The 57,671-nt window shown below is 41.2% G+C and carries 51 protein-coding genes, 1 tRNA gene and 2 pseudogenes (1 of these 54 running past the window's edge); 30 read left to right on the top strand and 24 right to left on the bottom strand.

Annotated features, from left to right (window positions below):
- The 3 genes from HWQ42_RS25080 to HWQ42_RS25070 form a co-directional block, all read left to right on the top strand.
- Positions 1-551, top strand: the 3' portion of a protein-coding gene (locus HWQ42_RS25080) for a Re/Si-specific NAD(P)(+) transhydrogenase subunit alpha (protein ID WP_292816951.1). The gene continues 622 nt to the left of window position 1, outside the view; the window shows 551 of its 1,173 coding nt (coding positions 623-1,173); its start codon lies off the left edge, out of view; its stop codon occupies positions 549-551.
- 94 nt (positions 552-645) lie between these two features.
- Entirely contained in the window at positions 646-939 is a 294-nt protein-coding gene (locus tag HWQ42_RS25075) for an NAD(P) transhydrogenase subunit alpha (RefSeq protein WP_012408294.1), read from the top strand.
- Complete coding sequence (locus tag HWQ42_RS25070) at positions 936-2,342, top strand: NAD(P)(+) transhydrogenase (Re/Si-specific) subunit beta (RefSeq protein ID WP_292816950.1); 1,407 nt, start codon at positions 936-938, stop codon at positions 2,340-2,342. The genes HWQ42_RS25075 and HWQ42_RS25070 overlap by 4 nt, the downstream gene beginning before the upstream one ends.
- 238 nt (positions 2,343-2,580) lie before the next feature.
- Here HWQ42_RS25070 and HWQ42_RS25065 read toward each other — a convergent pair whose 3' ends face one another.
- The 4 genes from HWQ42_RS25065 to petN all read right to left on the bottom strand — a co-directional run bounded on the left by HWQ42_RS25065 (position 2,581) and on the right by petN (position 7,172).
- Positions 2,581-3,192 carry a hypothetical protein gene (locus HWQ42_RS25065; protein WP_292816949.1) on the bottom strand — a complete coding sequence of 204 codons (612 nt, stop codon included), beginning with the start codon at positions 3,190-3,192 and terminating at the stop codon, positions 2,581-2,583.
- Between the two features lie 418 nt (positions 3,193-3,610).
- Positions 3,611-6,760, bottom strand: coding sequence for a GAF domain-containing protein (locus tag HWQ42_RS25060; RefSeq protein WP_292816948.1), 3,150 nt, complete (start codon positions 6,758-6,760; stop codon positions 3,611-3,613).
- Positions 6,761-6,913: 153 nt separating this feature from the next.
- On the bottom strand, positions 6,914-7,075 hold the full coding sequence (locus tag HWQ42_RS25055; protein ID WP_292816947.1) for a hypothetical protein: 162 nt from the start codon (positions 7,073-7,075) through the stop codon (positions 6,914-6,916).
- Positions 7,076-7,082: 7 nt separating this feature from the next.
- On the bottom strand, positions 7,083-7,172 hold the full coding sequence (petN, locus tag HWQ42_RS25050) for a cytochrome b6-f complex subunit PetN (RefSeq protein WP_012408302.1): 90 nt from the start codon (positions 7,170-7,172) through the stop codon (positions 7,083-7,085).
- 259 nt (positions 7,173-7,431) lie between these two features.
- Here petN and HWQ42_RS25045 point away from each other — a divergent pair, with 259 nt between their 5' ends.
- From HWQ42_RS25045 to HWQ42_RS25030, 4 genes are all read left to right on the top strand, one after another.
- Complete coding sequence (locus tag HWQ42_RS25045) at positions 7,432-9,318, top strand: ATP-binding protein (protein WP_292816946.1); 1,887 nt, start codon at positions 7,432-7,434, stop codon at positions 9,316-9,318.
- A gap of 33 nt (positions 9,319-9,351) precedes the next feature.
- Positions 9,352-10,614, top strand: a complete 1,263-nt coding sequence (locus HWQ42_RS25040; RefSeq protein WP_292816945.1) for a response regulator — start codon at positions 9,352-9,354, stop codon at positions 10,612-10,614.
- Positions 10,615-10,739: 125 nt separating this feature from the next.
- Positions 10,740-11,174: a hypothetical protein gene (locus HWQ42_RS25035; protein ID WP_292816964.1), complete on the top strand. Its 435-nt coding sequence runs from the start codon at positions 10,740-10,742 to the stop codon at positions 11,172-11,174.
- Positions 11,175-11,361: 187 nt separating this feature from the next.
- Positions 11,362-11,919 (top strand): 3'-5' exonuclease, encoded by a 558-nt coding sequence (locus HWQ42_RS25030; RefSeq protein ID WP_292816944.1) that lies wholly within the window; start codon positions 11,362-11,364, stop codon positions 11,917-11,919.
- On the opposite strand, the pseudogene HWQ42_RS35625 reads toward HWQ42_RS25030, so the two are convergent.
- The 5 genes and pseudogenes from HWQ42_RS35625 to HWQ42_RS25010 form a co-directional block, all read right to left on the bottom strand.
- Positions 11,909-11,998 (bottom strand): annotated as a pseudogene (locus tag HWQ42_RS35625) (macrolide ABC transporter ATP-binding protein); the annotation flags it as partial. The gene HWQ42_RS25030 and the pseudogene HWQ42_RS35625 overlap by 11 nt on opposite strands.
- A gap of 148 nt (positions 11,999-12,146) precedes the next feature.
- On the bottom strand, positions 12,147-13,472 hold the full coding sequence (locus HWQ42_RS25025) for a hypothetical protein (protein WP_292816943.1): 1,326 nt from the start codon (positions 13,470-13,472) through the stop codon (positions 12,147-12,149).
- Positions 13,473-13,584: 112 nt separating this feature from the next.
- Complete coding sequence (locus HWQ42_RS25020; protein ID WP_292816942.1) at positions 13,585-14,283, bottom strand: hypothetical protein; 699 nt, start codon at positions 14,281-14,283, stop codon at positions 13,585-13,587.
- A 1,166-nt stretch (positions 14,284-15,449) separates the two neighbouring features.
- Positions 15,450-15,722: a GlsB/YeaQ/YmgE family stress response membrane protein gene (locus tag HWQ42_RS25015; RefSeq protein ID WP_104909288.1), complete on the bottom strand. Its 273-nt coding sequence runs from the start codon at positions 15,720-15,722 to the stop codon at positions 15,450-15,452.
- A gap of 429 nt (positions 15,723-16,151) precedes the next feature.
- A complete protein-coding gene (locus tag HWQ42_RS25010; protein WP_292816941.1) occupies positions 16,152-16,652 on the bottom strand; it encodes a DUF4174 domain-containing protein in 501 nt (166 codons plus the stop codon).
- A gap of 34 nt (positions 16,653-16,686) precedes the next feature.
- On the opposite strand from HWQ42_RS25010, the gene HWQ42_RS25005 reads away from it, so the two are divergent.
- Positions 16,687-16,884, top strand: a complete 198-nt coding sequence (locus tag HWQ42_RS25005; protein ID WP_292816940.1) for a hypothetical protein — start codon at positions 16,687-16,689, stop codon at positions 16,882-16,884.
- 172 nt (positions 16,885-17,056) lie between these two features.
- Here HWQ42_RS25005 and HWQ42_RS25000 read toward each other — a convergent pair whose 3' ends face one another.
- Positions 17,057-18,037 (bottom strand): aldo/keto reductase, encoded by a 981-nt coding sequence (locus tag HWQ42_RS25000; RefSeq protein WP_292816939.1) that lies wholly within the window; start codon positions 18,035-18,037, stop codon positions 17,057-17,059.
- Positions 18,038-18,627: 590 nt separating this feature from the next.
- Here HWQ42_RS25000 and HWQ42_RS24995 point away from each other — a divergent pair.
- Entirely contained in the window at positions 18,628-18,810 is a 183-nt protein-coding gene (locus HWQ42_RS24995) for a hypothetical protein (RefSeq protein WP_292730563.1), read from the top strand.
- 81 nt (positions 18,811-18,891) lie between these two features.
- Here the strand turns inward: HWQ42_RS24995 and HWQ42_RS24990 are convergent, their stop codons facing one another.
- Entirely contained in the window at positions 18,892-19,080 is a 189-nt protein-coding gene (locus HWQ42_RS24990) for a hypothetical protein (protein WP_292730565.1), read from the bottom strand.
- 796 nt (positions 19,081-19,876) lie between these two features.
- Between HWQ42_RS24990 and HWQ42_RS24985 the strand changes: the two genes are divergently transcribed.
- Positions 19,877-21,160, top strand: a complete 1,284-nt coding sequence (locus HWQ42_RS24985; protein WP_292816938.1) for an MFS transporter — start codon at positions 19,877-19,879, stop codon at positions 21,158-21,160.
- 145 nt (positions 21,161-21,305) lie between these two features.
- Positions 21,306-22,406, top strand: a complete 1,101-nt coding sequence (locus HWQ42_RS24980) for an alpha/beta hydrolase (RefSeq protein WP_292816937.1) — start codon at positions 21,306-21,308, stop codon at positions 22,404-22,406.
- Between the two features lie 386 nt (positions 22,407-22,792).
- Here the strand turns inward: HWQ42_RS24980 and HWQ42_RS24975 are convergent, their stop codons facing one another.
- A complete protein-coding gene (locus HWQ42_RS24975) occupies positions 22,793-24,322 on the bottom strand; it encodes a glycosyltransferase (RefSeq protein WP_292816936.1) in 1,530 nt (509 codons plus the stop codon).
- Positions 24,323-24,824: 502 nt separating this feature from the next.
- Here HWQ42_RS24975 and HWQ42_RS24970 point away from each other — a divergent pair.
- On the top strand, positions 24,825-25,163 hold the full coding sequence (locus tag HWQ42_RS24970; RefSeq protein WP_292816935.1) for a hypothetical protein: 339 nt from the start codon (positions 24,825-24,827) through the stop codon (positions 25,161-25,163).
- On the opposite strand, the gene HWQ42_RS24965 is transcribed toward HWQ42_RS24970, so the two are convergent.
- Positions 25,124-25,208, bottom strand: a tRNA-Ser gene (locus HWQ42_RS24965). The genes HWQ42_RS24970 and HWQ42_RS24965 overlap by 40 nt on opposite strands.
- A 106-nt stretch (positions 25,209-25,314) precedes the next feature.
- Between HWQ42_RS24965 and HWQ42_RS24960 the strand changes: the two genes are divergently transcribed.
- The 8 genes and pseudogenes from HWQ42_RS24960 to HWQ42_RS24925 all read left to right on the top strand — a co-directional run.
- Positions 25,315-25,683: a 2Fe-2S iron-sulfur cluster-binding protein gene (locus HWQ42_RS24960; protein ID WP_292730577.1), complete on the top strand. Its 369-nt coding sequence runs from the start codon at positions 25,315-25,317 to the stop codon at positions 25,681-25,683.
- Positions 25,673-26,254 (top strand): thermonuclease family protein, encoded by a 582-nt coding sequence (locus HWQ42_RS24955; RefSeq protein ID WP_292816934.1) that lies wholly within the window; start codon positions 25,673-25,675, stop codon positions 26,252-26,254. The genes HWQ42_RS24960 and HWQ42_RS24955 overlap by 11 nt, the downstream gene beginning before the upstream one ends.
- A 146-nt stretch (positions 26,255-26,400) precedes the next feature.
- The gene (locus HWQ42_RS24950) at positions 26,401-27,213 is read left to right on the top strand and encodes an inositol monophosphatase family protein (RefSeq protein ID WP_292816933.1); all 813 of its coding nucleotides are present in this window, start codon (positions 26,401-26,403) and stop codon (positions 27,211-27,213) included.
- Between the two features lie 74 nt (positions 27,214-27,287).
- Positions 27,288-28,244, top strand: a complete 957-nt coding sequence (locus HWQ42_RS24945) for a J domain-containing protein (RefSeq protein ID WP_292816932.1) — start codon at positions 27,288-27,290, stop codon at positions 28,242-28,244.
- Positions 28,244-29,458, top strand: a complete 1,215-nt coding sequence (locus HWQ42_RS24940; protein WP_292816931.1) for an ATP phosphoribosyltransferase regulatory subunit — start codon at positions 28,244-28,246, stop codon at positions 29,456-29,458. Before HWQ42_RS24945 ends, HWQ42_RS24940 begins: the two co-directional genes overlap by 1 nt.
- A 136-nt stretch (positions 29,459-29,594) precedes the next feature.
- Complete coding sequence (locus HWQ42_RS24935) at positions 29,595-29,819, top strand: ferredoxin family protein (protein WP_094353237.1); 225 nt, start codon at positions 29,595-29,597, stop codon at positions 29,817-29,819.
- Positions 29,820-29,896: 77 nt separating this feature from the next.
- Complete coding sequence (locus tag HWQ42_RS24930) at positions 29,897-30,625, top strand: ABC transporter ATP-binding protein (RefSeq protein WP_099102504.1); 729 nt, start codon at positions 29,897-29,899, stop codon at positions 30,623-30,625.
- Positions 30,626-31,005: 380 nt separating this feature from the next.
- Positions 31,006-31,191: pseudogene (locus HWQ42_RS24925) on the top strand (hypothetical protein); the annotation flags it as partial.
- Positions 31,192-31,258: 67 nt separating this feature from the next.
- On the opposite strand, the gene HWQ42_RS24920 reads toward HWQ42_RS24925, so the two are convergent.
- Positions 31,259-32,791, bottom strand: a complete 1,533-nt coding sequence (locus HWQ42_RS24920; RefSeq protein WP_292816963.1) for a SagB/ThcOx family dehydrogenase — start codon at positions 32,789-32,791, stop codon at positions 31,259-31,261.
- A 280-nt stretch (positions 32,792-33,071) separates the two neighbouring features.
- Between HWQ42_RS24920 and HWQ42_RS24915 the strand changes: the two genes are divergently transcribed.
- The 3 genes from HWQ42_RS24915 (at position 33,072) to HWQ42_RS24905 (ending at position 36,418) form a co-directional block, all read left to right on the top strand.
- A complete protein-coding gene (locus HWQ42_RS24915; protein WP_292816962.1) occupies positions 33,072-33,920 on the top strand; it encodes an alpha/beta hydrolase in 849 nt (282 codons plus the stop codon).
- Positions 33,921-34,132: 212 nt separating this feature from the next.
- Positions 34,133-35,854, top strand: a complete 1,722-nt coding sequence (locus HWQ42_RS24910) for a serine/threonine-protein kinase (RefSeq protein WP_292816930.1) — start codon at positions 34,133-34,135, stop codon at positions 35,852-35,854.
- A gap of 249 nt (positions 35,855-36,103) precedes the next feature.
- The gene (locus HWQ42_RS24905) at positions 36,104-36,418 is read left to right on the top strand and encodes a YkvA family protein (RefSeq protein WP_099103219.1); all 315 of its coding nucleotides are present in this window, start codon (positions 36,104-36,106) and stop codon (positions 36,416-36,418) included.
- A 116-nt stretch (positions 36,419-36,534) separates the two neighbouring features.
- On the opposite strand, the gene HWQ42_RS24900 is transcribed toward HWQ42_RS24905, so the two are convergent.
- Positions 36,535-36,912 (bottom strand): GxxExxY protein, encoded by a 378-nt coding sequence (locus HWQ42_RS24900; RefSeq protein ID WP_292816929.1) that lies wholly within the window; start codon positions 36,910-36,912, stop codon positions 36,535-36,537.
- A 41-nt stretch (positions 36,913-36,953) separates the two neighbouring features.
- Positions 36,954-40,160, bottom strand: coding sequence for a glycoside hydrolase family 15 protein (locus HWQ42_RS24895; RefSeq protein WP_292816928.1), 3,207 nt, complete (start codon positions 40,158-40,160; stop codon positions 36,954-36,956).
- Positions 40,161-41,286: 1,126 nt separating this feature from the next.
- Between HWQ42_RS24895 and HWQ42_RS24890 the strand changes: the two genes are divergently transcribed.
- The 5 genes from HWQ42_RS24890 to HWQ42_RS24870 all read left to right on the top strand — a co-directional run bounded on the left by HWQ42_RS24890 (position 41,287) and on the right by HWQ42_RS24870 (position 45,955).
- Positions 41,287-42,408 (top strand): glycosyltransferase, encoded by a 1,122-nt coding sequence (locus HWQ42_RS24890; RefSeq protein WP_292816927.1) that lies wholly within the window; start codon positions 41,287-41,289, stop codon positions 42,406-42,408.
- An 82-nt stretch (positions 42,409-42,490) separates the two neighbouring features.
- Positions 42,491-42,697: a hypothetical protein gene (locus HWQ42_RS24885; protein ID WP_292816926.1), complete on the top strand. Its 207-nt coding sequence runs from the start codon at positions 42,491-42,493 to the stop codon at positions 42,695-42,697.
- Between the two features lie 146 nt (positions 42,698-42,843).
- Positions 42,844-44,196: a magnesium transporter gene (gene mgtE / locus HWQ42_RS24880; protein WP_292816925.1), complete on the top strand. Its 1,353-nt coding sequence runs from the start codon at positions 42,844-42,846 to the stop codon at positions 44,194-44,196.
- A gap of 130 nt (positions 44,197-44,326) precedes the next feature.
- Positions 44,327-45,340: an aspartate carbamoyltransferase catalytic subunit gene (locus HWQ42_RS24875; protein ID WP_292816924.1), complete on the top strand. Its 1,014-nt coding sequence runs from the start codon at positions 44,327-44,329 to the stop codon at positions 45,338-45,340.
- A 174-nt stretch (positions 45,341-45,514) separates the two neighbouring features.
- The gene (locus HWQ42_RS24870) at positions 45,515-45,955 is read left to right on the top strand and encodes a pentapeptide repeat-containing protein (RefSeq protein ID WP_292816923.1); all 441 of its coding nucleotides are present in this window, start codon (positions 45,515-45,517) and stop codon (positions 45,953-45,955) included.
- 65 nt (positions 45,956-46,020) lie between these two features.
- Here HWQ42_RS24870 and HWQ42_RS24865 read toward each other — a convergent pair whose 3' ends face one another.
- The 8 genes from HWQ42_RS24865 to HWQ42_RS24835 all read right to left on the bottom strand — a co-directional run bounded on the left by HWQ42_RS24865 (position 46,021) and on the right by HWQ42_RS24835 (position 54,673).
- The gene (locus tag HWQ42_RS24865; protein WP_292816922.1) at positions 46,021-47,361 is read right to left on the bottom strand and encodes a TldD/PmbA family protein; all 1,341 of its coding nucleotides are present in this window, start codon (positions 47,359-47,361) and stop codon (positions 46,021-46,023) included.
- A gap of 79 nt (positions 47,362-47,440) precedes the next feature.
- On the bottom strand, positions 47,441-47,686 hold the full coding sequence (locus tag HWQ42_RS24860; protein WP_292730609.1) for a four helix bundle protein: 246 nt from the start codon (positions 47,684-47,686) through the stop codon (positions 47,441-47,443).
- Positions 47,687-47,723: 37 nt separating this feature from the next.
- The gene (locus HWQ42_RS24855; protein ID WP_292816921.1) at positions 47,724-49,196 is read right to left on the bottom strand and encodes a TldD/PmbA family protein; all 1,473 of its coding nucleotides are present in this window, start codon (positions 49,194-49,196) and stop codon (positions 47,724-47,726) included.
- Positions 49,197-49,614: 418 nt separating this feature from the next.
- Positions 49,615-50,439, bottom strand: coding sequence for a glycosyltransferase family 2 protein (locus HWQ42_RS24850; RefSeq protein ID WP_292816920.1), 825 nt, complete (start codon positions 50,437-50,439; stop codon positions 49,615-49,617).
- Between the two features lie 45 nt (positions 50,440-50,484).
- Positions 50,485-51,789 carry an NAD(P)/FAD-dependent oxidoreductase gene (locus HWQ42_RS24845; RefSeq protein ID WP_292816919.1) on the bottom strand — a complete coding sequence of 435 codons (1,305 nt, stop codon included), beginning with the start codon at positions 51,787-51,789 and terminating at the stop codon, positions 50,485-50,487.
- Between the two features lie 76 nt (positions 51,790-51,865).
- A complete protein-coding gene (locus HWQ42_RS24840) occupies positions 51,866-52,222 on the bottom strand; it encodes an EamA family transporter (protein ID WP_292730617.1) in 357 nt (118 codons plus the stop codon).
- A 22-nt stretch (positions 52,223-52,244) separates the two neighbouring features.
- Positions 52,245-52,625 carry an EamA family transporter gene (locus tag HWQ42_RS35620; RefSeq protein ID WP_334813530.1) on the bottom strand — a complete coding sequence of 127 codons (381 nt, stop codon included), beginning with the start codon at positions 52,623-52,625 and terminating at the stop codon, positions 52,245-52,247.
- A gap of 1,829 nt (positions 52,626-54,454) precedes the next feature.
- Positions 54,455-54,673 carry a hypothetical protein gene (locus HWQ42_RS24835; protein WP_292730621.1) on the bottom strand — a complete coding sequence of 73 codons (219 nt, stop codon included), beginning with the start codon at positions 54,671-54,673 and terminating at the stop codon, positions 54,455-54,457.
- A 536-nt stretch (positions 54,674-55,209) separates the two neighbouring features.
- Here HWQ42_RS24835 and HWQ42_RS24830 point away from each other — a divergent pair.
- Both HWQ42_RS24830 and HWQ42_RS24825 read left to right on the top strand, forming a co-directional pair.
- Positions 55,210-57,369 carry a Tex family protein gene (locus tag HWQ42_RS24830; RefSeq protein ID WP_292816918.1) on the top strand — a complete coding sequence of 720 codons (2,160 nt, stop codon included), beginning with the start codon at positions 55,210-55,212 and terminating at the stop codon, positions 57,367-57,369.
- 13 nt (positions 57,370-57,382) lie between these two features.
- Positions 57,383-57,671, top strand: a 289-nt coding sequence (locus tag HWQ42_RS24825; RefSeq protein WP_292816917.1) for a 2Fe-2S iron-sulfur cluster-binding protein, incomplete at its 3' end; no start/stop codon positions are given.

Here is a 57,671-nt window from a genome sequence, read left to right as displayed (position 1 = left end):
AAGAAGAAGTGCAAAGCTTAGGGGCAAAATTCGTTGAAGTCAAATTAGACGAAGAAACCGTCGCTGCTGGTGGTTACGCCAAGGAAATCTCTGAGGCTAGCAAACAACGCACTCAAGAAGTTGTCGCCGAACACATTAAGAATTCTGATGTGGTGATTACTACCGCCCAAGTTCCTGGAAGACAAGCACCACGGCTCGTCACAGAAGAAATGGTGGCACAAATGAAACCAGGTTCAGTGATTGTGGATTTGGCTGCTGAACAGGGTGGTAATTGCGCCTGTACAGAACCCGGTAAAGATATTGTCTGGAACGGTGTGACAATTATCGGCCCCATCAATCTCCCATCATCGATGCCAATTCACGCCAGCCAATTGTATGCCAAGAACGTTACTTCGTTGATGCAATTGCTAATTAAAGACAAAGCTTTGCAGGTGGACTTTAGCGACGACATCGTTGATGCAGCTTGCGTTACCCACGCTGGTGAAATTCGCAATCAACGAGTGCGGGATGCACTACAAGCTTTGAATACTCAACAACCGGCGGTTAATTAGGGAATGGAAAATGAAGGGGATAAGGGGACAAAGAGAATAACCAATGCCCCATGCTCAATGCCCCATTCCCATTTATACAAGGAGTTTTGATTTCATGACAGAGGCATTACTTGCTGCTTTGTTTGTATTTGTGTTGGCATCTTTTATCGGCTTTGAAGTCATCAACAAAATCCCACCGACTCTACACACACCGTTAATGTCAGGCTCAAACGCGATTTCTGGGATTGCGGTACTGGGAGCAATAGTTGCTGCTGGTGCAAGAGACACGAGTGTGTCAGTAATTCTCGGTTTGATTGCTGTGGTATTGGCAACAATCAACGTTGTGGGTGGTTTTTTAGTCACAGACAGAATGTTGCAAATGTTCAAGAAGAAGGAGATTAAGGCGTGAGCGACTTTTTACCAACTGGCATTCAGCTGACGTACTTAGTCGCTGCATCGTTATTCATTCTGGGCTTGAAAAAGCTGGGATCACCTGCTACAGCGAGAAACGGTAATATTGTAGCGGCTGTGGGGATGCTGCTGGCAATTGTGGCAACAATGCTCGATCAGCATGTGTTGAACTACGAGATGATATTGTTGGGCTTGGCGATTGGATCGCTGATTGGTGCGATCGTTGCCTACAAAGTCCAAATGACCGAAATGCCCCAAATGGTGGGTTTACTCAACGGTTTGGGCGGTGCGGCTTCGGCATTAGTAGCTGTTGCCGAATTTTGGCGGTTATTAGATAGTTCTCAGGCGATACCGCTAGATGTGAACATTTCCATGCTGTTGGATGTGTTAATCGGTGGTGTTACCTTCACAGGTAGTTTTTTAGCCTTTGCCAAATTGCAAGGTTTAATTAGCGGTTCCCCGATTACATTTCCATTCCAGCAACCATTTAACCTTTTGCTTCTGGGTGCTTATATAGTAGGCAGTGCCTATTTAATCATCACACCAGATAGCTTACCCATATTCTTGGGAGTGGTAGCTGTTTCTTTAGTGTTGGGTGTGATGTTCGTCATCCCCATTGGTGGCGGCGATATGCCAGTAGTAATCTCGCTGTTGAACTCCTTGTCAGGTGTGGCGGCGGCGGCGGCTGGATTCGTGGTGATGAACAATATGTTAATCATCGCTGGTGCTTTGGTAGGAGCATCGGGCTTAATCCTTACCGAGATTATGTGTAAGGCAATGAACCGCTCCTTATTTAGTGTGCTGTTCAGCGCTTTTGGTACAGGTTCTAGTTCGGGTGGTGGTGCTGCTAGTGGTGGTGCAACCGATCAAAGCGTCCGCAGTATCGATCCTGAAGAAGGGGCGATGATGTTGGGTTATGCCCGTTCTGTGGTAATTGTGCCCGGTTATGGTATGGCGGTTGCCCAAGCGCAACATAGCGTCCGGGAATTGTCGGATCAGTTGGAAAAAATGGGCGTTGATGTCAAGTATGCCATTCACCCCGTTGCTGGGAGAATGCCGGGGCACATGAATGTGTTGCTGGCGGAGGCAAATGTGCCTTATACACAGTTGTATGATATGGATGATATTAATCCCCAGTTCGATCAAGCGGATGTCGCTTTAGTAATTGGGGCAAATGATGTTGTAAATCCGGCGGCGCGGAGTGATACAAATAGCCCGATTTATGGTATGCCGATTTTGGAAGTGGATCGGGCGAAGCAGACGATTGTGATTAAGCGCGGGATGAGTACGGGTTTTGCCGGTGTAGATAATGAGTTGTTCTACAAGGATAAAACTACGATGCTTTTTGGTAGCGCGAAGGATATGGTGGCGAAGTTGGTTTCGGAAGTGAAGCAGCTTTAAGAGAAACGAACCGCAAAGGCGCTAAGGGCGCGAAGTAAAGAAAGAATGTAGAGAGTTGGTTTGCCTTGGGGGTGTGATATTCCCAGGGCAATTTTTTTAGTTAATCAAAAAATACTTATGTCATTAGGAGTATTTATAGAAAATTTATTTGTTTTAGTTTATGTTTAAACTAATTAAAGGTTAACTTGCCTTTTTTTATAAATTATTATTTTCAACTAATTTTACGAGAAGAATTATGTTAATCCTTATGTCCATATAATTTTTCCATAGAATCCGCATAATCAATTAATTTCTTTTGATCAGATGAAGATATTAATTCTCTCAAATCAAGAAGTACGTCTCCGGGTATCGAAAATTTAACATAGTCATCATTTTGGGAAACAATTTTCATTGTATGTGCCCATCTATCAATAGTTTGTGACCATTGTAGCCAATAGTATTTTGTAGGATAGTTTATAACTTCATTGAAGGGAGGTCTTAAATCCCAAATTAGTTTTTTTTCTAGCGCTCCAAGCGCATCGTCTGATAAGTTCTTAAAAGAACTAGTGTAAATTACTACAAAATTATTTCCACCTAACTTTTGAATTAACTGTTGAATAAATTTGAAAGCCCTTATTTTATGATGGTTTCGCCAACGCTCTGCAACAGTTTGCTGGGTTGCTACTCCTATATAGAGAATTTGACTAAATTCCTCCAATTCTTTTTTATTGTTTAGTGCTACAACATAAATACCAGGTGAATTAGGTAATGATTGAAGGTCATTCAGATCATAAACTTTTCCAGAGTTAAAAAAATTAGAAAATGTTTTTATGTCTGTTGTCAGTTTTTTTACTGTTAAAATATCTAGCATTTTGTTATGTAAATATAATATTGTTTGTATCTGCTACAGTGTTCTCAACCTCTAGGCAGAGTAAAAGATTGCTGTATACATTAGGGATACAACAATACTTGTCTCCTAAATATCATCTCCTATACTAGGATTAGTATAATTTATAGCATAGTAGATATTTAACCGCCGTCATGCGATCGCTCTCTTGTGACTCTGTGTTCTCTGCGCCTCTGTGGTTCGTTAAAAAGAGCGATCCGATCGCTAACTTTTTATTGAAATACTTAGGGAAAGCCCACTACAGGCATCGTCCTCTTCTGTTCCTCTGGGTTCTCTGCGCCTCTGTGGTTCGTTAAAAAGAGCGTGGGTATCGACTGTTAAATCTCCACAGTGCGTAAGTGTTGGCGTAGCCTCTCGTAGAGAATGCATCGCTTATTTTTTTCTAACTAATTGTCCTTTTCATCGGAATTTGTATCCAGAACTCACAGCCATTAGCAGGTTCAGAAACACACTTGATAGTACCACCGTGTTTTTCTACAATAATTTGGTAACTAATAGATAACCCTAAACCAGTACCTTGTCCAGGTTGTTTGGTGGTAAAGAAAGGTTCAAAAATGCGCGATCGCACAATCTCTGGAATCCCACAACCATTGTCAGCAATCCAAATCAGAATAGTATTCCCTTGTATGGCTTCTGTACGTATCCAAATTTTAGGATTGTCAATTTTTTTTCTACTAGTTGCTGAGTTTTCCAGTGCATCGATCGCGTTGTTGAGAATATTCATAAATACCTGATTCATCTGGGCTGCATAACAGACTACTGGAGGCAATTCACCATATTGTTTAACTACCTCAATAGCAAAAGAATTAGTTTGTGCTTGCAGTCGATGTTGTAAAATTAGCAAAGTACTGTCGATACCTTCATGAAGGTCAACTTGCTTCATTCCTGCTTCGTCAAGTCGAGAAAAACTTCGTAACGACAACACTAATTGAGAGATCCGATCTGCCCCCATCTTCATTGAAGCCAGAATTTTGGGCAAGTCATCATTAATAAAATCTAAATCTAGTGCTGCTACTTGCTTTTTAATTTCCTCTGTTGTCTCAGGATACTGTTTCTGATAAAGGTGCAGTAATTTAAATAAATTTTCGGTATGTTCGGTAACATAAGTGATATTCCCATAAATGAAACTAATTGGGTTATTAATTTCATGTGCTACACCAGCAACTAACTGCCCCAAACCTGCCATTTTCTCACTTTGAATTAACTGGCTCTGAGTATGCTGTAATTCTTTAAGAGTCTGGGTAATTTCTTCTTTTTGACGTTGAGTTTGTTCTAGTAATTCTGCTTGCTGAAGTCCTACGCCTAACTGAGTACCAATTTGCATCAGCAAATCTACCTCATCTTCTTGCCAATCACGGGGTTTGATATTTTGATAAGCTGCTAGCAATCCCCAAAGTTTCTCACCCTGAAAAATCGGCACAATCATATATGCCCTAGCTTCCATTAGTTCAATCAGGGCAATATAAGGAATAGAATCATCAGTGCTGTAAACATCCTTAATCACCAGAGTTTTACCATTAGCAAAATCCTCGCCTTGGGTTTCTTGCAAGTAATTACTTGGGTAGGCATAGCCCGTCGTAGACATCGCAGGTACAATTTCTTTTACTGGTGTCCAACCTTCGGCTAAAGACTCAGCAACAAATTCGCCACTCCAATCAGTCCCGAATCGATAGATTGTCACTCGGTCAACTTCCAATAGCCGTCGGACTTCTTCTGTACTGGTCGCAAAAATGGTGTCAATATCAAGAGAGTGGCGGATTTTCTCCACTGTTGCAGCTAAAGCCTTCTGCCTTTCGGCTGCTTTCCGTTCTCGTTCCGCGGCATTAGCCAGTTTTTGGGCTTGCACCTGCATCTGTGTCAAGGATTCAGCTTGCTGTAATGCTACCCCCAATTGAACGCCAACTTGTGCTAGCAAGTTGATTTCTTCATCTTGCCAATAACGGGGCTGGGAGTTTTGATAAGCTACTAGTAATCCCCACAGCTTTTCGCCCTGAGAAATTGGTACAAAAACTTCATTACGTGCATATTTACCCGCTTGTTTTCCTTGCACTAGAACGCTTTCTGTCACAGGCTGTGGCTTAACCATTGGTGTCCAACCATCAACGATGGAATCAGCCACAAATTCCCCACTCCAATCAGGATAGAAGCGATAAATTGCGACTCGTTCCACTTCTAATAACCGACGAACTTCTTGAGTAGTGGTTTTAAATATGACTTCAATATCAAGAGACTGACGAATTTTTTCTACCGTGTTTGCTAATGCCCTTTGCCTTTGGGCAGCTTTGCTGATATGTGCTGCTTGAATCTGCATTTGTTGGATAAATTCCACTTGCTGCAAAGCCACACCTAGTTGAGTGCCAACTTGGGTAAGCAAGTAAACCTCATCTTTCTGCCAATCACGGGTTCCAGCATTTTGGTATGCTGCTAGCATGCCCCAGAGCTTCTGACCGTGGTAAATGGCAACGATCGCATAAGCTCTTGCTTGATATATCTCTAAAATTTTAATGTAGCAGTCACTAAACCCTGAATTGTAAATATCATTACAAATCCGGTACACTTCACATTGAGTGAAGCTACCACCTTCTGTATCTTGTAAATATGTATCAGCGACTGGGGGATTAGCTAAATCTTTGGCGCTACATTTGCTGACGTTCTCTTTCAATTCCGGCCGTTGCGACTGTTGATCGATGAGGGAAACCCAACCCTCTGCCACTGATTCAAATACGAATTCACCACTCCAATCGGGATTAAAGCGATAAATAGCCACGCGGTCAGCATTTAGTAGCTGCCTAAGTTCTGCGGTGGTTGTGTGGAAAATATTTTCCAAATCTAGGGACTGACGAATTTTCTCAATGGTGATGGCTATGATTTTCTGCCATTGGGCTGCTTTTTCTCTGGCTTTTGCTTGTGCTAGTTCTGCTGATTGTAGTTTTACTTGTTCTAGGTAGTCTGCTTGCTGTAAAGCAACCCCTAGATGTTCGGCGATTAATTGCACAAACTCAATTTCTGATGCTTCCCATTGTCGAGGACTACCACACTGATGAATACACAACAATCCCCATAAATCTTTACCTTTGATCAAGGGGGCAGTTATACTGGCACGTACTTGGAATTTTTCTAGAATCTGAATATAGCAATCACTGGCATTAACTTGATAAATATCAGCTATTGCTTTAATCCGGCCTTGGTGATATATTCCTGCGAATTTCTCACTAAAGCAGTGATCGCGCAGTTTGGCTGCTAATGCCGAATCCCATTCTGTTGCTACATCTTCATAGATAAATTCCCCTTCCCATGCCAAATTAGGATAAAAACGAAACACGCCAACTCGATCGCTTTTTAGAAGTTGGCGAACTTCAGTGACTGTAATTTTGAAGATAGTTTCTATGTCTAGAGACTCCCGAATACGGGCAATAACTCCAGATAAGGCTTTTTGTTGCTCATTCTGACGCAAGGAGTATGTCACATCTGAATGAGATTCTTGCCGTTCTGAATTTGGTTCTATGGGTTGATTAGTAGAGAAGTTTTCCATTCCCAGTGGGACTTTAAATATTGAAAGTCTTCTATCTCATGATTCCCGTTGCGATCGCAAAGGTAACAGTTATTTCCTGGGATATCATACAAAATAGTGTAGGGACACGATAATATCGCGTCCCTACAATCAAGATTTTCAATTATGAGAAAATTATCGCCGCTTGGGAGTGCCGCTGCGGGTGGTGCGTTTCTCTTCATCTCGGCGACGGCGATCGCGCCAATCTGCCAGGGTCAAATAACCAATACCACCAGTGACTACTACGAGCAGCACTACAGCAAATAAAGCCAAAATACTCAAGAATGGACTTTCCACAATGCCTCTACAGTCCGTTACGTCCCCACACTACCATTGCAATTGACCAAGTGAACACAACTAACAGTGATACCCAACCTAGTGTCAAAATCTCCATAGTCCCACTTTTCAAATAATTACAAAAGGTTTCTAATATTTATCATACAGGGATTGGGCCGGCTGAGATTTTTTTATCAGTGACATTGTTAAGTTTTGCGTGCGAGCGCAAAAAAGATACGAGATTTTATTGGTACGCTAATACTTTAAGCAATGATAAAGACGAATGTAAAAAAGTAGCGATCGCGGTTTCTGACTTGATGCTTTGGGAATACTAGGGCTATGCATATATATTTTCAATTCTGCAACCCCCTAATATCATGCCAACATTTTTCGACTATCCTTTCCACTCCAACGGTTTTGTTCCCCACGGACATTGTTATCTCTGGCAAACTGGATTAGTTTGGCTGCACATTATTTCTGATGCCACGATCGCTCTAGCCTATTATTCTATTCCCTTCCTACTGATTTACTTTATTTCCAAGCGTAAAGACGTTCCTTTTAATGGAGTCTTTTTGTTATTTAGTGCTTTTATCATTGCTTGCGGTACTGGACACTTGATGGATATTTGGACACTTTGGCATCCAGACTATTGGATTGCAGGTAGTTTAAAAGCTCTAACTGCCATTATTTCCATATATACGGCATTTGCGTTATTTTCTCTCATGCCTCAAGCTCTGACACTACCCAGTCCAGCCCAGTTGGAAGCTATCAATGAAACGCTTTCCACTGAAATTGTCGAGCGTAAGCGCATCGAAAAAGAATTACGCTTTGCAGAAGAAGTCGCTCAAAACTCTAGCCAAGCCAAGAGTGAATTTCTGGCCAATATGAGTCACGAACTACGCACACCTCTTAACGGTATTCTGGGCTATACACAAATTCTCCAACGCACAGAATCTTTGAGTGAAAAAGGACGTAAAGGAGTCAGCATTATTTATCAATGTGGTTCTCATCTTTTAACCCTAATTAATGATGTTCTGGATCTTTCCAAAATAGAAGCCCGAAAACTAGAATTGTATCCTGTTGATTTCTACTTACCTGCCTTTATAGATAGCGTGACTGAAATTTCCCGCATCCGGGCAGAACAAAAGGTGATTGCATTTCACGTCCAACTCGATCCTGATTTACCAACGGGCATTCATGCTGATGAAAAACGCTTGCGGCAAGTACTGATTAACTTGCTTAGTAATGCGATTAAATTTACTAATGAAGGCAGTGTCACCTTCAAAGTTAAGGTCATTACTCAACAATTAAATACCAATGAACAGACTAACTACAAAATTCGCTTTGAGGTAATAGATACTGGTGCGGGGATAATCGCTGCACAAGCCCAGAAAATTTTCCAACCCTTTGAACAAGTAGGAAATCAAAAACGACAATCTGAAGGTACAGGCTTGGGATTAGCAATCAGCCAAAACATTGTTTTGTTGATGGGTGGTCAAATTCAAGTGGAAAGTGAATTTGGCAAAGGAAGCACTTTCTGGTTCGAGGCAGAATTTCCAGAATCTAAAGACTGGGCAAAAGTTTCTAGAGTAGTTGAACAAGGAACTATTATTGCTTATCAAGGACAAAGGCGCACCATTTTGATTGCGGATGACAAATGGGAAAATCGATCGGTAATTGTAAATTTACTAGAGCCAGTTGGGTTTACTGTTGTAGAAGCTAGCCAAGGTGAGGAAGGATGGGAAAAAGTCCTAGCCCAAAAACCAGACTTGATTATCACTGACCTCGTAATGCCTATATTGAATGGATTTGAGTTGATAGAACGTTTGCGTCAATCTGAGCAATTTAAAGAGATTGCTGTTATCGCTTCCTCAGCCAGTGTGTTTGCAGCCGACCAATACAAGAGTATTGATGTAGGTGCAAATGCATTTCTACCAAAGCCTATAGAAGCTGAAACGCTGCTGGAAATGCTACGACAATTTTTGCAACTGGAATGGATTTTTGACGTGAAGGTAGATGAAATCAAAAAAAACAATACAGATGCTTTCGATCGACCAAATGAGATGATTTCTCCTGGCAAAGAGATTTTACAAGATTTACTCGAACTAACGCAAGACGGTGATATTCAAAAAGTTTTGGAAATGGTCGAAGAACTTTCAGCATCTGATGAGCATTTAAGCATTTTTGTCAACCAGGTCGTCCAACTTGCTAGTAATTTCCAACTTAAACGTTTGGAAACTTTTATTCAACAACACATAAATTAATTTGAGTTAAGAAATTTAAATTTAAAATTCATCATGAAAAAAACTCAAAATAATGGATTTATATTGATTGTGGATGATAATCCGACAAATTTATCTGTGCTGTGTGAAGCGCTCAATAGTGAGGGTTTTCGTTTTCGTGTTGCTATCGATGGAGAAAGTGCGATCGCCCAAGCCGAACGTAATCAACCGGAGTTGATTTTGCTGGATATACAAATGCCCGGTATTGACGGATTTGAAACTTGTCGCCGCCTCAAAGCCAATCCTGTTACCCAAAACATTCCGATTATTTTCACTACTGCCTTAGCAGATACAGAGAGCAAAACGAAGGGATTTTCCCTTGGCGCAGTAGACTATATCCCTAAACCCTTTGCACAAGAGGAAGTCATTGCGAGAGTGCGTGTACATTTACAACTCAAACAATTGACTGAATCTTTGGAACAACAAGTTAACGATCGCACCAAGGATTTGCAAAAAGCTCAAGTCCAATTAGTGCAGCAAGAGAAACTATCAACACTCGGAGAGCTAATCGCTGGTATTGGCCATGAAATCAATAACCCCATCAACTTTATTTCCAGCAACATTCCACCCTTGCAAGAATATATTACAGCAGTCACTGAGTTGCTTCTACTATATGAACAAGAGTATCCCAACCCAACAGGCAAAATTACTAATACTATTGAGAACTTGGATCTGAAATTTGTCCTCGAAGATATGGGAAAAATCTTGAACTCACTCCAGATAGGAAGTGAACGAATTCAAAACCTTTCTAATTCACTCCGCAACTTCTCTCGCTCAGATAGTGATGCCAAAATACCTGCTGATTTGCATCAAGGACTAGATAGTACACTGGTGATTTTACAACACCGCCTCAAGGCTAATGGCGATCTTCCCGGCATTGAAGTTATTAAAATTTATGGAATATTACCAGAGGTAAATTGCTATCTAGGGCAGATGAATCAAGTATTTATGAACATTCTGGCAAATGCAATTGATGCCCTTGATGAAGCTATCATGGAAGGCAAAAAGAGCAATCTAATTCCTCAGATTAAAATTACCACAGAAATAGATTCTGAAAAATTAGTTATAATTCAGATTGCTGACAATGGGATTGGTATTCCTGAACAGCTTAAAAAACGATTGTTTGAGCCGTTGTTTACTACAAAAACTGTTGGTAAAGGCACTGGACTTGGCTTATCTATTGCATATCAAATAGTTGTAGAGAAACACAATGGTATTTTAGAAGTGAATTCTCAACCTGGCATAGGAACCGAGTTTATCATCAAAATTCCTACATGAGAACAACATTTGATTAATTACAAAACAGCTCTAGCATTGATCATATTGGAGACTGGGGAAGAATTTTCCCAATACCCAATCCCTAATTTAGATATAGAGTGAAACCAACTTTAGATTCTCAATTAATGGCAGAACGCATAGAATCCCTCAAGGCTGGAATAATTGGGGGTTTATCTGTGTGTTTTAGCTTCGCGATCGCTAGTCTGTTGAATACTCTAGTACTAGCAAAGTATTTTCAAACACTTGCAAGCCTGCACAGTGATATTAACTGGCACTTGTGGTGGAGTGGTGCAGTTGCAACTTTTACTGGTTTCCTATTTGGTGTCACCTACCGCTATATCATCCGCTCTGATAAAAATCCTCAACTCAAAGCTGGTGGCGTGTTAGCCTTTGGCTTGGTGCGCGGATTAACTCAGATAGAACTTGGGTATAATTCTAATATCACAATTTGGCCTTTTTTTGTGTTGGCGGCAGAAAGTTTGTTCTGGTTTGCGCTGGCTGCGATCGCTCTTGATCTTGCTATTCAATTCCGTTGGGTTAAACCTTTTTCATCAATCTAAATTTCCTTTCTCTATGTTGTGAAATTGTGATATTACAGCTAGCTGTAGTTCAAATAAATCAAAAAGGCTGTAAGTATCACATTTTGTAGTAAAATAAATACAAAAAGCTTACAAAGGGAATTGTGTAATTATTCTAAACATGTATAAATAACCACTAAAATTAATTATAATTACTATATTACATAATATGAATACTAAAATATCCCACTATTATCTGATAGTCGATTTGGAAGCTACATGCTGCAACAATAAAACTATTCCCCGTCACCAAATGGAAATAATCGAAATCGGTGCAGTGATGCTCAATCGAACAACGTGGGAAATTGATTCAGAGTTTCAGCAATTCATCCAATCTGTGAGACATCCGCAACTTACAGATTTTTGCACAGAATTGACTAGTATTCGGCAGCAAGATGTTGACAAAGCACCAAAATTTTTAGAGGTAATTTCTCGCTTCAAAGACTGGATTAATTTATTTCCCAATCATATTTTTTGTTCTTGGGGTAATTACGACAAAAAGCAATTTATTCAAGATTATGCGTTTCATAATTTTTCTTATCCTTTTACTTCAGAACATATAAATATTAAAGAGGAGTTTTCGGAATATCTTGGCGTGTCTAAAAAATTTGGTATGGCACAGGCTCTCAATGAGTTGGGGATAGAATTAAAAGGCACACACCATCGTGGTATTGATGATGCCCACAATATTGCAGCTATCTACAGACAGATGAAAAGCAACCGATGATATTCATCGGCGTATACTTCCCCGAACCAGACATTCCCATAATAGAAACGTATTCGTCATTCTCATTTGAATGATTTACACGGGTAGGGTAGCACAGCTAGCCGTGCTACCCTAAGTGGTTAATTATTTCTATCTAAACCTGATGCTCGTAGGCGTAGCCTGTCGTAGACATTGCTGGAAACTAGCGCTCTAACTTTTCGCTAAATCCCGTTACTTATGTAACATAATTACGAATTAAGGATTTTTAAAGTTCGGTGTTTGTTACGGACTATCCATAGTAGAACAATTAGCAATACAAGCGCTTTGATCGTTGATGGCTCCACTACCTTCTTCACTTCCGTGGGGGTTTGAGGAGTAACATTACACGGAACCTCAATGATCTGTGTGTGATTGGAACCATTACCACTAGGAGTCAGATCGCATTCGCCTTTATTGGTCAGAGACAAAGGTGCATTTTCTGGAGAAATAGGTATAGGTGGTTGAACTGAAGAAACAGGTGTCGATGGTTGACCTGAAGAACTATCGCCACTCAGTAGTAGAAGCAGAATTAAACCAAGACCCCCAACGCCGATTATTGGCCAAAGTGGAAAGGAATTAGGACTGTCTGGTACCAAGACATCTCCCGTAGAGCCAGGGAAAGCATCAAAAGCTATTGTTTCTCCATCCAAGGCCAGTGGATTGTCACTTAGCAAAGTCTCTCCTGCGATATCTTCTCCTAAGAGCTGATTAAATTCCGCTGGAATCGCATTGTTGGGACGTCCGAGTTCCCCACCATCTTCGGAGTATGGAAAGGATAGCACTTCAAAAATCTTCTGTTGGAGTTGGTGCTGATCTCCAGAACTCAACGCATCCAAGCCTGTAGAGATTTTATCTAAATAAAAATTAGTCATCTCTGGCGACAGACCTAGAGACTGAATCTGCTCTTGAATATTGGAAATTTTTGAAGCCTCTTCAAACAGCAATCGTCCGTATGACAATTTCAGGTCTAGTAACCCACTACGGAGGCTAACAGAGTCATTGACTCCTGAGTATGGTGCCCAGTAGAACTGCTTGGTTACAAGTCCGAGTCCTTCTACTGGATTGCGACCAAAAGGTTGTCCTAGAAGGTATTGAGATCCATCCATGATTGTGGGAGATGTGTTTCTCCAAAATGAGGCGTAAGGCACCGCAGAGAGATTGGGATTATTGCCGTAGAAACTAGCGAAATTCTGGAAGTTTTTCTCCCCACCAGCTGCTCGGATCAGAAGGTTTTGATAACTAGTCCCATTGTTTAACTCCACTAATCGTTGGATTACTGATCCAGTCTTATTGCAGGTCAGACCAAATCCCACATCACATGCAGGAATGACTCGCATCTTGCTCAAATTCTGGTTATTAATTTGGTACTGGAGATACTCAGACTCCAGTCCTTGTTGGATGCCATAGCGTCCAACATTTAGCTGTGCAAAAGCAGACTGACACGTAGTGAGTACTACTGCAACAGATGAAAATGCGATCGCTGCAAAGCGAACTACCTTCGGCATCGCAATTCTTTGAACAATTGATCTAGACAAGATGCACCTCCACTAAACGACAGCAATTGAATTGGGGATTGGACACAAGAGGCAGAGGGGAAAGACTTACTGCTACTTCTCCCCTGCTCCTCTGCTCCCCTACTTCCCCAATTCAACTCTTAGGTAAATAAATGTTGATCGTGATTCCCGTACCTTTAAGGTTTCCTGATGAGAGTGTGTGATATAAGACCATAGCTCGGTTTGGTTGGTCAAAAAGATACCCACGACGTGTAGGTTTGATCTTCCCTTCCTTGACCAAGGAAACGAAGGCTTGTAGATATCTACGTATACCTTGACGGTTCTCTTTACTAGTATTCGTATGATGCTCAATCAGCATCATAAAGAAGTCCAAACTACGATTTTCCTGCCCTTGAATCAGACTGCCTTCATCTAGGAAAGAACTTGCTATGAGCCTGTTATTAACTTGTTTGACCTTAAATAAAGTAAAGTAACGCCCTTCTTTTTTAGGATCGTTCGCATAACAGACCCAGGAACCCTCTTTATTTTGTGTAAAACCCTGTTCAGCAAGGTAAGAAAGCAAAGAATTACTTGCTTTAGTTTGTGGTGGAGGTAATAAATCTTCAATGGGATCTAAAGAGCAAATCCTCTGTGTTGTTTTCCGTGGATAAACAGCAGGAGCCTGCTGGGTATTGACGCGAAAGGGCTGTGTCGTTTTTCGTGGATAAACAGTAGGAGTCTGTTGGGTATTGACGCGAAAGGGCTTGTCATCAGACATTGCCATACTAGACATCGCAGCCAACGTAGATACTTGGAGAGCGATCGCTCCAAACAAACGAACTATGATATTCATGTTTTTCCTGTTACTCTTACTGACTTTGTGAATAATCGAATTTTTACTAGATTGAGATTATCTAGCAGTCCTAAATTATTTATTAAATTTAAGTGTTTGCCTGATTTGATCGAGGTAGCTTAAGTTTTCACTAATCAAATAGGACTTTTATATGTAGGTAACAAGCACAAAGAGAATCAATATCTAAATAAAACACACAATGCTAATGTCTTATTGACAAGACAAATTAGGCTTTTTGATATTTTTACATATACAAAAAACTATTGACATTGTGTCAAAACTTTTCTATTTACTCTTGTCTAATTTTTTGCCATCCTAAGAGGGTTTTATGCCTTTCTCGCTGGCTATGATGATTCCTAAAAAAGAGCTTTAGTTAGCTCTTTAGTACCTTATATAAGCAGAGTTTAAAAAGCTCTATGCTTTGCACGTTAGGGCTTTTGTTGATTTCCTGGGTAGGTTGAATAATTTTTTGTTTTTTGGAGGTAGCGCACCTAACTAACTCTTTCAGCATGGTTACAAATTGATGTATAAATAATATCTCCCTGACAGTAAAATAATATTACCATGAGCTTGAGACATGCAACAGTATTGTGGACAGTTGTCAAAGTTGTACACTGGGAATCGTAACTACCCCTTGATTAAATTTAATAGCAAATAGGTGAGAGGCAAGCTTAATTTATTTACACACTACTAGTATTTAAGAACTTAATACTAGTAGTGTGTAAACCACTAATTGTATGTCTTAAATATAACTTTTATATAAAAAAACACGTATAACTAATAGATTGCGATCGCTAACCCAAGTTTTTAATTATCCTGCCAAGCAATGTCTACGAAGGGCTACGCCTATGCAGCAAACAAAGTTAAGTTAGATTACAGGTATCAAATTTGCAATTTAGCACGCTGTTGCTGTTGTTGGCACAGATATTATAAGCCTGTAAGGCAAAGATTTATGACTTCTCGAATGCCAATTCAAAAAATGTTTGCGACAGATAGGGCATCCAAAATAAAATCATAGCCTCAACATTATTCAGGTTAATAATGTTGAGGCTATCAGCATGACAAGCGGCAAATTATGTCAATAATTGTTGATAAAGAGAACTTACACATTGACAGATAAGACAAAAAGTGCGTAAGTTCCAAATTAGTTAATTCAATTTAATTTATTACAAAGCACTGCGGCTAGTTAACGCGTTCCACAAAAAGACTGCAACAATTGCACCCAGAACTGCTACTGCAATACCGGGAATACTCAAAGAGGGAGCCGCTAGAGCAAAACTTCCTGTGCTGAAGAATACACCCAAACTACCACCAATAAAAGCACCAACGATTCCTAATAAAATTGTTGCTAAAATTCCGCCGCCTTGATGACCGGGGTAGATAGCCTTTGCGATCGCACCAGCAATTAGACCTAAAACAATCCAAGCAAGAATATTCATTGTTTTTATTTGATAAACGTTTTTTAGTGACAAATACACAATAGCAATCCAAATATTGACATTCAATCTACCAACAGAAGCAATGATCAATAGCCTTGAGGATGAACGCTATTACTTCTCATGATGAACTCCCTTTATTGAGATGGATAATAAAAAAAGCTCCTAGTAGATATGAAACCAGGAGCTAATAAATTCATTGCTTGATAATTGCAGTATATGCATTTTTAATGATTGTTCTCATCTACTTGAAGAATTAAGCTCAGGTTTGAAAGCAGATACTCTTGTAGGCTCACACTTAAGTTGATTCAACTTGTAGGATTCTGGTGCTGTAAGAGGTTTGCGCTTAGGGATTGGCGTAGCGTTTGTAGTAAAGGGCAATTACCTCTACTTGCGTTAGTGTTAAACAATAAAACCAACTGCTGTACCAATTTATCGTTCTTGCATTTCTTGCTGACGCATGGGCATAGCATCAATTTGCTCAAAAATTGCTGTTGCTTTGACTGGTATAGTTTCTTGGCGCTTAACACCACCATCTTTGCCAATCAAAATGACGCGAAAATTTTCTCGATCAACCCCAAAGCGATTTCGCAAATTGGCAGCAGAAGACTCATCTATTAACTGTCCGTTGGCATAGCTTTTATCTGTTGCTAAGACTTTAACCAGAACTAAATCCCGATCTTTAAAATCGTTTTGGCGCTGGTTAAATACCTGCATCTGTTGCTGATAGTTATGGTTATCAACAGATGGTGCAAAGATTAGTAGCACCCGGTTTTGCCATTTTTGAGAATTGAGATTAAATGAAGACATTTTGATAGTATGGGTTGAACCTTGGACATTACCAGCAATGCTGACGGGCGATAGGGCTATAGACGCGGTGAGAGTCAGGGCGATTAATACTGAGTTATTCACTTCGGGGCTTGTTAGGCTCATAATGTAGACTATGACATGAATAAGGTTTGATGAAATGTCAGAAGCTTTTCCAGACTCTTCTCAACTGCAACAATGGCATCAAGGTATTGAAATGGCTAACCGCAATAACATTTTCTGTCATTGTCGTAGTTACAGCTATGAATGGGTGGACTCTGTGATTGATGCAGTCTGTAGTAAATGCGGTAGCAAAGATGTTGAATATATCTCGTGCTGGCAGTTTCCAGACGATTGAATGAGTATCCAGATATGTAGTCGATAAATAGCGATGTCTACGACGGGCTGCGCCTACGCTACTTTTGACATTTCCTCAGAGAATTCTGGGTGATTACTTTGTTAAGCTGCGGTAATGTCTGCTTGTGCATCTAAAGCGGAATTTGAAAAAATACTCCAGCTTTTCAGATAGATCAACGGTTAACAGTACTCATGTCAGGATAGCGTTCGCCAGCTGCCACATTTTTTGGTGCAACTGTTTCCAGTCGATTCAAATCTTGTTCAGTCAGGATAATTTCGGTAGCTGCAACATTCTCCTCCAAGTAAGTACGGCGTTTTGTACCAGGGATTGGGACAATATCTTCTCCTTGAGCGAATAGCCATGCTAAAGCAAGCTGACTAGAAGTTACTCCTTTTTCGCTGGCGATCGCTTTGACTTGCTCTACTAATTGTAGGTTTTTATAAAAATTCTCACCTTGAAAACGAGGAGAATTTCTTCGATAGTCATCAGGTGCAAGATCGTCAGGGCTAGCGATCGCACCTGATAAAAATCCTCTTCCTAATGGGCTATAGGGAACAAACCCAATTCCTAATTCCCGCACGGTAGGTAAAATTTCATCCTCTGGTTCTCGACTCCAAAGAGAGTATTCGGTTTGCAGTGCAGTAATGGGGTGAACTGCTACAGCCCGTCGAATCGTCGCCGGGGCAGCTTCTGAAAGCCCCAAATAACGTACTTTTCCCAGCTTGACTAACTCTGCCATTGCCCCGACAGTATCTTCAATGGGGACAGTTGGATCTACGCGATGTTGATAATAGAGGTCAATCACCTCCACTCCCAGACGTTTTAGTGAGGCATCGCAAGCTTGATGGACATATTCTGGTCTGCCATCAACCCCTTTAAAACCACCATCTTCAGTACGGACATTGCCAAATTTAGTTGCTAAAACTACTCGATCTCGGCGATCTTTAATTGCTCTGCCTACTAGTTGCTCGTTGGTAAACGGCCCATACATATCAGCAGTATCAAGAAAATTAACTCCAAGTTCTAACGCTCGATGAATTGTCGCGATCGCCTCAATTTCATCACGACCGCTATAGAACTCAGACATTCCCATGCAACCAAGTCCGATAGTTGAAACTTCTAACCCTTGTTTGCCTAGCTTTCTGGTTCTCATAAAATAATTTCCTACTTAGTAATTGGTCTTAGAATATTACCCTTTTCAGCATTATCCCTTTCCCTTCCACTAAGTCATCTATTATTAGAAGTATTTACTGATATAAGTACGTTGATTTGCGGGTACTTCACATTTATTTTACCAGCCGTATTAAGACAGCTTTCTAGCCTACGCACTTTTACTATGGGTTTTCTAGTGAATTACTAGCCAGTTGTAGTGAAGCGATGACCAAGCGCTGTGAATTGGCTGCTGAGTTATTTTACAGCGTTGGGTCAACAACTGGCGATTTGTGGTTGTTCTGTTTTGTTGATATCTCATTTAAACTGCAAAATACACAATTGTGATGCCAAATTGCCAGAACCTTTGAACATGGTATCGTCACTTCAACTTGTTCTTAGAGGAGAAGTGGAAAGAGTTGATGGCAATTTGGTCAAATACCTACACCAATTCGAGAGACAACTTTTAGCAAAAGTTCGTTAAGCACGCACAATAATGGTCGGTTGTTACATACACCAGTCTGATTGTGATTAGTCAGAATATAGTGGTGCAATAGATTGCACTGTTACAAGAGCTAAATTCAGAGGTAAACTATGTTTCCTTTTTGGGGTAATCCATGTTATGGAAGCGAACCCATTTCGCACAAAGCTAGCTTAGAGCGGAAATTAAAATTCTTGATTTGGCTACGAGATGATTTAGAGTCTAAACTGGCTGGTATTAATGCTTCTATTGATACCGTTCGTCAGCAAATAGAACGTTCAAACTCATCTACTTAGAACTTAGCTAATACAGCAATTCATCTCATCACCTACCCAATAAGCAGGTGATGAGATGAATTGCAAGTGAATTGACGACTATTAACCAGTCAACTTAATGACACCTTGGCTAACTAGAGATTCAAGCTGAGAATGATGCTGTGTTTGGTCTCGTAGCAACTTGAGTTGCTCGTAACTGAGAATGTGTAATCCTGGCCGGACAACATAACCTTCAATGGTAATGCTTTGTGGCTGCTGGCTGTCGGTGCGATTGTAGCTAATTGAAGGCATATTTACAAAAGGGTAAGTCAGAACTGATTAGTAGAAGAGAGTTTGATTCTTCACTCTCTTACAGCTTCACACAAGTTTCTCTTAAAGAGTGACTAAAGGTTGCGTTTACCTCCCAGTATTGAAAGAAACACGATATCCCCAAGCTAATTGGTATATAAAGCAGGTAAAGCTGACTTGATTAGAAGGGGGTTCCTTTTTCTTTTTTTGTCGTTGTAATGTTTCTTCGTACCACTCTAATTCATCCAAAAATTGACCGACTCTCTGGATGAAGCAGCTTCCTGTGAAGCACCTGCTTCATCCAGAGAGTTTCCAATTTTAGAAATAGCAAAAATGCTTGAAATAGTAGGCATTCCCATCTCTGACAGAAAAGCGCGTAACTGGATGGCTTGCCCGCACTCCTCCAAAGCTACCAGCTGAGTAGTAAACAATACCAGCAGGACGGAAAAATATTCTTCTAGATAGCGTCAAGTCATCTCTGTGATTAATAAATGTGAGCTTTGTGAGGGCATAATCTACACCGCTTGCCAATCACGCACCACTTCAAAGTTAACCTATACCTGCCACTGACTCAGACATCCGTTGCAGTAAGGCTCACCATCAAAAATTGGGATATTTTACAAAAATATTTTTCAACGGTGATTTAAGTAAAGCATTTGGGAACAATCTATGGAACTCAGGTTTTTGTGGGTACTTAGGTGATTTCTAAGTACCCACAAAAAGAAGATAAACCTGTTTAAAATGCAGCCTGAGTTTCCCCAAAAGAGAATAAATCACCAAACTTGCAATATCTATAAAAATGCTTAATTCTGAAATTCAAAAAAACCTTCACCATAATTTTACTGTCAATGTTATTGAAAGTGGATTTTTTGGTTTTGGGAGTGGTTTTGCTTCATTTTTCATCATTCTTCCTCTATTTGTTAGCACTCTTACTGATTCTGCATTACTCATCGGTCTGATCCCAGCTATTCCACGCTTAGGCTGGCAACTACCGCAGCTATTAACAGCTAGTAAAGTAGCGCGTCTACAGTGTTACAAACCAACTGTAATGTTATTCACAATTCATCAGAAGCTTCCTTTTTTGGGATTAGCACTGGTGGCTTTGTTAGAACTACAACTCAATCACCAAATTATCTTACTGTTGACATTTGCCATACTCATTTGGCAAGGACTAGGCAGTGGGTTTAGCGCTACTGCTTGGCAAAGTATGGTTGCTAAAATTGTTCCCTCCAGAAAGCTTGGTATTTTTTACGGTACTTTAGCAGCATCTGGTAATCTGATGAGTATTTGTGGTGCTGCGATCGCTGGTTTACTGCTTAAGGAAATTGCTCAACCATTTAACTTTGCTCTGTGTTTTTTGTGTGCCAGTTTTGCAATGGCTCTATCTTGGTTTTTTATGTCTAGGACGCGAGAGCCATTAAGCATCACACCATCAGCCTTTGAAAGTAGACGTGAATTTTGGGACAGTCTGATTGTGATTCTTCGCTGTGATGAGAATTTCCGTTGCTTTGTGATCGCACGTATGATCTCACAGTTAGCACTGATGCCACTTCCCTTCTATACACTCTATGCCGTACATCAATATGGGATGAAAGAAGCATCTATTGGGTTAATTACGACTCTATTGATGGTTACACAAACTATTGCTGGATTGGTTTTGGGTTGGTTAGGCGATCGCACCGGTTGCAAGTTGGTTTTACAAATTGGTTGTGTTGCTTGTACGTTCAGTTCGGTTTTCGCTTGTTTGGCACCAAATGCAAACTGGTTTTACTTGGTATTTATAGGAGTAGGGATAGGTATGATAGCTCTACAAAATATTGCTGCGGTAATGACCTTAGAGTTTGGAAACCAACACCAACGACCAGCCTATATTGGTCTTGGTAATACCCTTATTGCTCCTGCTAGCATCCTTGCTCCCTTACTAGGTGGATGGATAGTGGAGAATATTGACTATAGAACTACCTTTTTGGTAGCAGCGATCGGTGCATTAGTTACAGCACTGCTTTTGCACGTAGGAGTAAGCAATCCACGCTATCTTGAACAAAATTTTAGTAACGATTCAGTTAATATTTTGCCTGAGTAGTAAGCATTTGATATGAATCAGCATTTTTATCACCCCCATAACACTGTATAAATCATTCTTGGGAGTGAAAGTTGGATGATTCTAACTATGGTATGAAGCTAAAAGCAGTTAACAAAGCATTGCAAGGTTTAGGCTCATGATATTCATGCCTCATAATTTTCTACTTGTATGGCTGTTTCAACTGCTGTCCTTTGGGGTACTTGGTGGGGGAATCTACATTCTCTATGAATGGTACGAACGAGAACTTGTAGGAACCCCCTACTTGGTGGCTGGACTAGTAATGTTTCTGTGGTCTTTTGGCGGTCATTTTATCAGTTTGCCACTGCTGCGCCGTCCTGGAGCCGAGGAACCCAAGTTTATGCGTAGCAAAACCGTGCAGCGCTTGCCACGTCCAGATGGGAGCGTGTTGCAAGTAGAGTTTTTTGGACCTGAAGATGGTCAACCAATTATCTTGTCACACGGTTGGGGGCCAAACAGTACTATATGGTATTATGCCAAACGACAACTAAGCGATCGCTTCCGAGTAATTGTTTGGGATCTACCAGGGTTAGGAAAATCCACTAAACCGAAAAACAACGATCACTCTATAGAAAAATATGCCCGTGACTTGGAAGCTGTTATTGCCATAGCAGGGGATAAACCTGTTATCTTGGTGGGACACAGCATGGGTGGGATGATTAACCTAACATTCTGCCGCCTGTTTCCAGAGCAATTGGGGAGTCGGGTGGCTGGCTTAATTCTTGTAGATACTACTTACACTAATCCGGTAAAAACTTGCATTTTTAGCAATCTGGTACGCAAATTGCAGAAACCGCTAATCGAACCTGTGTTGTACCTGACTATCGTGCTGTGGCCGATTTTTTGGTTGATGACTTGGCTCTCGTATTTGAATGGTTCGCTGTACATCACCGTCGAACTATCTGGATTTACAGGTACTGAAACACGCGGTCAACTAAGTTTTGCAGGTCTATTATCAGCATTGGGTTCGCCTGGTGTTCTGGCTCGTGGCACACTGGCAATGTTAAAGTTTGACGAAACAGACACACTTGCAACTATTAACGTTCCTGTGTTGGTTGTTTGCGGCAATTCAGATATAGCGACAAAACCTGTGGCGAGCGATCGCATGAAAGCAGAATTACCTTACTCTGAAAGAGTCACCCTAAAACCAGGTGGACACATGGCATTGATGGAACAAAACCAGCAGTTTTCTGAAGCAGTCAGCACGTTTTGTGCTGGCTGCTTATAGCTGCCTGAATCCCACATTTAGCATTCATCAAAAAATATTGCTCCAGGGTTGACGTTTCGGTGTTTCGCGCAGTCTGTAGCAACTTCCGCCTTCCCTGCAAGAACATCCGCCAAGACGTTTCGGTGTTTCGCGCAGTCTGTAGCAACTTCCGCCTTCCCTGCAAGAACATCCGCCAAGACGTTTCGGTGTTTTGCGCAGTCTGTAGCAACTTCCGCCAAGACGTTTCGGTGTTTCGCGCAGTCTGTAGGAACTTCCGTCTTCCCTGCAAGAATATCCGCCAAGACGTTTAGATGTTTCGCGCAGTCTGTAGGAACTTTCGCCTTTCCTGTAAAAACTTCCACTTTTTTTGTAGCAACTTCTGCTTTGACCCCAGTTTTGCACTTTATTTAATCCGCATTCCTTAGTACCTTTTGATTACTTCCAAAGTAGAGGTCGCCCAATTCTTCCAAAAAAACATCGGTCTGCGATTCTGGATTACGGAAGTAGGGATGGATGGGAAGGAGTTCAGCACGAGGGCGGGTTTCCGGTGAAGACAAAATCTGCTCAAGCAAAGACAGGTAGTTTTCAGCAGTAGATTCCCAAGTGTAAGTCTTCAACACCCGTTGCTGACCAGCTTGGGCAAAATACTCCCACTCCTGAGCATCACATAGCAACCGCTCTAAGCCGCGTGCAATATCAGCAGGATCTTCTGGGTCAACAAGTACACCATATTCCTTATTTCCCTGTAGCAAGCTCTCGCTGGGGCCACCGTTCTTAGTTGCTACCACTGGCAAACCTGCGACTGCCGCTTCTAAGGGAGCAAGCCCAAAGGGTTCGTAGAGTGCCGTCAGCGCAAATACCGAGCGGCGTTTAACCATAAACCGATAGGCTGCTGCGAGTGACTCTTGAGACTGATCTGACAAACCAAAGGCACTAATCTTGCCCCACAAGTCGTTTTCTTTAACCACTTCCCGAATGGGGGCTAATACCTCTTCAGCCATGCTGTCACTAGCCTCCTCTCGTAAAGGATCGTCCAACCCCCCTGTAATTAGCATCAAGTTAGCTCGTTCCTGAAGTGTTGGACTCATTGCGAAGGCTTGCACTAACCCTAATATGTTTTTTTTCGGCTCTAATCGGCTGGATGCTAGGATTACGGGCAAATCTCGACGGGCTTCTGCAATGTCCTGTGCCAATCGCTCTTGAATGAATTCTTCGGTAGCTTCCTCATTTTCGGAACGTGCCTTTGCACCGAAAATCGAGAAATCTGCTCCCGGTGGAATCACTGCAAAGCGGTTGTCGTGGTCTACATCCACTGCACCACTATAGACTCGATGAGAATACTGTTCAAAACGTTCTTGTCGTGTACTAGTGATATTAATGGCCGAGCGATTCATGCTCAGGCGTTCGGCTAAAATGCGATATCTGAAATTAAATTGCTCATCTATTTCTGGCAGATTTTCTGGGGTGACTTCCAGTTTGTCTATCTTTTGAGCGCCGAGAGAATGAGCTGTAAAGGTAAAAGGTATGCCTGTCTCCTCTTCAATTAGAACGCCACACAGTCCTCCATCAGCGTAGTGAGCAGTCATAGCATCGGGTAAGCCACCTTGCTGTTGATAAAATTTCAAGATGTTGGGTACCCAATCAGCGACCAGATAAGGCCATAACAACTCTTTAGGGAGAAATTCTTTTGGCCCAGATGGTAAGCGGATAATGCGGACATTATCGATCCCTGGATAAGTGTCAATCACTTCGGCAAACTCTGGCCACTCCGGGTCAATGATTTTACGGGTAAGAATATCAACTTTATGACCCATTTGAGCTATGGCTATGGCGACTTGCTTAACATAGACTAGCTGACCCCCAAAATCTGGGTGTTTCGTTATATGACTATTGCCTGAATCAAAATTGCCTTGAGGGTTGAGAAATCCAATGTGCATCGCCCACTTCCTAATACAGGTTGATTTCCACTAGAGATTTTGTCTGAAGGTGGTAGCATAACAGCTTAGTGAGCTTGTTAAAAACTCCCAAGGCTGAAAAACACAGGCAGTGAGGCTGTATATAAATGCCATCAAAAAGTAAGCCAAAGGACTTTTATTGATTCCCTTTAGCTTAAACCCAGCCAGTTCGCGTATTTTCCTAATGTTTAAGTTAATCGCTACTGCGGCTGGCGCATATATACCGGATGACATAAATAGCATGGTAACTCTGAAGAAACAAGGCATGAGGCGAGTAGCAAGTGGTACGCCATCGGTTGCGTTGCTCTTAAAAAATACAAGGGAAAATTACTTAATCTACCTAACAACACTACGGTTTAAGGCTTAAAATCAGGTAAATTAACTATTGTTTCCAAAAATGGAAATTGAGTGTAGTGTATTTAGGCGAATTTTTTATAGCTGTCTTTTAATTTTTATCATCAGTCAATACAAATAAGCTTGAGTCATGTCAACGATAGACCATGAATCTTGCGCTGTAGAAAAGGCAATCTTAAAAAGCTTTAATCGTCAATCTCTACTCTCCAACGATGATTCGGGTTGGAGCGGTATCCTCTTCCAGTTCACTCATAGCATCAGCGCAAGTGCATTGCCAGAAGAGATTGTCTTTCCAGAGAATGCAATTCATATTTATACAGATATGCCGTCTGACTACGTTGTGGAAGCGCGAATTAATGGACGGTTGCAAAAAAGCTCCCTTATCACAGGCCATAGTCTGATCATTCCACGCAGCACAAGGTTTGAGAACGGAGAGGGAGGGATTCGAACCCTCGTTAAGTTTCCCTAAACAGACTTTCCAGGTCTGCGCCTTAAACCGCTCGGCCACCTCTCCAGGTGTCACAAGTTACGATCATACTATAGAATCCCAGAAAATGCAAAGATAAAGAAAGATATTCTAGATTGAATCTGATAGTCCTAATCCCAAAACACAAATCCAGATGTCCCGTACATACACAATTAAAGTTCGCGATCGCGCTACTGGCAAAACATACACCCTAGAAGTGCCAGAAGACCGCTACATCCTACACACTGGCGAAAAACAAGGGGTGGAACTACCGTTTTCCTGCCGCAACGGGGCTTGCACCGCTTGTGCTGTGAGAGTGTTGTCAGGAGAAATTTACCAACCAGAAGCGATCGGCTTGTCGCCAGATTTACGTCAGCAAGGTTATGCCTTGTTGTGTGTGAGCTACCCCCGTTCTGACTTGGAAGTGGAGACGCAAGATGAAGATGAAGTCTACGAACTCCAGTTTGGACGCTATTTTGCTAAGGGGAGAATTAAAGCGGGTTTACCCTTAGATGAGGAATAAACAATTCAAAATCACCAAATTTCTGATGCCTGTGCGTCTTGGTGAGTGGGTGCAAAAAATAGCTATTTTGGCTTGTTTATTGCTCTTGGTGAGTTGCCAAGGCAAAAACCAGCTGCCAAATAATGAAGCCCAGGTAAAAGTAGCACGGGTAGTTAGTGGGCAAAGCTTGGAAGTGTTAGGCATGGCTGAACAACCAAATTTGATTTCCCAAGTGCGATTAGTGGGTGTTGATGCACCAGATTTACGACAGCGCCCTTGGGGGGAAGCAGCAAAAGAACAGTTAGAGAATCTAATTGGTGGTGTAGAACAATCGGTAACACTGGAGTTTGATTTAGAAGCAAAAGACAAAATTGGGCGAACTCTTGCTTATGTGTGGAAAAATAAGGTGTTGTTGAATGAAGAATTAGTCAAACAAGGGAATGCAATGTTTGTGGGGCGATCGCCTAATCATAAATATGACCAGCGTTTAGAACGTGCCCAACAATGGGCTAGACTCATGGGGCAAGGAATCTGGAACCCAGAAAAGCCCATGCGCCTCACTCCCGCCGAGTTTCGCCGCCAAAATCTTTAATTAGTGCTGAGTGCTGAGGGGGAGAGTGGGGGAGTGAGTAAGTGAAAAAGAAGTAATAATCAATGCCCCATACCCCATGCCCCATGCCCAATGCCCAATGCCCAATGCCCAATGACAAATGCCCCATGCCCAATGACAAATGACAAATGACAAATCTACAAATTTTTCTAGATATTGCTACAGAAGCGGCACTAGCTGCTGGTGCTATTTTGCAAGGTTACTTGGGTAAGTTAGAAGACGCAATTATTGAAAAAGGACGCCCTGGTGATTTAGTCACGGCTGCTGATAAAGCCTCAGAGGAGTTGATTTTAGAAATTTTGCGTTGCTATTTTCCCCAGCACTCGATCCTCGCTGAAGAATCAGGGAAATTAGGTAATCAACAGAATGAGTACCTCTGGGCAATAGATCCTTTGGATGGCACAACCAACTATGCTCATCAATACCCATTTTTTGCCGTTTCCATCGGGCTGTTAATTAATGGCATTCCCCAAGTTGGTGTAATTTATGACCCATTTCACAATGAGCTATTCCGTGCTGCTGCTGGCTTAGGAGCAACGCGTAACCGTCAGCCCATCAAGGTTTCGGTGACATCTGAACTGAGTAAAAGCCTACTAGTAACAGGCTTTGCATACGATCGCCGTGAAACCTCTGATAACAACTACGCAGAATTTAGTCACCTCACCCATCTTACCCAAGGAGTTAGACGTAGCGGTTCGGCATCGCTAGATTTGGCGTATGTTGCCTGTGGACGTGTCGATGGTTACTGGGAACGGGGACTTTCTCCTTGGGATATTGCCGCCGGGATAATTTTGGTACAAGAAGCTGGGGGCAAAATCACCGCCTACGATGGCACTGCTGTCAAAATTGAGTCAGGTAGAATCCTTGCCACAAATAGTTATATTCACGACTCCCTCAGTAGCGAACTTTTACGGGTTCCACCACTGTCAGCTTGGGTGTAGCAGATGGGGGCTTTACCCCAGACTTTGGGTAAACTAAAAGCAATCTAACTGCTCCCTTGGTGCAAAAACTATATATGTCTTTCAAAATAGATCGTGGACTATTTAAATATGATTTCATAGATCATCACGCAGTGCTGTGCGTTCCAGTTGATGCCGATGTCAAAGAGATTCGCAAACGCTATCTCCAAGTCGCCCGTCGTTTGCACCCAGACAGTAGTCTTACTGAAACTGCTGCTCAAAAACATCTTGGTAACGAACTGTTATCAAAGTTGGTTAACCCAGCTTACGAAAAACTTGCTGCCGATCGCACTCGCACTGAATATATTCTAATTTTGTCGCAAATTGGCAAGCGCCTGCTACAAGAGTCTACTTCGGTAACTCTCACCACCGACTTGGCTAAACAGTTAGTTGAGGCGGCTAATATCGATCATTTCTATAAAACTGCGATCGCCAAACTAGCCCAAACCCAATATGATTCTTTAGAACAAGCGCTGCAAGTGATTGCCCAAGCTAGTGAGTTGAATTTAGTGTATTTAATGCGGAGTGCGGGTAAAGCATCCGCAGCACCGCCACAGGCTCAATCCAAAGCCCAATCAGGTACGCCTCAGCCAAATACACCAAAAAATACACCACCAGCACCAGCACCAGCTCCATCAAAAGAAGACTTGATTCTAGAACAGTATATTCGTCGCGCTCAATCTTTGATTGACAAAAACCAATTTGCCCAAGCCAAAGTAGAGTTGCAAGATGCCCTGAAGCTAGAACCGAAAAATAGTCGCTGTCATAGCTTAATTGCAGTGGTGTATTTAAAGCAAAATCAGCTAAAAATGGCAAAAATCCACTTTGACAACGCTCTAAAATTAGACCCCAGTGACGAAACGGCTCTGCAATGGAAACCTAAAATAGATAAGGCTTTAGGACAACAACCTAGCGATCATAAGGTGACTTCATCCCCCAATAATGGAGATAAGCAACCAGATAAATCTGGTAGTGGTTTGTTCGGTGGTTTGTTTGGTGGGAAGAAAAAATAATGGTGTATCAACCAGCAGCGGGAGCCAGGGATTTATTGCCCTTGGATGTGGAGAAAAAACGCTGGATTGAAGATCGGTTACAGCAGGTGTTTCATCGCTGGGGATATCACAGGATTATCACCTCGACTTTAGAACGGATGGATACCCTGATGGCGGGGGAAGCAATCCAGCGTCAGATGGTGATTCAACTACAACAAAATGGTGAAGATGATGAATTAGGGCTACGTCCAGAATTAACAGCATCTATTGCTCGTACTGTTGTCACTCGGATGGCTGGTGTCACTTATCCACAACGGTTGTATTACAACGCCAATGTGTTTCGCCGCACTTGGGAAAGTAGGCATAATCGCCAGCAAGAGTTTTATCAAGCTGGGGTGGAGTTGTTAGGTACTGGCGGATTGCTGGCAAATGCCGAAGTACTGCTGTTAGTAGCAGATTGTTTAGCAGCATTAGGTTTGCAGGGATGGCATTTAATTTTAGGTGAGGCGGGAATTACCCGATCGCTCCTGAGTGCCTTTCCTGCTAATTTACAAGATCAAGTTCGCAGTGCGATCGCTCATCTTGACCGCATCACCATAGATAATTTACCCCTAAGTGACAAACTGCGCGATCGCGCCCAAATCATCATGGATTTGCGTGGACCAAGTGCAGACGTGTTGCAAAAAGTTAGTAGTTTGGATTTAGATGAAGAACAGCGAGAGGCAGTGAATAACCTCAAATCCCTAGTAGAATTACTAGAATCAGAGAAAAAATTTCCGTTAATCCTCGACCTCAGCCTAATCCAAACCATAGACTACTACACTGGTATCGTCTTTGAAGTTGTCAACGATACCGAATCCCAAGCCAGAGTTTTAGGGCGTGGCGGTCGCTATGACCAGCTTTTGGGGCTATATCATCCTCAAGGAGAAAACATTCCCGGAATTGGTTTTGGACTAAGTATCGAAGATTTATACCAAGTTCTGTTGTCTACCCAGCAATTACCACAGGAAACTCCCGCGAGTGACTGGTTGGTAGCACCGGAGACAGCTAGTGCTAACGCCGCCGCCTTTGTCTACGCGCAAAAACTCAGAGATTCTACTGATTTGGTGCGAGTAGAAATTGACTTGGGGGGAAGAGATGCAGAGGCGATTCGCCAATATGCAAGCGATCGCGGCATTGCCCAAATTGCCTGGATCAAAGCTGATGGCTCACCAAAAATAGAACCATTACTTTAATGGGCATGGGAAAAGAGGCAGAGGGGCAGAGGGGAAAGACTTACTGCAACTTCTCCCCTGCTCCCCTGCCCCCCCTGCTCTCCCCCTCCCCTGCTAGTCTAGAAATAGCCGATACAGAAGAGAGGGAATCGAGAACATGCCGCATACAATTGTTACAGAAGTCTGTGAAGGCGTTGCTGACTGCGTAGATGCCTGCCCAGTAGCTTGTATTCATGATGGCCCAGGCAAAAACACCAAGGGGACTGATTGGTACTGGATTGATTTTGCCACTTGCATCGACTGTGGTATCTGTCTCCAAGTTTGCCCTGTAGAAGGTGCGATTCTTGCAGAAGAACGACCAGAGTTGCAAAAAACTCCGTAATAGTCCATAGTCAACAGTCAATAGTCAATAGTTATGTTTGACTTGACTGTTGACCAATGACCAATGACAAGTGACCAATGACAAATGATTATTTATTAGAAGTTCAAAATGTTCACGCTGGATACATCAAAGATGTAGATATCCTGCAAGGTGTGAATTTTCAGGTTGCACCAGGGGAATTGGTGACAGTGATTGGCCCCAACGGTGCAGGTAAATCTACTTTGGCAAAAGCAATTTTTGGGCTTTTGATACCCCACACAGGCACAATTACCTTCAAAGGTGAAAATATCGTGGGGCTAAAGTCCAATCAAATTGTCCAACGAGGAATGTGCTACGTACCGCAAATCGCCAATGTTTTCCCCTCTCTGAGTGTTGAAGAGAATTTGGAGATGGGTGCTTTTGTGCTTAACGTTCCCCTGAAACCAATTAAAGATAAAATATTTACTATGTTTCCCAGACTAAGCGATCGCCGTCGTCAACGTGCTGGTACTCTCTCTGGAGGAGAACGCCAGATGCTAGCGATGGGCAAAGCTTTGATGTTGGAACCTGGTTTGCTGATTTTAGATGAGCCATCTGCTGCTTTGTCGCCGATTTTGGTGACACAAGTGTTCGAGCAGATTAAACAAATTAATCAGGCAGGTACTGCGATCGTATTAGTAGAACAAAATGCCCGTAAAGCTTTAGAGATGGCTAATCGTGGATATGTATTAGAATCGGGACGTGATGCGATCTCCGGTCCTGGTGAAGAATTGTTGAATGACCCGAAAGTGGGTGAGCTATATCTGGGAGCAGGTAAGAGACATTAACCCTTTTTAATCACTCTTGCCCCATTCAACATAACACCAGCTCAATATCGGAGCTTCACCAGTCTATAGCGATGACTAGGTTGGGCTGCGCCGACGCTATCTATAACTAATACAAAAGCCATAACACTACCTGCCACTGCCGCGACCGTCGTTTTCGATGCTCAAAGAATTCTCCCTAATAATCCGTTTCTAATCACATCTACAGCTAGTCGAGAAGCAAAACAGGACATTCATTCAGGAAAAACTGACAAAAACGTAAATTACCCAGATTTACCAAAATCCCCATTCGCAATGACGCTCGCAAACTCGCTAACGCAATTCTGAATTACGTCATGGATGGGTATTTAGACCCCAACCATAAATTAAATGTATGGGTATCAAAAAAATATATCAGTCGAATTAAAGAATCTGGACGGACTATTCGCCGTCATAACAGTTTTTTTATTGGATTATTAGTTGCCGAATTATTGATACTAAATCCTAACAAGCGTAAGTCTTACCAACAAGGAGAAAGGGCGATGAGGCTTATTTTATCTGCACGCCTAGCCCAAGTTGTAGCCCCCTAAGCTTGCACAGAGACGTAAAGGACACAGAAAGAAACTCTCTGGATTCTCCGCGCCTCTGGGACTATTTTTATCTTGGGCGTCCCAATGTAGTGATATATAAAACAGCTTCATCAGCAGGAATACCCAAAACTTCATTTACTTGATCGTCAAAGAATCCACCGATACCACTAACACCTACATTCAGGTGCATTGCCGCTAAATTTAGGCGTTGTCCCAAATGGCCGGCATCCATGTGCAAGTAACGGTAAACGCGATCGCCATATTGTGCGATCGCAGCTTTCAAATCGGCTGTGTGAAATAACACCGCTGCTGCATCCCGCCCTAATTCTTGTCCTAAACAGAGAAAATGTAACTCTCGCCGAAAGTTTTTAAACCGAATTTGGCGTAATTCTTGGGCTTTGGGTGCGTAATAGTAACAACCCGCCTCCAGTCCTTTGACTCCGCAAACAGCAATGAATGTTTCGATTAAATTTAGATCGAAGTAGTCTGGAGAAATATCTAAGCTTTGGTCAATGTAATTTTGCGGTTGGTAAGTAAAATCGAGTAAACTTTTCAATTCATCGAAGCTTAAATCATCACCATTGTAAGCGCGGGTAGAGCGTCGCTTATACATAGTGCCTTCCAGTTCTGATAGTTTTTGTCCCCAGTTTATAGGTGCGGTGGTGGTGGGAATTTTTAGACAGAAAGGAAAATTGTATTTATCCTCCAAAGATTTTTCTTGTTTAATAGTTGGTAGATTAAGATTACCAGTTACACCTGACTGGATCTGCGTGTGTCGATGGAAATATGTTAGTAGTTCGCCATCAGGGATTTGAGGATAACTGGTTTCGGTGGCGGAAGGTAAAGCAGTACATCCCAATGGCAAATTTTGATTCACGTCTAACAAGTCTGCCAGCGGTAAGACAGCGATCGCACCTTCTTGTTGCGGATCGATATAAAGCAGATCGTTAACTGATTCATCCACAAAACCGCCGATTAAATGGGGGCGATAGTCAGTAATCGCAGCAGCTAACTCGATATTACCCAGCAGATGTCCCGTATCCAGAAAAATCCGCCGATAAGCCCGATCTTCATACCGCCACGCAGAACGGTAGAATACCGCAGTCACAATAATTGCCAGTTGAGTATTTTCTAAAGAAGGATGCCAGAAACAAGCTGCTTGGAGGGTTTGCCAAACATCGCTTTCCCAATAATGCATGAGAGAATGAGTTCGACACTGGTAGTTATATAGACCAGGCGGCAACAACGACGTACCACGAGAAACCACATAAACCTCAGCAGGGTATAATCCGCCTGCACTGGGAGCAGCGCGTAAATACACTGCACTACCCATAGAAGGCATTTTCGCCGTCAATCCATAACTGCGAAACAGTAGCCGTGAAAGTCTTTGCCACCATAGAGCATCTGGGTTATTAGCGTAAGCCTCTGCTTTTTCTTGGATATAGGGTTTGAGATCAAAAGTAGAGCCAATTTTGTACTCTTTAAAGGGGACTGGCTGTTTAGTCCAGTCTAAGCGCTGACTTTTGGAAGCGAGAGTCTCAGGGTTGTATTTAGTCCGTTCGTGATAATGCTGGGCAATTGATTGGTGTAATTCTGGCATAGTACTTTTAATATCCTTGGGGCATCCTTTTCTTGATCTTGGCATTCATTAGCCTCATTGTTTCGTGTCAATTGGTACAATCCTCAGAGTCATAAAGTGGTAAATGGTAACAATTGGATTGGGCATTGGGCATTGGACATTGGACATTGGGTATGGTTATTCTCGTTGTCCCCTGCTTCCTCTGCTCTCCCTGCCTCCCCTGCTCCCCTGCCCCTCTACTCCCCATCTTCTTCCGCAGTACTATATAAACGCAAAACTATCTACGCCTGGATGTGCAATGATGCCTGTACGTCAAACTTTATCAAAGCCTGATACCCAACTTTCTTATTTAGAATGGAATCAAGGTCAAGAACCTTTACTGCTGTTACATGGCTTAGGCGATCATGCTCTAGTGTGGTCTAGTTTAGGAGATTACTTGGCGGCGGATTACCACATAATTGCGCCAGATATGCGCGGACATGGTCAAAGTAGTAAACCAGAGATAGATTATAGCTTTGAGAGTGCGATCGCAGACCTTGAAGCACTCATGGATAGTCTTGGATGGACTTTTGCCCATATTGTAAGTCACTCGTGGACAGGCAAATTAGCTGCTATCTGGGCAAGACAAAACCCAAAGCGTTTACGGAGTATAATTCTCGTCGATCCGATTTTTATCTGGAAAATGCCCAGTCTTTTCAGGGTAACTTTCCCAATGTTATATCGCTTCTTGCCTTTTCTTAAAAGCATGGGGCCCTTTCCCAGCTACGAAGAAGCCGAACAACAAGCACGGCAATTAAAGCAATATCAAGGATGGAGTTCCTTACAGCAGCAAGTCTTCCAGGCAGGAATAGAACAAAAACCCGATGGGACTTGGGGCAGCAAATTTACCATAGCCGCCCGCGACGGAATTTTTGAGGCAGTCATGCAAGTGCCAGGTTTTACAATTCCCCTTGACACCCCTGCCCTCTTCGTCCAGCCAAAACAAGGACTGAACCGCCAAAATTGGCAAATTCAACCCTACAAAACTTATCTTCAAAACTTACGTATCTGCCAAGTTCCCGGCAATCATTGGCCGTTTTTGACACAACCAGAGACATTTAACCAAACTGTGGCAGCTTTCTTGGCAGAACACAAATCAAAAATCTCATGATTATTTGGACGGGATTAGTCATACAGCAACAGAAGAATTAATAGGAGCGATGTCTAGGGGAATTGGGAATTGGGAATTGGGCATAAGAGGCAGAGGGGCGGAGGGGCAGAGGGGAAAACTTACTGCAATTTCTCCCCTGCTCCCCTACTCCTCTGCTCCCCTGCTCCTCTGCTCCCCTGCTCCCCTGCTTCCCCACTCCCCACTCTCCTGTCATGAGCCTTTGTATCAACCCTGTTTGCCCGAAACCAAATCACCCAAATAATCATCAAAACCGCTTTTGTCAAAGTTGTGGTTCCCATCTAGAATTGCTAGGGCGTTATCGAGTGACGTGCCTGTTGAGTGAGAAAACAGGTTTTAGTAAAGTTTATGAGGCATACGAGCAAGATACTCCCAAAATTCTCAAGATACTCAAAGAGGATTTATCAGGCGACGCCAAAGCAGTAGAACTATTTCAGCAAGAAGTAACGGTGTTGGGAAAATTTAAGCATCCTGGAATTCCCAAAGAAGATAGTTACTTCCAGTATCAAACCCGAAATGGTTTAGTGTTGCATTGCATTGCAATGGAAAAAATTGATGGCTACAACTTAGAACAGTGGCTACAGCAGCAAGATAACCCCATATCCCAAGAACAAGCCATAGATTGGTTAAGACAGTTGATAGAAATTTTAGATGTAGTACATGGCAAACAATACCTACATCGAGATATTAAGCCATCTAACATCATGATTAGATCCCCCCTTGAGCAGGGTTGGGGGAATCTAGTACTGATTGATTTTGGCACCGCCAATGAAATTAATAAAACCTACCAAGACCAACTAAGCAACGACGACAAGATGACAGCACTGATGTCATCTGGCTACAGCGCCCCAGAACAAATGAATGGTCAAGCACTACCACAGTCAGATTTCTTTGCTTTGGGACGCACTTTTGTATTTTTGCTGACAGGATACCATCCTTTGGAGATGTATGATGTCCAGCAAAATTTGTTGCACTGGCAAAATCATGCTATCCATATTTCACCTTTACTATTGAATTTAATTGATTGGCTAACAGCCTCAGATATAGAAAAACGTCCTGCCAATACTGAAGAAATTTTGCATTCTCTAGAAGAAATCGAAACTCAATTAACAGAAACGACTCCGACAAATAGTAATATCCTAGAATCTTCTAACCTTGAACATTTACCTGTAGATATTAATAACAACTTATTGTCTCCAAATAAGCAACCGGAGAAAGTGCCGTTGTTAGAATTCTTTGCAGTTCTTTTAGTTGCATTAGGATTACTTAGCATAGTAACTTTAGCAACGCGAAAATCAGATTTTTCTGAAACATCTTATTACAGACAATATCCAGAGAAAAAAGGTAATATTGATTACTTCTCTTATCAAGAAGGCAGGGATAGTCAAGGAAGGATTGCTGAGTTTAATATAGCAGTTTTATCACTAAAATATAAATGGCTTTTAGGTAGCAACTTTCAAATTAAATACAATGATGAAATTATTAGTGTTGACCTTTTAAAGTTGAACTTAGAACAAGAAGATATAGAGAAGATAATGGAAGCTCCCAATGAGATTATCTCTGTCGGCACAGCTCCTTGTAAAGGTGATACATCAGTTCAAGAACGTGTGGCTTTAGAACGTTCTAAACAAATACAACTTTTGGTTAAAAAATTATTTATTAATACACCAAGTGTCAAAAGTTATCGCTTATTGAATTTGGGTCAATTTCAACGGAGTGATTGTCAGGGAAATCAGGATTTAACTACCTATCAGACAAGTGTGATCATTATTGGTGTTAAAAGAGAATCATCAGGTGTCATTCTTGACGAGGCGCTACGGAATCGATTAGCAAAGAAGCCTTTTGCTGATTTTAAATTAGAAGATTATTCTTTAGGATCTGCACAGAAGTTTAAGACTATACCAAGCAATTTATAAAATCTCTAGCAAAATAAAATCTGTACATAGGCATATCTCTTACGGCTAGAGCAGCAGATATCAGCGCCAAGCGATTAATCAGCCCTATAAACAAACAACTGTTGCCTGTTTGGGATGAACCCGCTATTTACTTATTTGTCTTTGTTGACAAATTACTAGTAGCGTCTTCCAGACTAACTAGGACGGTTATTCGCACCGTGAGTTTTTAGGATGATTTGTCAAAATTAAAGATAACTGGAGGTTCAAAATATGAAATTTTCAATCCAATCACTTTACGCCTGGTATCGCAGTGTGCTTCGTAACCCCAAATACCGTTGGTGGGTAATTTTAGGAACGTTGGTCTATTTGGTCAGCCCATTTGATGTTCTGCCAGATTTTATACCTGTTGTGGGACAGATTGATGATGTTTTCCTTTTGACTCTGCTAGTTAGTGAAGTGTCTGGGCTAGTAATTGAGGGCTGGAAAGCTCGTAAGGGTGAGGTGGGTGCTGAAGTACCTAATACTACTGAGGGTTCTACCTCTAGTGGAAGCACTATTGATGTTGATGCTGTTTCTGTTAAGTAGTTTTAATAAAACCCCTGCTTTTGGAATCTGAGGTGGGGGATATTTTTTTTCAACGCAAAGGGGCGCGGAGGGAAGCGCGGAGGTTCGCGGAGGAGAAGAGGGAGTGAGAGGAGGGGTTAGAGGTTGTTGGCTACGCGTTTGATGCCTTCTTTGAGGTGGAGGACGTTAAAGTTGAGGAGAAGACCTAGTTTGCAGTTTGCTAGTTTGAGATAGGTTAGGAGTTGGACGGAGTGAATTGGGTGGAAGGATTCTACAAATTTAATCTCTACAATTACTTTGTTTTCGACCATCAAATCTAATCGATAAACGCATTCCAATTGCACATCTTGGTAAACCAAAGGCAATGGAATTTGTTTACCAACACTCAACCCGGACTTCTTCAACTCATAATCCAAACACTCCTCATAAGCCGACTCCAACAAACCAGGCCCCAAAGCAGTATGCACCCTCATCGCACAACCAATAATCACCCCACTCAAATCATTCTCTCTCATCCTCTGCGCTCCTCTGCGTTTCCCTTCGCGCCCCTCTGCGTTTAAAAATCTTTCACAAATTCCGTCAAGAAGCGGAAAGCCTTCAAAATATAACTAGCGCAATCTCTAGGAGAGGTATTGTAAAACGATCGCCACGCACTCGCTTTATCCTCATCATACCGATCGCTGCGTTGACTATGATTCTCTAACCATGCCAATCGCACTGCATGGCCAATTAACACATCCAACACGATATATTCTTCAATTTGCAGGTTAGGATTATTGGCAGCGATCGCAGCTAATTCGATTAATGCTTCAATATTAACTTGGCGATATTCTGGAGCTTCGATTTTATTCAGCAAATGCTCAACTAACAGCGCAAAATTCCTTTCGCCCGCTGTCATTTCCGACAACATTATCTCGCTATCTAAACGATTACGGCGCTCTAATTTATCGCCAATTACTAGACCTTTGCAATGTTGCATTAATAGCCAAACTTGCTTAAAAAATTCTTTTGGTACGCGTCCCGTCGCACCTTCAGCTTGGCGAAACCGTCGCCAACCACCCGGCGGAACTTCTATCCCTTCGCCGATTCCTGGTAGCACCACCCAAGCAATATCACTTTCTTTCTGCTTGACGTGCAGTGATTCTTGTTGGCGCAACAGGTTACTCATGCCAGTATATCCAGTTAGTACCTGACGCAAGCGCATTTTCACTTCAAAGGGTGAAAGTTGCATTAAGTAATCGTAAGCTTCATCTTGAGTAACGTGCAATTCCCGCGCTAGTTCGCTGGTTATCAACAGGATGAGATAGCCAACTCTCAGCGTTAGTAGTCCTTGGAATAGTTCGGGTTCTGAGCGAATTAAGATACCAAGATAGATTAAAATTTCTTGAGTGAGGACGCGATCGCGGATATCTTCACGACAAAAATGATTAATTTTATCGGCAATTTCATCGTGGGACATGGGTACTGTAATTAAGGACGCTTCGCTGTAAGCTTTACCCACAGCAATTTGTTTACCTCGCACCAAAATACTCGTTACTGCATCTGACAGGCTGATATCAACCATTTGGCGTAACCCCGCAGCCCGACGCACTACTGCCCAAATGCCTAAATCTCCAGCTTTGGTATAAACTTCGTCGAGTAAATCGCCTACGGTGACAGGATATCCTGTCCCGCCATATCCTGTATCAAATTGCATTCCCTGTAAGCGAGTTAAAGTTTGCAGTAACTCAATTTGCTCGTAGATATTCTCTGATGAACGCAAATGAGAAAGTAATAACCCAAAGTTGGTTTCACACTCCATTTGAAATTCTTGGGTATGCCCTAAGCGCCAGTTTTTCTCAGGGTGATACGCTAAATAATAGCAACGTGGGCTAGCATTTTTTACTGGCGATCGCGCGAATTCTGCATTGGGGAGGAAATCAATTCTTTGGATTCCGGCTGTTAACATTAGCTGATTTAGCCGCCCTAATTTTACCCGTACACCATTACAAATACCATCTTTGAGTTCTTGCATCAGTTCTAGTAATGCCTCAGAACCACTTTCTAACATGGTGTGCGTCAACATTAAAGTCAAGGTAGGACGACCTAAATCGCTCCAATATTTTTGAATGTAAGCTAGTTCGCTTCTAATTTGATCCAGTAAAAAATGGTAATCAAGGGTTAAATAAAACTGTTGAGAGTCGGAAAAGGAAGGCAAAAATACAATTGTTTCACCACGAATCCGAAATATTCTAGATGTTGTTAAACTCCGCAGCCGCCGCACTGGCCGCCCAGTTAAACCAAGTTTATCATTACGTCCAATTTGGGTATAAATAGCTGAAAATTCTCCAGCTTTTCTCACTTGAATCGGTTCTACTTGGGCGGGTGTTTGTGCTTCAATTCCATGAACTTCTAGTTTCGTCTGTAAATCTTCATCTTCTGCTAATAAAGCAATTTGTACCAATGCCTCGCGTTGTTTGCCCACACACAAATGTCTTCCTAAATGGTCGATATCACCAACCGCTAGTAACCCTTCACTCAACATTTGACTGAGGAAATATAAACTCTGCGCCCACACCAAAGGAATATTTTCATTGGGCAAACGTGGTTGCGTTTGAGGTGCTAACCTTTCTGTTTCTATGTTTTCGGCTGGCACATAATAAAGTTCTGGCAATAAACGCAAACCATCTTGTTCTATGAGTAATGATTCTAAAAGCTCTTGGTATTTTTTAACTTGTTCTTGTTCGCCACGAAATAATCCATCTAAAACTAAATAAGTGAAAAATAACGGCCATTCGCATTCAATATGCTCAAATTGCTTGAGTTCCCACGGTTCGTAGTGCAAACGCTGATGATCTTCTAAAACGGTTTGGTGTCCATCACGCAGAAAGCGTTTGCAGCCGTATTTACCTGCGAGTTTATTGATAATATCGTTTAAAGTGCGATCGCGTAACTCCAAATCTTCCACTGCAAAGGCAGGATAACTAATAATACTTAACAGCGCCGCATCAATTTCTTTAGAACCAGATTCCCTCGGTAATAAGGATTCTAGGGTAATCCGGGCGCGGGCGATTTCATCTGGTAGCACATGAATCACCGATGCTTGACTACCACGCACACCAAACAAATCCAGTCCATTGATAGCTTCTAAAGCAGCTTTTGCCATGCCTACAGAACTGGCATTTAATTCAGCATTTCCCCGATTAATTTTATTCCCACGTTCCCAAATGCCATAATCTGGTGTACGGTAAGCTCGTCCAATGTAGTAAACTAAATTTTGGACGAAATTAACTTCATCAATTGAATAAATTATTGGCAATCCTGCTGCCGTCATTTGCGCCAACATCAGCAAAAATATAGATGTGGCATCAAGTTGCAAATGTCCCCATTCATCATCACCAACAACAATATCACCGGTCGCGGTATTATATTTGGCGTGCAGTCCATCTAGTAGCGATTGAGTATGTTTAAATGTCTCGACTTTATGAGCCTGTCGCATCATTGCAAATAGCAACCCACGCATCAGTTTGATGACACTGTGTTCTAGTTCATAGGTGCGTCCTTTGTCGTCGTCAATCTTGCGGTATGCAAGTCCTAAACCCCAAACCGCCAAAATGCTGTAAACATTGTCTCGCACCCAGGCATCTGTATAATCGCCGTGGGCTGTAATCGCTGTACTCGCAGGTAGTAAACCCGTAATTGGATTTTGACGAGTCAGAATGATTGTTTTGATTTGCTGGTAGTAATAGTCCAGACGAGTTAGCAATTTTGTAGATGTTTTCATGGTTTGGTTTAGAACTACTTGCAGAATTCAACCCCTTAAAAGAGTGGGTTTCTTGCACTTGGGCTATGGGGAATGGGACATTGAGATGAAATTCTGTACCGTAGGATATACGGAAACATTAATCTCCTCTAGAAATATCGATCTCTGCGTGGATGGAAAAATCCCTCCAAGTAAGTCGAGTGTTAGAAAGAGGAACTCTCAAGAGTGATCTTGGGAATCCACTATTGATTCGGTGTACTAAATCATATCGTGTCCGGTTAAAAACTTATCATTAAGACCGCAGAGGTGAGGGTCTTTTGGGCTTTGTGCATAGATTCGGGAATTATAACTAATTAGCCGGACATAATATTCAGTGGTAGCGATGATGTCAAAAATCAAGAGTGCCTAACTTCGAAGCATGAGCTTATGCTAGTCTAAACTAAATCACTAGTCCGAGGTTATGCTTATGCTGGTATAAACTAAATCATTTTTTTGCAGAAATATTTATTAAATAAATATAATTTTAATGTAGATATGTTTTAAAATTGATGTGCTTGTGTTAAACATTCGGCAAATAATTGCAGTGAAGAAAGGGAGGCTATCCTCAACCCAATCAAGTTTGATAAAAAATAGGGCTTATGCGCTGTACAAATAACTCATATTGTGCATTAGCATAAATACCTCGATTCAGACTTTTACAAACCATATTTTGTTAGTTGCGTGGGCGAGCATTTACCGTAGGCATCGCAAAAATCTAGCTAGAAGCCTTGAAAAGCATAGTTACTATTTTGGCTTCTCTGTCAATGCGTAAGTCATAAAAGATTAATCGGTTTGTTTACATAATAAATATCCTAGTTTGCTTTATTACACCCTAAGATATTTACTAAATAATAGTTTCAGGTAAAATTATTATTTCACTTACTAACATAAATAATTGAAGCCTTGATTTAGGCTAGTATTGGCTTGAAAAAACTAAAAATTGGTATTGTTATTGCTGTTCTGAATGAATCAGGTAATTACAATTTTATAAAAAATAGCAGCCGATAGAAGCAAGGGCGTAAATATATAAATAACTTCAAACTTTTTTACCCAATATCTTGTTCATTTTTTGTAAAGAGAAATATTAATCTTAAATAGGAGTAACACAATGAAAACAGTTGGGATGTATCGTCGAGCTTATCCGAGAGTATCAGAAACTTTTATTGGAGAGCAAGCCCATAATTTACAAACATACAAACCGTTATTTCTAACTTGTAAACTATTAGAAGAAATTCCTTTTGATCATATTGCTATTAGTGATAATGACCAGTGGAAAATTAAGCAATTATTTCATATAATTTCTGCTTCACCAAATATGTTTGGCAAAGAGGCTGAACTAAAAAATCTAAAATTAATTCACGGACATTTTGGGCCAGATGGTATTTACGCAATGCGATTGGCAGAAAAATTAAATATTCCTTTCATAGTTACATTTTACGGTTTTGATATTACAGTTTCACGTCGATCTATGTGGCTGTCAGGTAATCCAGCATTCTATCAATTTCTTTTGCATGAAGAAGAATTAAAACAAAAAGCATCTAAATTTATCGCTTTTTCTAGTTTCTTGTATAAAAAAATGATTGAATATGGTTATCCTGAAGATAAAATTATTAAACTAAATAGTGGTATAGATTTAGAAAAATTTGCCCCAGCCAGTGAATCAAAAGGTGAAAGATATATTTTATGTGTAGGCAGACATACTGAAAAAAAAGGAATTGATACCCTATTAAAAGCCTTTGCTCGGATTGCGAGTAAGCATCCAGATGTGTCACTTATCCAAATTGGAAATGGCACAATGACTGAAAAATTTAAAGCTCTAGCAGATGAGCTTGGTATTAGTAGTAGAGTAAATTTTATGGGGGCAAAACCTTATGAAGTAATTCAAAAAACCATGAGAAATGCAGAAATATTTTCTCTACCCAGTCAAACAGCAAAGAACGGTGATAGCGAAGGTTTACCCCTTTCAATATTGGAAGCTGCCGCTTCTGGTTTACCAATAGCTTCTACCTGGCATAGCGCTATCCCTGATGCGATTTTAGATGGAGAAACTGGCTTTTTAGTTGATGAAAAAGACGATCGATCTCTCGCCGAAAAATTAGATATTCTCTTGTCGGACCGGGCTTTAGCTAAGAGTATGGGTAAAAAAGGACGAGAGTTTATTTGCGAAAATTTTGATATTCACAAGCAAACTGCCAAACTAGAAGCTATTTATGATTTAGTAATCAGTTAACGACACTCAAGCAAGAGGATCTCAATTTAGATTACTGAACCTCAAGCATTTGTGAATACGCAGAAGTTTTCTAATCCCTTGTTTGGGGACAACTCCCCTTTTTTTAGCCATCCGTATAATTATTTATTCGCGATCGCCAGTTCTCACAGATTATATTAGTAGCAAAACTTACTACGATCGCAGAATAATTCCCCAAAAAAATCAAGGTGGCAAGCTAAAAATTTATACAAGGCTACTTAAAGATATAAAATTTTCTCAGTATCTACCGGACAGCGCTATTCCAGGTTAGGATGATGACTAGCAATGCTTTGATTTAGCTATCGATATTGAATTGTTGAAATTTTATGGACCATAGTCCACAAGATGGCAGTATCAACCTCCTCTGAGCTGTGGTGAGGAAGTCTCCCAGCGCGGGGGAGACTTAGGAGATATATCATGCTTACACAGGATATTCGTGATTTGCTGACTGATACTACCGATTTAAACCAGTTGAAATGGGATTTAAATCGCTTGCAACCTGTGGATGTGGGAGACTACATTACACAATTGCCTGAAAAACAACGGGCGATTGCATTCCGTTTACTCAACAAAGGTCAGGCAATTGATGTATTTGAATATCTGCCGACAGAGGTGCAGGAAGAACTAATTAATTCTCTCCATGATGTCCAGGTAGTGCAACTTGTAGAAGCCATGAGTCCCGACGAACGGGCAGAATTATTTGATGAACTACCTGCTGGAGTAATCAAACGGCTATTGCAAGAACTGAGTCCAGAACAAAGGCAAGCAACAGCAACGATTCTCGGCTATCCAGAAGGCACTGCTGGGCGGGTGATGACAACCGAGTATGTCCGGTTGCGGCAAGGATTGACTGTAGGTGAAGCCTTAAGCAAAATCCGCCGTCAGGATGAAGACAAGGAGTCCATTTACTACGCCTACGTCACAGATGACAACCGGACGCTGGTGAGAGTAGTTTCACTACGGCAATTGCTGTTTACCTTTCCCGATGTTTTCATCAAAGATATTGCTAGCGATCGCGTCATTAAGGTAACAACTGAAACCCCTCAAGAAGAAGTGGCGCGAATCATGCAGCGCTACGACTTAATCGCTATCCCCGTTGTCGATCGGGAAGACCGATTGGTAGGCATTGTCACCATTGATGATGTCATGGATATTTTGGAAGAAGAAGCCACAGAAGATATCCAAAAACTGGGGGGTGTGAGTGGTGATGAAGCTGCTTTATCCTCTCCCTTACTCACCATTCGCAACCGCTTGCCTTGGCTGTTGGGGATCATGGCCCTGTATATTGGTGCAGCCAGTGCGATCGCGCCTTTTCAATCTGTAATTGCCGCAGTGCCAGTTCTAGCAGTCATCATGCCGATATTTTCTAACACTGGTGGTACTGTCGGTATTCAATCATTAACGGTGACAATTCGCGGCTTGGGAGTGGGCGAGGTAACACCCAAAGATACCTTGAAAATTCTTCGCAAGGAACTTCTAGCTGGTTTAGGTACAGCTCTCGCTTTAGCCACAACGATGATCCTGCTTTCCTTAATTTGGGCACGACCTCAAGAGCGATGGGTGGCTTTAATTGCCGGCATGGTCATGGCAACTAATACAATTGTGGCTGTTACACTCGGTACTCTACTGCCAATGGCTTTGAAACGCTTGAAACTTGACCCCGCCTTGGTTAGTGGCCCGTTAGTGACTACAATGCTAGATACAATTGGGTTTTTAACCTTCCTCAGCCTAATTTCTTTAGCTTTAAACGTTTTCCATTTACCAGCATGAAGGGATTGGGCATTGGGCATAAGAGGCTGAGGGGCAGGGTGCGGGGGGCAGAAGGGAAAACTCTTCTCCCTTGCTCCCTGCTCCCTGCTCCCTTGCTTCTTCCCCAGTCCCCAGTCCCCAGTCCCCAAATATGCCTACTACTACCTGGAATCGCCATCACATTCTTTCCCTAGCTGACTTTACTACCGCTGAATACGATACAGTTTTGCAAACTGCTGCCAGTTTTCAAGAGGTGCTATCACGGCGGACAAAGAAAGTGCCAACTTTACAGGGACAAGTGGTGGCGAATTTATTTTTTGAATCGTCTACCCGCACCCGTAGCAGTTTTGAACTTGCTGCCAAACGTTTAAGTGCAGATACACTGAACTTCGCCGCCGCCACATCTTCTATGACTAAGGGAGAAACAATTCTCGACACGGCGAAAACCTATTTGGCGATGGGAACTGATATTATGGTAGTCCGCCATCGAGAGGCAGGAGTACCGAATGCGATCGCGGCTGAAATGGATCGTCTAGGTGTACGAGTTAGCGTCCTCAATGCTGGTGATGGTCAACATGAGCATCCTTCCCAAGCACTGCTAGATTTATTTACCATAACTACTCTAATTGACCCAGATCATCCTCGACTGGAACTTTTAAAGGGGAAAAAGATTGCCATTGTTGGGGATATTCTCCATTCTCGCGTGGCGCGATCGAATATTTGGAGTTTAATTGCCAGTGGTGCCGAAGTGCATCTGGCAGCACCACCAACCCTCTTACCTAAATTATTTGCCGAGTTTATCTCGGAAGAGGTAGAAGGCAGGAGTAATTCCCCCAATCCCCAATTATTTCTCCATTGGCAACTAGAACCAGCTTTGCAGAATGCCGATTTTGTGATGACATTGCGTCTGCAAAAGGAACGGATGACGGCTCATTTACTGCCAAGTTTGCGAGAATATCATCAACTGTTTGGTATTACACGCACAAAACTGCAACTTTGTAAACCTAACGTCAAAGTTTTGCATCCAGGCCCAGTCAACCGTGGTGTTGAAATTAGTTCTGAATTGATGGATGACCCAGAGTTTAGTCTCATTCAATCACAAGTTACCAGCGGTGTTGCTGTTCGGATGGCACTCTTGTACCTATTAGGTAGCGGCAAAGCTTAGTAATATAATCTCAGTTTGAAATTTATTCCCATAGGACTACGTTACGGAAGAATATCTCATCTCATGGCATTTATTATTCCTCCGATCGCATGAGGACAGAATTCTGTAATCTTGGCACACTGGTATCGTAGAAGTTCAGAGTTTAATGACTTCTAGAAGTGTCCGAGGTAAATTATGAAACGAATTTTTTTGACGGCAGCAGCCTTACTCAGCACGCTATCCTTAGCTGCTCCCATTCCCGTCAAAGCAGAAAATTCCGCCCCTGTCCGCCGCTTGTTAGAAACTAGAGAATGTTCGGGATGCAATCTAGCAGGAGTTAACCTTAAAGGCGCTCATCTAATCGGTGTTGACTTGAGAAATGCAAATTTAAAAGGAGCTAATCTAGAAGGTGCTAACTTAGAAGGTGCCGATTTAACTGGAGCTAATTTAAAGTCTGCTAATCTTACAGAAGCATTTGTTAGCGATACGATGTTAAATAATGCCAATCTTACCAACGTGAATTTGAGTAATTCCCGTTTATATAATAGTGACGTAGACGGCGCTGTTTTAGCTGGTATTGATTTAAGCGGCGCTGATGTATTTAATATTGCCATTAGCATTGGTGGTGAATACTAATGATGAGTCATGATTTTAAAGTTAAGAGTTAAGAGTTAAACTCTTAACTCTCTACTTTTTAAATTTTACTCACCAGTAATCGACAGTTCATCAACCCAAATTTTCGGGCAAACACCACCTGGCGTTAACTCTGGCTCTTTTTCTACATAAATAATTGACTTCAAGAGTTCTAAGAAATCGCCAGCAACAGTTGCTGACTCAATACTCGTCCTGACACCCTTATTAACTAGCCAACCATCAAACGGCAAAGAAAAGGAACCTTGTAAGGATTTAACTCCAGCATGGAGAGCTTGTAAATCATCGATAAAAATCACATTTTCAGCATTTTCTAAGCTAAACTCTTGCTCAGGAGTTGCCGTTGAAAATACGTGATAAAAATTGGGACTGACGCTGACTTTTGCACCAATACTAGCATTACCCGTTGGCTGGGCATTTAACCTTTTAGCGGTGCCAGCACTATGGAGAAATCCTGTTAAAACGCCATTTTCAATCAGCGAAATTTGACGAGTGGGAGTTCCTTCGCCATCAAAGCTTTCTGCACCAACGTTAGCTGGGTGCAGTGCATCATCGTAAACTGAAATTAAAGGCGAAGCAATTTGCTTACCTAAATCATCAGGAGTAGATAGACTTTGATTGTCTAAAATACTTTGGGCATTAAACAAGTTAGAAAAAGCGCCCAACAGACTTAAGAAAGCTTCCGCTGAAAAAACAACTCGATATTTACCAGTTTTGATTTTTTCATAATTCAAGTGACTGATAGTTTTATCGGCGGTTTCTTTGATGCAACCATTAATATCTAGATTATCTAAACTTTGGTTGATTCTAAAAGCGCCTGCACTGCGAGGTTTTTTGCCATCTTCCTCAGTTTTGCTGTAAAGATAAACTGATGCCAAAGAGTGAGATTCAGTTCTCACTGCACCGTCGCTATTGAGATAAAATCTGTCAATATCTCTTTGAGACAAACCATTATAAGGTACACCTTTAATTGCTGGGTGAGCTGCTAGTAATTCTTTTTCAGCTAACAACAATTTTTCTATGAGTTCAGCAACAGGTGCTTGAGGTGCCTTATGCAGAGGTTTACTGGGAATCGGAGTAGTAGCCTCTGGACTAAAATCAGGAACATTTTCTTTAACACCAAAGAAACTAGCTTCATAGGCAGTTTTCAAAGCTAATTCCAGTCCCTTGGGGTCTACATCTGTGGTGCTGGTGACACCCATTGTATTATCTTCATTCCAGACACGAACAGTAACACCAGAGCGATTTGAAGCTTTGACTTGTTTCGGCTCACCTTGGTCTACTTGCACGTTAGTGTCATCTACTGTTGAGCCATAAATGTCGAATTTCTTAATACCAAGCTTATCAGCATTATCCTTGGCAGAATTTGCAATTTCATTTATATTCGGCATAGTCAATTTTGGATTTTGGATTTTAGATTTTGGATTGGAAACGATTCCATTTTTGATATTAGAGTTTGGATTTTGGATGTTATGACTTATATTTTTCTCGTAGTGTTTTTATTGATGCAACAGTCATAGCTAGAATTTCGTTAGCTTCTTGCATTAGGCTTTTTAGTTTTTCTGCTGTCATTAATCCAGATTCAATAACAAGCTCTAACCAGTAAAGCGTTTCATCAGCTTCTTCTTCCACGATACTGAGTTTGGCAATTAAATCAGCTTTTGATTTAGCTCCGTAATCCCAGCTGCTTTGTTCTAGCCTTAAACTCCTGCTCATTCACAATCCAAAATCCAAAATCTAAAATCTAAAATTCTTATCGTCCCCCGACGGTAATAGAATCAACCTTGATATGAGGTTGTCCGACTGTGGTGTAAATACTGCCACTGACGGAACCACAAAAACCCGGTGCAATTTCCAAATCTTGAGAACACATGGAAATTTTATTCATAATTTCCTTGGCTTCACCGATGAGAATTGCTCCCTTTAGCGGTTTGGTGATTTTGCCATTTTCAATTAAATAAGCTTCATCAACACTAAAGTTAAATTGACCTGTAGCACCAACGCTACCACCACCCATCTTTTTACAGTAAATACCTTTATCAACAGAGGCAAATAATTCATCAATACTATATTCGCCAGAATCAATATAAGTATTACGCATCCGGCTAGCAGCGGCATAGGTATAATTTTGGCGGCGTCCACTTCCAGTTCTGGGGTGTCCGGTGCGTGTAGAACCTGTTCTATCTGCTAAGAAGTTTTTCAGAACGCCTTTTTCAATTAATAGGGTTCTTTGAGCAGGCATACCTTCGTCATCCATGTCAATTGTCCCGAAGGCATTTTCAGACCGCCCTTCATCCCAGGCTGTCAGACTTTCGTGGGCAATTTTTTCGCCTTTTTTGTCAGCAAAGGGAGTGGTATTGCGTTCTATTTGAGTAGTTTCTAGCAAGTGTCCGCAAGCTTCGTGGAAGATTACGCCGCCAAAGTGATTGGCCATAATGATAGGATAAGTACCAGATTCCACGTAATCTGCGTAAAGCATTTTTCCAGCCGATTCTGCTATTTTCTCGGCAGCTTCTTGAGAATCCCAAGTTCTCAAGAAGTTGGCATCGCTAGTATTACCCGCGCGATCGCCAATTGAGCTACGATTAGCACCATCAGCACACAATAGGTTAAATCCGACTGATTGGGTGAGGCGAATATCACGGGCAAAAGTCCCATCACTAGCGGCGATTAAAACTTCTTGCCAATCCCGGAAATAAGTCGCACGGCGCGATTGGACGTGGCTAGCTTTTTGCTTCAGGTGGGCAGTACCATCAAGAAGGATTTCTCCCATTTCTCGGATGGAGCTACACACAGGTAGCCATGCATCTTTACCTCTTTTGGTGGCGTAATCTCTGAGTAATTCTAGGTTGATTTCTGGGATGAAAGCCTTAGCAGTGGGTAGTTGCAATCCCAAGATAGAAAGACCTTTTTCTAAGGCTGCTTTCAAACCGGAAAACGAAAGGTCATTGGTGCTAACGTAGCAGTCAGCTTTACCGCGAAATACTCTGACTCCCGCGCCTGTAGACAGACTGGGTGAAATACTCGTGATAGCGTCATCTTCTGCAAGAGAACTAATATAGTTGCGACGCTCTAAAAATAATTCGATGAAGTCAGCACCAGCGGCGCGTCCTAGCCCCAGAAGGGTAGCCAGTGGGGCTTCCCAGGTTTCATCGAAACGCTCTGGTGTGGAGGAATATTGGAGAGTGGGAAGTTGATTCGAAAGAAGTAGCGTACTTGTAAGCATGAGTAGCCTCGTCTGCTGGCGTAGTTCAGAGATTTGACTGAAAAATCCTGGTGTGTTCAGTCTAACAAATGAGCAAAAGCCACAGTTGCTAGAAAAGCGTGTGGATTTCCCTCCCCTTTTACAACGCTTTGGCAAATCCGCCCACAGACTAGAAATTTGGAGCTATTTGACGAAGAATTCAGAAGTCAGAATACAAAAGCGGAGCGAGGAAAGCTCCGCTAAGAGTATAAATGTACAATAAAATACACTTGCGCTTATGTATTTACCCAGCACTCTTCTCAACGAAAGGAGTTAGGAGTGGAACAGGATAAACTCACCTATGGCGAGAATATAGAAGCTTCTTGAGGACTAACTCATGTTAAATATGCAATATTGTTTGCTGATTAACTTAATTTAATCCAGACTGTTCTTCTCAGGCTTATTTACGATTCGCCATTTTCAGTGGAATTCTGAGTGTTTCTTGCTCTTTGAAAGCCTGACCTAAATTGGAATTTAGCTCTGTTGATGCTAGATTCTTAAACAAGAGCTTTAGCGTTCGAGTAATAGTTTTAAGAATTTTCATTTTGCTAGCAGTCGGCTTTTCATCGTATCTCAAAACCATTGGAATTTCTACAATTTTTGGTTTGAGGGCTTTTGCTTTCAGCAGTAAATCTATCATGCAAGCAAATCCACTTTCAGTGAATAAATTGTCGCCATAATACATATCCAGTTTGGTGAGGAAAGTACGATTATACAGTCTGTAACCACAGGTGTAGTCTTTTACACCTGGTACACGGGCTGCAATTCTGAAAAGCCAACTGGCTCCGTAACTCATCAACTCTCTAAATTTTGATAAGCCTATGACTTTAGAACCTTTGCGATATCTAGATGCGATCGCAATATCATAACTACCAGCTATCATGGTGTCATACATCTTTATTAATAGTTCTGGTGGTTGAGTATTATCACAATCCATCGCCGCTAAAAAATCACCTTCTTGGGAAATTTCTAAGAAAGTCGTGAAACCTGTTTTAATTGCTTGACCTAAACCAGCATTTTTGGGATGTTGGACTAATTTTAGTAATATACCTAGTGATTGAGATTCATCTATTGCAGTCTGAGCAGTTTTATCGCTACTGCCATCATCGACAAGAATCAGTTCTATCTCTATATTAAAGATTTGCTGCAATATTTGAAACTTTTTGAACAAGGGTCGAATTGATTCTTGCTCGTTATATGCGGGTAAAAGAACAAAAAGACTCATAAAGACCTCGTGTGATTTTTAAAATAAAGTGTGATTACTCAAATTTCAATAATTCAGTAATGCTGATTTTTTGAGAAATTCATCGACTTGTCGAACTACTGCGTTGTTGTTGACGCTATCATTGACCAACTGTGAGGTATTGACGACGAAAAAATCATCGTTTTCAGTACTCACTTTGGGAACAAGGCTGGAATAATTTAAAACTTGTAGTGGCTGTACTTTAATTGCTCGATTAATATGTGCTGCTACAATGTCATCGGCTTTAAGTTCGGGGAACATTAAACGTATACCTTGGAAAAATATTGGACGTAATTCGTCATCTGGTTGTTTTAACAACGGGTCAGTGGAAAGGATATATTTTGGTAGGAATGTAATGTGATACCCTGCTGTCTCTTTTAAAGAAACTAAGTTACTCATACCGATAACTCCGGTAAAAGGAATATTTTTATCGGCAATATTTACTACGTAATAAGGAACTAGAGGTTTACGAGTAATCAGTACCATGCAGATTACACCCAGGTATTCTACTGTTTCAGTAGTGTCTGAAACTTTCACCAGTCCCCTCGCAGCAACCTGTTGCAAGATATTAACTGGGCCAGTAAAGATGACTTTATCAAAATGCTCTTTTTTACCCTGAGATTCTACCCACATTCCACCCCCTGGATGAGGTGCAATATATTCAACTGCAACACCTTTGTGGATATGGCCTCCAGCCGCATAAATTAATTTTTCTATATGGTCAAAAACAGTTTTATAACCGCCGGAGACATAACCAAGTTGTTCTTTATTTAATGAAGAATCGCGCGCTGAAAATAGTCGTTTGATATAAGCCCAGATAAAAACTGCTGAGATTCGCTTATAGTTTTCTCCTAATTTCGATAAAAGCAAAGGCTTCCAGAGCTTTTCGTATGTGCTTTTACCACCAAGTTTCAATAGCCAATCTTCAACTAAAATCTTCTCTAAGCGCCGCCAGTTATTAAGACGCGAACCATATAGGAGAGTAAAAGCTAATCTGATTTTACCTATAAGTCCAAATAGAGGAAAACGCAGGAATTCTATACTATTACTAATAGAATAAAACTTTTTATTGTCGTAAAAGCCTGTTAAACTTCGATGCCAACGTAGTTTATCTCCAAGACCAATATCTCTGAGAAAATTTATTAAATGAGTATCAGAAGGTAGGATAACGTGATAAAAGCGATCCCAGGTAAATAATCCGTAATCATGATAAGTAGTAAGTCCACCAAGCTGCTTGTTACTATCAAAGACAGTCACTTTATGCCCTTGATGTGAAAGACGTTGAGCTAATACCAGTCCAGTGATGCCTCCGCCAACTATGCCTATATTCATAAATTAAATTTAGATTTTGTGAAAATGTTTTAGAGGATGATGTTCCGAAACTGTTAATATTTCTGATGATAAAAGATTAATGTCCAACTAGAATGACGCCAGTTATAATAACGGAAATTCCTAACCACTGGCTAAAAACAACTTCTTCTTTTAAAAGATAGTGAGAAGCAATTGGTACAAATGCATACATTAATCCTAAAACTGGAAACGCTTGACTTAAAGGAATTGTCCGCAATACATAAAGCCACAATATAGTCATAAATGTATAGCAGATAAACCAAATTAAAAAATAACGAGATAATAAGAGATTTTTGAGAGATCCGCCTTCTCCTTTATTAGAGTTAGAGATGTAAAATCCATACTTGAGTGAAAGTTGAGCTGTTGTTCCAAACAAAACAACAAGCATTAAATTTATCCAAGTAAAAATACTCATTTTTAATCTTTGAAGTAATTAATTATCTAAACTTGAGCTTTTTTATGGGGTTAACTACTAAAAGAACACCCAAGAAGATAGTGATGACTCCTACTATTCGAGTTAATGTAATCACCTCATTAAAAAAGTAGTATGAACCGAAAAGTATCCCGACATAATTTAAACTTGTCAGTGGATAAGCAATACTTAATTTTACAGATCGCAGAGCCAATATCCAATTTACTATTCCTAAACAGTAGACAGTAATAGCTAATGATAATTTTTGAAAAAAATCCCAAGTAAATACTCCCTCATTTGTATAAAGCATGGCGTTTTTCATCAGCAATTGTCCACAGATACTAAGTAAAATACTTACAAATAAAATAATACAAGGGATTATTTTAAAATTTGAAATTTGCGACATAGATTTTATAGTACTTTGCCTTAATCAAGATAGTAGGTATGAACCGAGCAGTAAAAAGCCAGTTATTTTGAAAGTTTCATATCTCGGCAATACCTTCTCTAAAATTCGATCTCTACTTCAGTAAATAGACAACAAAATTAGGAAGGCTATGCTGAAGTGACTGATATCAAAATGATCGTTGAAGCTCATGCCCTAGATTTAAAAACTAAATACTATGTAATATTCTAGGTTGCTCTATCATGGCAGCGTTCAATATGATTCGGACTAAAGCACGCTTAATTTTTTACTGGGTTATACTCTCAAGCAAACCAGTTTATTGCTTGGCAATTGGCACAATCAATTTAGAGTTTGCCCAACTGTGAATTACAGATATTTTCTGCGCTACCCAGTTTTGCTCTAACGCTATTTTTAGCGCGATCGCGATAATCTAATAGTGGATGCAGAAATAGGGAAGGTTGAGAACTTTGTCACAAATTCTCTCTACATACACAAAGTTTGTAGTGTGCGTAGGTGTAGCCAGTCGTAGACATCGCTGATGCTGAACTCTTATTGCACCCACATATTCAACAGATGCACCTAAACCAAAATGGATTGCTAGAATTTTTGATTAACCCATTCATTAACTTTCATCAGTTGTATCCTGCTATAGAAATTTTTTAAAGATACTATTGATCTTCTCAAGTTATAAAACCTAGCTGGATTGATAAATATTCTCTATTTGCTCCAGAAAAGTTAATTAATATACTGACATATCATAAAATTTCTCCCGGTTCACAGACATATCTGTAATCTCGGCTGGCAATTAAGCCGATTTATAAAAGTAAAGGTTTTTACTCAAATTGAGTATGTATACGTGCTCTTTTTGGGGATGGGAACGCAATAAGTAATACAAGTCTGACTGGCGGCGTAAATCATAGAGAGGAGATAAATCAATCTACAGTAATACGCTTTACAGGTTTATGGGGAATTTTACTGAATGTCCAAATGGAGCCTTTTTAACAAAACAACTAATGCAAACTAGCATTGGCTAATCAACTTAAAGTTGACGTTGGTTGCATTGAATTTGAGATATTTTTACACCATTTAGTATTAGGTTTGCTTGATTTCTCCTCGTAATTATAAATAGGCTTTTTTCTCCAAATTTATTGCTACATGTAATTACTTACTAGAATACCACGAGAAAGGTATGTTGCAAATTTATCGTTATACTTTATCAAAAATTTATCTACTGACAAATACACTTAAACAAAAACTTCATAAAATAAAAATCCTCCTCTATTATGAATTTTTGTCTGGGAACTTTGTAAATTTATGAAGTAATTTCTGGGTATTAAACTTGTAAAAGTAAAAAGTTAGTATTAGACTCGATAAATGCAAAGCTAAGAGTTGACCAAAGGAAAATTGAAGCTTGAAAAACAGTACTTGCACTGATAATATCACACAAGTTTACACCAAATTACAGCCATAATTTTAGATGACAATCTAGAGTTTAAATTGTTTTCTATCTATCCACAAAAATCTCCATCTAAATTCACATATCTCAGACAGAGCTAGTAGTCCGCCAATTTTCCTTAGCTGGGTAGAGGTTTTTCTATTGTTTGGACTCATTATCCTCACAAAAGTCTGTCGGTAATCATGATTAACAATCCAAACTGAATCTGCCAAGATGCTAATACTAGATTTAAAATCAAGCTAATAGCTGCAAAGTATGCAATTTCATTAGTACTCTTTTTGAATAAGTAGGCAGTAGCCAAAACAGTATATAGTGGTATCAAGAAAAACAACGCTAAGTTTCCTTGGCTGGATAGAGGTTTCTCTAGGTTGTTTTCCTATTGTTTGGACTCATTATCCTGCAAAAGTCTGTTGGTAATGACGAAGACAATAATTAATAATCCAAACTGAATCTGCCAAGGTGCTAATACTAAACTTAAGATCAAGCTAATCGCTGCGAATACACCTGCAAGATATGCAATTTCATCACTACTCTTTTTGAACAAGTAGCCCGTAGCTAAAGCAGTACATAGTGGTATCAAGAAAAACAAAGGCATTTTACTAACCTCTGAACTAAAGGTTATAGTGTTTTTAGGACAAATTTTTTGGAAGTGTGGTTAATCTTACATCCAACAAGGTTTTGGCTACAACAGTCGAGCGAAATAAATATTATAGAAAATCAAGATTACGCAACGTTATATATTAAGCCAATTGGAATAATTATTGCGACAGATGAAGCGCCTAAAAGCTTGACAAGTCTTTTTTTGTGGTAGATGGTGTGCGTAGCAGGTTTTAAAAATAGGTACTAAATGCTACGCGATTTTGTCTAGTGTTTAGGAACAGACAATTTCTGTGGATGATGTTACTTTTGCCGTTCTCTCGACTCAGCCAAGCTGCGCTGTGATAGAAAAATTCTCATTCATCTACGCGGATTGAAAGGGTTATAAAACTTGCGTAGGTGTGTTTTGTCTATTTCGCCAATTGTGCTCTTGTGAGCAATCATCTGGTAAATTAGCTTAAAACTTTGGCCTTGCGCCAGGATAAGGATCTAGCATATTACCTTTAGAAGTAGCATTTTCATTTTAGACACCTAATGCTGAACATTCCTCAAATACTGGCAACTGAAATAAACCTCAAATCCCATCAGGTGCAAAACGCGCTGGAACTTTTGGCGGAGGGTGCAACAATTCCCTTTATTGCACGTTACCGCAAAGAGCGCACCGATGAGATGAATGAAGTGCAACTACGTGAACTGGCTGATCGATATACTTATTTAACAGAACTAGAAGAACGAAAATCGGCGATTTTAAGCGCGATCGCCCAACAAGGTAAACTTACAGATGAACTCAAAGCCAAAATCTCATCCTGCTTACAAAAAACCGAACTTGAGGATTTATACTTACCCTATCGCCCAAAGCGCCGCACCCGCGCCACTATCGCCAGAGAAAAAGGACTCGAACCCCTTGCAGACTTCATCAAGTCGTTAAACATCAAAAATGCTGCAATTGTATCCTTGGAGGAAGAAGCGGCTAAGTATATTTCGGAAACGCAGGGAGTAAAAACAGCGGAAGAAGCGCTCAAAGGTGCTGCTGATATTTTGGCGGAAGAAGTAGCTGAAAAAGCTGAGTTACGTGCGTATATCCGCGACTATCTTTTAGAAGAAGGGGTATTTGTCTCCCGCATCAAAGATGATTATCCTGAAGGTACAACCAAATTTGAGATGTACCGTAACTATCAAATTAGGGTAAAAAATATTGCACCCCACAATATGCTGGCGTTGTGTCGGGGTGAAACGGAGAAAGTATTAAGCTTTGAAATTGCTTTCGATGAAGATACGGTACTTTACTATCTAGAGTCGAAAGAAATTAAAACCAAAGTACGGACAATTCGGGATTTTTATCAAGCAATGTTGAAGGATGCATTCAATCGTTTGATGAAAGTCTCTCTAATGGGAGAGGTTATTTCTGAGATAAAAGTTTATGCAGACATAGAATCAATCAAGACATTTGAAACTAATCTGCGGGAGTTGCTGCTGTCTGCACCAGCAGGGATGAAACCCACGCTGGCGATAGACCCTGGATTTAGAACTGGGTGTAAGGTTGCTGTCCTTGACCAAACTGGACAATTTTTGGAATATCAGGCGGTATTTCCCCACCAAGCGGCTGAACAGCGACTCAAAGCTGCACAAACTGTCAAAAATCTGATTGAAAAGTACAAAATTGAGTTAATCGCCATTGGTAACGGTACAGCGTCCCGCGAGACAGAGGAATTTGTCACGCAAGTACTACAAAATATAGAACGCAAACCAGTTAAGGTGATGGTGAATGAGTCTGGCGCATCTATATATTCTGCAAGTAAAGTGGCGTTAGAAGAGTTTCCCGATTTAGATATTACCGTGCGCGGCGCAATTAGTATCGGCCGCCGTTTGCAAGACCCTCTGGCGGAACTGGTGAAAATCGATCCCAAATCTATTGGTGTGGGACAATATCAGCACGATGTCGATCAGAAGTTGCTGAAAAAGAAATTGGATGACACTGTAGAAAGCTGCGTCAACTACGTCGGCGTAGACTTAAACACCGCTTCCAAAGAACTTCTAACATCCGTCTCTGGAATTACGGCAACAGTTGCCAATAATATTGTCGCTTATCGTAACCAGAATGGAGCCTTTAAAAATCGCCGACAACTGTTGAAAGTTCCGAAGTTGGGGCCAAAAGCTTTTGAACAAGCAGCGGGTTTTCTGCGGATTCGCGGCGGTGACAACCCTTTAGATAATACAGCAGTGCATCCAGAGAGTTATTCTGTAGTAGAAGCGATCGCATCCGATCTAAATGTGCCATTAAATCAGGTAACACAAATTGCCGAAAAGCTCAAAAAGACCAACCTGAAAAAATATGTTAACGATAGCGTCGGCGAACCCACACTGCGCGACATCCTCAGCGAACTAGAAAAACCAGGTAGAGATCCTCGTGCTGAGTTTAAGTATGCCACCTTCAGAGAAGGAATTAAGGAAATCAGGGACTTAAATGTGGGAATGGAACTAGAGGGAATTGTGACGAACGTCGCCAATTTCGGTGCGTTTGTCGATATCGGCGTACATCAAGATGGCTTGGTGCATATATCCCAACTTGCTGATAGATTTGTAGACGATCCCAACAAAATTGTCAAAGTTGGACAAGTAGTCAAAGTGCAGGTGTTAGAAATCAACGAGAAACTCAAACGGATTAGTTTATCGATGAAAGCAGTTAAACAATAATTAGAAACAGCAGATGGCAGTTTATCAAGTTCGATTTATCAATCCTACACTTGGATTAGATCGCACCATTCCAGTACCAGACGATCAATATATTCTCGATATGGCGGAAGATGCTGGTATCCGCCTACCATCTGGATGTAAACAAGGCGAATGTTCTGCGTGTATTGCTAAACTTATTAATGGTCAAGTCGATCAAAGTGAGCAAAAATTTCTGCGCCCCAGCGAAATACAGGCTGGTTATGTTGTTATATCATGTTCGGTAAATCACTTACGATTAAGCCCCGATTTTAATCCACCAGTGA

It is taken from the genome of Nostoc sp. JL23 (genome assembly GCF_017115065.1).
Taxonomy (GTDB): domain Bacteria; phylum Cyanobacteriota; class Cyanobacteriia; order Cyanobacteriales; family Nostocaceae; genus Nostoc; species Nostoc punctiforme_A.
Note: the sequence above shows the minus strand (reverse complement) of the source record. Positions and strands in the feature narration are given on the sequence as shown.

Excerpts from the sequence above, each read along its gene's own strand:
- HWQ42_RS25075 (WP_012408294.1), top strand. The coding sequence starts at position 646 with ATGACAGAGGCATTACTTGCTGCTTTGTTTGTATTTGTGTTGGCATCT.
- HWQ42_RS25065 (WP_292816949.1), bottom strand. The coding sequence starts at position 3,192 with ATGCTAGATATTTTAACAGTAAAAAAACTGACAACAGACATAAAAACA.
- HWQ42_RS25060 (WP_292816948.1), bottom strand. The coding sequence starts at position 6,760 with ATGGAAAACTTCTCTACTAATCAACCCATAGAACCAAATTCAGAACGG.
- petN (WP_012408302.1), bottom strand. The coding sequence starts at position 7,172 with ATGGAGATTTTGACACTAGGTTGGGTATCACTGTTAGTTGTGTTCACT.
- HWQ42_RS25045 (WP_292816946.1), top strand. The coding sequence starts at position 7,432 with ATGCCAACATTTTTCGACTATCCTTTCCACTCCAACGGTTTTGTTCCC.
- HWQ42_RS25040 (WP_292816945.1), top strand. The coding sequence starts at position 9,352 with ATGAAAAAAACTCAAAATAATGGATTTATATTGATTGTGGATGATAAT.
- HWQ42_RS25035 (WP_292816964.1), top strand. The coding sequence starts at position 10,740 with ATGGCAGAACGCATAGAATCCCTCAAGGCTGGAATAATTGGGGGTTTA.
- HWQ42_RS25030 (WP_292816944.1), top strand. The coding sequence starts at position 11,362 with ATGAATACTAAAATATCCCACTATTATCTGATAGTCGATTTGGAAGCT.
- HWQ42_RS25020 (WP_292816942.1), bottom strand. The coding sequence starts at position 14,283 with ATGAATATCATAGTTCGTTTGTTTGGAGCGATCGCTCTCCAAGTATCT.
- HWQ42_RS25015 (WP_104909288.1), bottom strand. The coding sequence starts at position 15,722 with ATGAATATTCTTGCTTGGATTGTTTTAGGTCTAATTGCTGGTGCGATC.
- HWQ42_RS25010 (WP_292816941.1), bottom strand. The coding sequence starts at position 16,652 with ATGAGCCTAACAAGCCCCGAAGTGAATAACTCAGTATTAATCGCCCTG.
- HWQ42_RS25005 (WP_292816940.1), top strand. The coding sequence starts at position 16,687 with ATGTCAGAAGCTTTTCCAGACTCTTCTCAACTGCAACAATGGCATCAA.
- HWQ42_RS25000 (WP_292816939.1), bottom strand. The coding sequence starts at position 18,037 with ATGAGAACCAGAAAGCTAGGCAAACAAGGGTTAGAAGTTTCAACTATC.
- HWQ42_RS24995 (WP_292730563.1), top strand. The coding sequence starts at position 18,628 with ATGTTTCCTTTTTGGGGTAATCCATGTTATGGAAGCGAACCCATTTCG.
- HWQ42_RS24990 (WP_292730565.1), bottom strand. The coding sequence starts at position 19,080 with ATGCCTTCAATTAGCTACAATCGCACCGACAGCCAGCAGCCACAAAGC.
- HWQ42_RS24985 (WP_292816938.1), top strand. The coding sequence starts at position 19,877 with ATGCTTAATTCTGAAATTCAAAAAAACCTTCACCATAATTTTACTGTC.
- HWQ42_RS24980 (WP_292816937.1), top strand. The coding sequence starts at position 21,306 with ATGCCTCATAATTTTCTACTTGTATGGCTGTTTCAACTGCTGTCCTTT.
- HWQ42_RS24975 (WP_292816936.1), bottom strand. The coding sequence starts at position 24,322 with ATGCACATTGGATTTCTCAACCCTCAAGGCAATTTTGATTCAGGCAAT.
- HWQ42_RS24970 (WP_292816935.1), top strand. The coding sequence starts at position 24,825 with ATGTCAACGATAGACCATGAATCTTGCGCTGTAGAAAAGGCAATCTTA.
- HWQ42_RS24960 (WP_292730577.1), top strand. The coding sequence starts at position 25,315 with ATGTCCCGTACATACACAATTAAAGTTCGCGATCGCGCTACTGGCAAA.
- HWQ42_RS24955 (WP_292816934.1), top strand. The coding sequence starts at position 25,673 with ATGAGGAATAAACAATTCAAAATCACCAAATTTCTGATGCCTGTGCGT.
- HWQ42_RS24950 (WP_292816933.1), top strand. The coding sequence starts at position 26,401 with ATGACAAATCTACAAATTTTTCTAGATATTGCTACAGAAGCGGCACTA.
- HWQ42_RS24945 (WP_292816932.1), top strand. The coding sequence starts at position 27,288 with ATGTCTTTCAAAATAGATCGTGGACTATTTAAATATGATTTCATAGAT.
- HWQ42_RS24940 (WP_292816931.1), top strand. The coding sequence starts at position 28,244 with ATGGTGTATCAACCAGCAGCGGGAGCCAGGGATTTATTGCCCTTGGAT.
- HWQ42_RS24935 (WP_094353237.1), top strand. The coding sequence starts at position 29,595 with ATGCCGCATACAATTGTTACAGAAGTCTGTGAAGGCGTTGCTGACTGC.
- HWQ42_RS24930 (WP_099102504.1), top strand. The coding sequence starts at position 29,897 with ATGACAAATGATTATTTATTAGAAGTTCAAAATGTTCACGCTGGATAC.
- HWQ42_RS24920 (WP_292816963.1), bottom strand. The coding sequence starts at position 32,791 with ATGCCAGAATTACACCAATCAATTGCCCAGCATTATCACGAACGGACT.
- HWQ42_RS24915 (WP_292816962.1), top strand. The coding sequence starts at position 33,072 with ATGCCTGTACGTCAAACTTTATCAAAGCCTGATACCCAACTTTCTTAT.
- HWQ42_RS24910 (WP_292816930.1), top strand. The coding sequence starts at position 34,133 with ATGAGCCTTTGTATCAACCCTGTTTGCCCGAAACCAAATCACCCAAAT.
- HWQ42_RS24905 (WP_099103219.1), top strand. The coding sequence starts at position 36,104 with ATGAAATTTTCAATCCAATCACTTTACGCCTGGTATCGCAGTGTGCTT.
- HWQ42_RS24900 (WP_292816929.1), bottom strand. The coding sequence starts at position 36,912 with ATGAGAGAGAATGATTTGAGTGGGGTGATTATTGGTTGTGCGATGAGG.
- HWQ42_RS24895 (WP_292816928.1), bottom strand. The coding sequence starts at position 40,160 with ATGAAAACATCTACAAAATTGCTAACTCGTCTGGACTATTACTACCAG.
- HWQ42_RS24890 (WP_292816927.1), top strand. The coding sequence starts at position 41,287 with ATGAAAACAGTTGGGATGTATCGTCGAGCTTATCCGAGAGTATCAGAA.
- mgtE (WP_292816925.1), top strand. The coding sequence starts at position 42,844 with ATGCTTACACAGGATATTCGTGATTTGCTGACTGATACTACCGATTTA.
- HWQ42_RS24875 (WP_292816924.1), top strand. The coding sequence starts at position 44,327 with ATGCCTACTACTACCTGGAATCGCCATCACATTCTTTCCCTAGCTGAC.
- HWQ42_RS24870 (WP_292816923.1), top strand. The coding sequence starts at position 45,515 with ATGAAACGAATTTTTTTGACGGCAGCAGCCTTACTCAGCACGCTATCC.
- HWQ42_RS24865 (WP_292816922.1), bottom strand. The coding sequence starts at position 47,361 with ATGCCGAATATAAATGAAATTGCAAATTCTGCCAAGGATAATGCTGAT.
- HWQ42_RS24860 (WP_292730609.1), bottom strand. The coding sequence starts at position 47,686 with ATGAGCAGGAGTTTAAGGCTAGAACAAAGCAGCTGGGATTACGGAGCT.
- HWQ42_RS24855 (WP_292816921.1), bottom strand. The coding sequence starts at position 49,196 with ATGCTTACAAGTACGCTACTTCTTTCGAATCAACTTCCCACTCTCCAA.
- HWQ42_RS24850 (WP_292816920.1), bottom strand. The coding sequence starts at position 50,439 with ATGAGTCTTTTTGTTCTTTTACCCGCATATAACGAGCAAGAATCAATT.
- HWQ42_RS24845 (WP_292816919.1), bottom strand. The coding sequence starts at position 51,789 with ATGAATATAGGCATAGTTGGCGGAGGCATCACTGGACTGGTATTAGCT.
- HWQ42_RS24840 (WP_292730617.1), bottom strand. The coding sequence starts at position 52,222 with ATGAGTATTTTTACTTGGATAAATTTAATGCTTGTTGTTTTGTTTGGA.
- HWQ42_RS35620 (WP_334813530.1), bottom strand. The coding sequence starts at position 52,625 with ATGTCGCAAATTTCAAATTTTAAAATAATCCCTTGTATTATTTTATTT.
- HWQ42_RS24835 (WP_292730621.1), bottom strand. The coding sequence starts at position 54,673 with ATGCCTTTGTTTTTCTTGATACCACTATGTACTGCTTTAGCTACGGGC.
- HWQ42_RS24830 (WP_292816918.1), top strand. The coding sequence starts at position 55,210 with ATGCTGAACATTCCTCAAATACTGGCAACTGAAATAAACCTCAAATCC.